This is a genomic window from Rossellomorea aquimaris TF-12 (assembly GCF_001648555.1).
GTDB classification, from domain to species: domain Bacteria; phylum Bacillota; class Bacilli; order Bacillales; family Bacillaceae_B; genus Rossellomorea; species Rossellomorea aquimaris.
Genome location: NZ_LQXM01000018.1, coordinates 1 through 52,097 on the forward strand (window position 1 = coordinate 1; position 52,097 = coordinate 52,097).

General features: G+C 40.7%; 35 protein-coding genes, 2 tRNA genes, 3 rRNA genes, 2 pseudogenes and 2 riboswitches. Of the genes and pseudogenes, 4 read left to right on the top strand and 38 right to left on the bottom strand.

Annotated features, from left to right (window positions below; all coding sequences use genetic code 11):
- The 25 genes and pseudogenes from IQI_RS02410 to IQI_RS02520 form a co-directional block, all read right to left on the bottom strand.
- Positions 1–337, bottom strand: a 16S ribosomal RNA gene (locus IQI_RS02410); the annotation flags it as partial.
- Positions 338–825: 488 nt separating this feature from the next.
- Positions 826–2,895 (bottom strand): glucose-specific PTS transporter subunit IIBC, encoded by a 2,070-nt coding sequence (gene ptsG, locus IQI_RS02415; protein WP_064091153.1) that lies wholly within the window; start codon positions 2,893–2,895, stop codon positions 826–828.
- A 182-nt stretch (positions 2,896–3,077) separates the two neighbouring features.
- Positions 3,078–3,920, bottom strand: a complete 843-nt coding sequence (gene glcT, locus IQI_RS02420) for a glucose PTS transporter transcription antiterminator GlcT (RefSeq protein WP_064091154.1) — start codon at positions 3,918–3,920, stop codon at positions 3,078–3,080.
- Between the two features lie 151 nt (positions 3,921–4,071).
- Entirely contained in the window at positions 4,072–5,406 is a 1,335-nt protein-coding gene (locus IQI_RS02425; protein WP_064091155.1) for an NCS2 family permease, read from the bottom strand.
- A gap of 149 nt (positions 5,407–5,555) precedes the next feature.
- Positions 5,556–5,657, bottom strand: a riboswitch (purine riboswitch).
- Positions 5,658–5,791: 134 nt separating this feature from the next.
- The gene (gene guaA / locus IQI_RS02430; protein ID WP_064091156.1) at positions 5,792–7,345 is read right to left on the bottom strand and encodes a glutamine-hydrolyzing GMP synthase; all 1,554 of its coding nucleotides are present in this window, start codon (positions 7,343–7,345) and stop codon (positions 5,792–5,794) included.
- Between the two features lie 178 nt (positions 7,346–7,523).
- Positions 7,524–7,625, bottom strand: a riboswitch (purine riboswitch).
- A gap of 40 nt (positions 7,626–7,665) precedes the next feature.
- Positions 7,666–9,867 carry a transglutaminase TgpA family protein gene (locus tag IQI_RS02435; RefSeq protein WP_064091157.1) on the bottom strand — a complete coding sequence of 734 codons (2,202 nt, stop codon included), beginning with the start codon at positions 9,865–9,867 and terminating at the stop codon, positions 7,666–7,668.
- Entirely contained in the window at positions 9,864–11,081 is a 1,218-nt protein-coding gene (locus tag IQI_RS02440; RefSeq protein WP_064091158.1) for a DUF58 domain-containing protein, read from the bottom strand. The genes IQI_RS02435 and IQI_RS02440 overlap by 4 nt, the downstream gene beginning before the upstream one ends.
- Before the next feature lies 1 nt (position 11,082).
- The gene (locus tag IQI_RS02445; protein ID WP_064091159.1) at positions 11,083–12,039 is read right to left on the bottom strand and encodes an AAA family ATPase; all 957 of its coding nucleotides are present in this window, start codon (positions 12,037–12,039) and stop codon (positions 11,083–11,085) included.
- A 220-nt stretch (positions 12,040–12,259) separates the two neighbouring features.
- Positions 12,260–13,087 (bottom strand): ammonia-dependent NAD(+) synthetase, encoded by an 828-nt coding sequence (gene nadE, locus IQI_RS02450; protein ID WP_064091160.1) that lies wholly within the window; start codon positions 13,085–13,087, stop codon positions 12,260–12,262.
- Between the two features lie 75 nt (positions 13,088–13,162).
- Complete coding sequence (locus IQI_RS02455; RefSeq protein ID WP_064091161.1) at positions 13,163–14,629, bottom strand: nicotinate phosphoribosyltransferase; 1,467 nt, start codon at positions 14,627–14,629, stop codon at positions 13,163–13,165.
- 377 nt (positions 14,630–15,006) lie between these two features.
- On the bottom strand, positions 15,007–16,203 hold the full coding sequence (locus tag IQI_RS02460; RefSeq protein WP_064091162.1) for an alanyl-tRNA editing protein: 1,197 nt from the start codon (positions 16,201–16,203) through the stop codon (positions 15,007–15,009).
- 72 nt (positions 16,204–16,275) lie between these two features.
- Positions 16,276–16,431, bottom strand: coding sequence for a hypothetical protein (locus IQI_RS20490; protein WP_156509817.1), 156 nt, complete (start codon positions 16,429–16,431; stop codon positions 16,276–16,278).
- A gap of 477 nt (positions 16,432–16,908) precedes the next feature.
- A complete protein-coding gene (gene rbsK, locus IQI_RS02465) occupies positions 16,909–17,829 on the bottom strand; it encodes a ribokinase (RefSeq protein WP_064091163.1) in 921 nt (306 codons plus the stop codon).
- Between the two features lie 20 nt (positions 17,830–17,849).
- The gene (locus IQI_RS02470; protein WP_064091164.1) at positions 17,850–18,866 is read right to left on the bottom strand and encodes an aldose 1-epimerase family protein; all 1,017 of its coding nucleotides are present in this window, start codon (positions 18,864–18,866) and stop codon (positions 17,850–17,852) included.
- A gap of 66 nt (positions 18,867–18,932) precedes the next feature.
- The gene (gene fucP / locus IQI_RS02475) at positions 18,933–20,267 is read right to left on the bottom strand and encodes an L-fucose:H+ symporter permease (protein WP_064091165.1); all 1,335 of its coding nucleotides are present in this window, start codon (positions 20,265–20,267) and stop codon (positions 18,933–18,935) included.
- Positions 20,268–20,297: 30 nt separating this feature from the next.
- Positions 20,298–20,419 (bottom strand): annotated as a pseudogene (locus tag IQI_RS21300) (deoxyribose-phosphate aldolase); the annotation flags it as partial.
- Positions 20,420–21,037: 618 nt separating this feature from the next.
- Positions 21,038–22,054 (bottom strand): LacI family DNA-binding transcriptional regulator, encoded by a 1,017-nt coding sequence (locus IQI_RS02480; RefSeq protein ID WP_064091166.1) that lies wholly within the window; start codon positions 22,052–22,054, stop codon positions 21,038–21,040.
- A gap of 888 nt (positions 22,055–22,942) precedes the next feature.
- Complete coding sequence (locus IQI_RS02485) at positions 22,943–26,794, bottom strand: TIM-barrel domain-containing protein (RefSeq protein WP_156509819.1); 3,852 nt, start codon at positions 26,792–26,794, stop codon at positions 22,943–22,945.
- An 81-nt stretch (positions 26,795–26,875) separates the two neighbouring features.
- Entirely contained in the window at positions 26,876–30,139 is a 3,264-nt protein-coding gene (locus IQI_RS02490) for a TIM-barrel domain-containing protein (protein WP_156509820.1), read from the bottom strand.
- Between the two features lie 80 nt (positions 30,140–30,219).
- Positions 30,220–31,896: a glycoside hydrolase family 13 protein gene (locus tag IQI_RS02495; RefSeq protein ID WP_064091168.1), complete on the bottom strand. Its 1,677-nt coding sequence runs from the start codon at positions 31,894–31,896 to the stop codon at positions 30,220–30,222.
- Positions 31,893–35,234, bottom strand: a complete 3,342-nt coding sequence (locus tag IQI_RS02500) for a glycoside hydrolase family 31 protein (protein WP_197489697.1) — start codon at positions 35,232–35,234, stop codon at positions 31,893–31,895. The genes IQI_RS02495 and IQI_RS02500 overlap by 4 nt, the downstream gene beginning before the upstream one ends.
- 67 nt (positions 35,235–35,301) lie before the next feature.
- Entirely contained in the window at positions 35,302–36,567 is a 1,266-nt protein-coding gene (locus IQI_RS02505; protein WP_064091169.1) for an ABC transporter substrate-binding protein, read from the bottom strand.
- Between the two features lie 31 nt (positions 36,568–36,598).
- Complete coding sequence (locus tag IQI_RS02510; RefSeq protein ID WP_408006849.1) at positions 36,599–37,483, bottom strand: carbohydrate ABC transporter permease; 885 nt, start codon at positions 37,481–37,483, stop codon at positions 36,599–36,601.
- A gap of 3 nt (positions 37,484–37,486) precedes the next feature.
- The gene (locus IQI_RS02515) at positions 37,487–38,362 is read right to left on the bottom strand and encodes a carbohydrate ABC transporter permease (RefSeq protein ID WP_064091170.1); all 876 of its coding nucleotides are present in this window, start codon (positions 38,360–38,362) and stop codon (positions 37,487–37,489) included.
- Between the two features lie 25 nt (positions 38,363–38,387).
- Positions 38,388–39,605, bottom strand: coding sequence for an ROK family transcriptional regulator (locus IQI_RS02520; protein ID WP_064091186.1), 1,218 nt, complete (start codon positions 39,603–39,605; stop codon positions 38,388–38,390).
- Between the two features lie 312 nt (positions 39,606–39,917).
- On the opposite strand from IQI_RS02520, the pseudogene IQI_RS20200 reads away from it, so the two are divergent.
- A pseudogene (locus IQI_RS20200) lies at positions 39,918–40,064 on the top strand (multicopper oxidase domain-containing protein); the annotation flags it as partial.
- Between the two features lie 177 nt (positions 40,065–40,241).
- Here IQI_RS20200 and groL read toward each other — a convergent pair.
- Together groL and groES are read right to left on the bottom strand one after the other, a co-directional pair.
- A complete protein-coding gene (gene groL / locus IQI_RS02525) occupies positions 40,242–41,879 on the bottom strand; it encodes a chaperonin GroEL (protein WP_064091171.1) in 1,638 nt (545 codons plus the stop codon).
- A 54-nt stretch (positions 41,880–41,933) separates the two neighbouring features.
- A complete protein-coding gene (groES, locus tag IQI_RS02530; RefSeq protein ID WP_064091172.1) occupies positions 41,934–42,221 on the bottom strand; it encodes a co-chaperone GroES in 288 nt (95 codons plus the stop codon).
- A gap of 554 nt (positions 42,222–42,775) precedes the next feature.
- Between groES and IQI_RS02535 the strand changes: the two genes are divergently transcribed.
- Complete coding sequence (locus tag IQI_RS02535; RefSeq protein WP_064091173.1) at positions 42,776–43,519, top strand: CPBP family intramembrane glutamic endopeptidase; 744 nt, start codon at positions 42,776–42,778, stop codon at positions 43,517–43,519.
- Positions 43,516–43,731, top strand: a complete 216-nt coding sequence (locus IQI_RS02540) for a YdiK family protein (RefSeq protein WP_064091174.1) — start codon at positions 43,516–43,518, stop codon at positions 43,729–43,731. The genes IQI_RS02535 and IQI_RS02540 overlap by 4 nt, the downstream gene beginning before the upstream one ends.
- 11 nt (positions 43,732–43,742) lie before the next feature.
- Here the strand turns inward: IQI_RS02540 and tatC are convergent, their stop codons facing one another.
- From tatC to IQI_RS02555, 3 genes are read right to left on the bottom strand one after another with little or no spacing between them, the layout of a single operon-like run.
- On the bottom strand, positions 43,743–44,516 hold the full coding sequence (gene tatC, locus IQI_RS02545; RefSeq protein WP_064091175.1) for a twin-arginine translocase subunit TatC: 774 nt from the start codon (positions 44,514–44,516) through the stop codon (positions 43,743–43,745).
- 15 nt (positions 44,517–44,531) lie between these two features.
- A complete protein-coding gene (locus tag IQI_RS02550; protein ID WP_064091176.1) occupies positions 44,532–44,702 on the bottom strand; it encodes a twin-arginine translocase TatA/TatE family subunit in 171 nt (56 codons plus the stop codon).
- Between the two features lie 54 nt (positions 44,703–44,756).
- A complete protein-coding gene (locus tag IQI_RS02555) occupies positions 44,757–45,434 on the bottom strand; it encodes a redox-sensing transcriptional repressor Rex (protein WP_064091177.1) in 678 nt (225 codons plus the stop codon).
- Positions 45,435–45,643: 209 nt separating this feature from the next.
- Here IQI_RS02555 and IQI_RS02560 point away from each other — a divergent pair, with 209 nt between their 5' ends.
- Positions 45,644–47,590 (top strand): ABC-F family ATP-binding cassette domain-containing protein, encoded by a 1,947-nt coding sequence (locus IQI_RS02560; protein ID WP_064091178.1) that lies wholly within the window; start codon positions 45,644–45,646, stop codon positions 47,588–47,590.
- Between the two features lie 328 nt (positions 47,591–47,918).
- Here IQI_RS02560 and tsaD read toward each other — a convergent pair whose 3' ends face one another.
- The 8 genes from tsaD to IQI_RS02600 form a co-directional block, all read right to left on the bottom strand.
- Positions 47,919–48,935: a tRNA (adenosine(37)-N6)-threonylcarbamoyltransferase complex transferase subunit TsaD gene (tsaD, locus tag IQI_RS02565; protein WP_064091179.1), complete on the bottom strand. Its 1,017-nt coding sequence runs from the start codon at positions 48,933–48,935 to the stop codon at positions 47,919–47,921.
- Positions 48,932–49,369, bottom strand: a complete 438-nt coding sequence (gene rimI / locus IQI_RS02570; protein WP_064091180.1) for a ribosomal protein S18-alanine N-acetyltransferase — start codon at positions 49,367–49,369, stop codon at positions 48,932–48,934. The genes tsaD and rimI overlap by 4 nt, the downstream gene beginning before the upstream one ends.
- Before the next feature lie 4 nt (positions 49,370–49,373).
- A complete protein-coding gene (tsaB, locus tag IQI_RS02575; RefSeq protein WP_064091181.1) occupies positions 49,374–50,075 on the bottom strand; it encodes a tRNA (adenosine(37)-N6)-threonylcarbamoyltransferase complex dimerization subunit type 1 TsaB in 702 nt (233 codons plus the stop codon).
- Positions 50,072–50,527, bottom strand: coding sequence for a tRNA (adenosine(37)-N6)-threonylcarbamoyltransferase complex ATPase subunit type 1 TsaE (tsaE, locus tag IQI_RS02580; protein WP_064091182.1), 456 nt, complete (start codon positions 50,525–50,527; stop codon positions 50,072–50,074). The genes tsaB and tsaE overlap by 4 nt, the downstream gene beginning before the upstream one ends.
- Before the next feature lie 906 nt (positions 50,528–51,433).
- Positions 51,434–51,510 (bottom strand) — tRNA-Asp (locus IQI_RS02585).
- Between the two features lie 3 nt (positions 51,511–51,513).
- Positions 51,514–51,590 (bottom strand) — tRNA-Met (locus tag IQI_RS02590).
- Positions 51,591–51,649: 59 nt separating this feature from the next.
- Positions 51,650–51,766 (bottom strand): 5S ribosomal RNA (rrf, locus tag IQI_RS02595).
- A 101-nt stretch (positions 51,767–51,867) separates the two neighbouring features.
- Positions 51,868–52,097: ribosomal RNA gene (locus IQI_RS02600) — 23S ribosomal RNA — on the bottom strand; the annotation flags it as partial.

The window sequence follows — 52,097 nt, forward strand, 5'->3', positions numbered from 1 at the left end:
GTGTCTCAGTCCCAGTGTGGCCGATCACCCTCTCAGGTCGGCTACGCATCGTCGCCTTGGTGAGCCGTTACCTCACCAACTAGCTAATGCGCCGCGGGTCCATCTGTAAGTGGTAGCTAAAAGCCACCTTTCAACATTTCCTCATGCGAGGAAATGAATTATTCGGTATTAGCCCCGGTTTCCCGGAGTTATCCCAATCTTACAGGCAGGTTACCCACGTGTTACTCACCCGTCCGCCGCTGATATCAGGGAGCAAGCTCCCATCAATCCGCTCGACTTGCATGTATTAGGCACGCCGCCAGCGTTCGTCCTGAGCCAGGATCAAACTCTCCGATAAAAGTTTGAATAGCTCTTGTGTTACTTGTAAATCTAGAATTAACGTTGACGTTTTGTCTTGTTTTGTTCAGTTTTCAAGGTTCAATGTGTTGCGTTCGCTTCGTCTGAAGCAACTTAACCATCATATCAAGAATACAGTGTGTTTGTCAACAACTATTTTGAAATAATTTTTCATTTCTTTTTTTGTTGATTATTTGTACGCTGCTCTTTTGCGACGGTTTTTAAAGTATACCAAGCTATTAGATTATCGTCAACACTTTTAATAGAATTTCTTCATAAAACTTTCATCTTTATTAATAGAGTACACATCGAACCTAGTCATACCAACACCTCATTATCTAAATCCAACTCTACTGATAGTTATGATAAAAAAAGAATATAATAAATTGCATTCGTTTACTAGACCATTATATAGAAGAAACTAAATAATATTTCTGCAAACAAAAAACGAGCCACCCTATAAAAGGCGGCTCGTTTCACTTCTCTCATCTAGTCAATCTTAATGATGTTTTCATCGTTACGATTGATTTTACCTGTTTTCTCCACTGTTACTTGCTGACCTTCTTTAAGGTTAGTAAAGACGATTGGTGTCATAATAGAAGGTGCGTTTTCTTTAATGTAGTCAAGATCTACTTCTAGTAGTGGTTGACCCGCTTCTACTTGGTCCCCTTCTTTCACTAGAGCTTCGAATCCTTTACCTTCTAATTTCACTGTATCGATACCAACATGGATCAATACTTCACGACCTGCTTTAGACTCTAATCCAATAGCATGCTTCGTTGGGAATACGTTCACTACTTTACCCGCTACAGGAGAAATGATTGTTCCTTCAGTAGGAAGGATAGCAAAACCGTCACCCATCATTTTCCCAGAGAAAACTTGATCTGGAACTTCTGTAATATCTTTAATTTCACCCGTGATAGGAGCTACAAATTTTTCATTGTTTCTCTCTTCTTGAAGTGCATCCGGGTTAACTTCTTCAATTTGTTGTTCTACTTCTTCATTTGCACTTGTTTCTACTCTACGAGGTGCTTTACCACGCATAATGTCTTGCATCTGTGATTTCAATGTGTCTGATTTAGGTCCAAAGATGGCTTGAATGCTGTTACCAACTTCAAGTACTCCAGATGCACCTAATTTCTTCAGACGATTTTTATTCACGTTCTTCGAGTCATTAACAGATACACGGAGACGAGTAATACACGCATCTAAGTGAGCGATATTTTCTTCTCCACCTAGAGCTTCTAATACATTGTATGGAAGATCTCCAGCTGTGTTTGTTGTCGCACCTTCTTCATCATCTTCAACCTCTTCACGACCAGGAGTCATTAGGTTGAATTTGCGGATGGCAAAACGGAATCCAAAGTAGTAAATAACTGCAAAGACGATTCCAACCGGGATAACGATCCATGCATTTGTTTGAGGGTTGATTAATCCGAATAGAATATAATCAATTAATCCACCAGAGAACGTCATACCTATTTTTACATCTAACAGATGCATTGTTAAGAAAGATAAACCTGCAAAAATTGTATGGATACCGAATAGTACTGGAGCTACGAATAAGAATGAGAATTCAATCGGCTCTGTGATACCCGTTAAGAAAGATGTTAAAGCAGCAGAAGCCATGATTCCACCAACAACTGCTTTACGCTCAGGCTTAGCTTCGTGGTAAATTGCTAAAGCCGCAGCAGGAAGTCCAAACATCATGAATGGGAATTTACCAGTCATGAACGTACCAGCTGTTAAATCTTGAACACCATCTTGAATTTGTTTCATGAATATAGCTTGGTCTCCACGCACAATGTTTCCTGCTTCAGATGTATAAGATCCGAATTCAAACCAGAAAGGCGCGTAGAAAATGTGATGAAGTCCGAATGGAATTAATGAACGTTCAACTACACCGAATACAAATGCTGCAAACGCTCTGTTTTCATTAAGCATAAAGTTAGAGAATGTGTTAAGTCCATTTTGGACCGGTGGCCAAATTACTAACATTAATAGACCAAGGATAACTGCAGATGCTGCAGTTACAATCGGAACAAATCGTTTTCCTGCGAAGAACCCTAAATAAGAAGGAAGCTCAATCTGATAGAAACGATTGTACATGTAAGCTGCAAGTATACCTACTATAATACCACCGAATACTCCTGTTTGAAGTGTCGGAATTCCCAGTACTAATGAGTAAGCAGGGTCTACACCTTCACCTGTTACATCTCCAATGCCAAGTCCTTCAACTGTTCCCATCGTTACGTTCATAATTAAGAAACCAACGATAGCGGCTAAACCAGCTACTCCTTCACCACCAGCTAAACCAATGGCTACCCCAACTGCGAAGAGGAGTGCTAAGTTTCCAAAGATAATTCCACCTGCTTGTTCCATTACGCTTGCAACCATTTCAACACCGCCGTTTGCAAGGAACGGAGCAAGTTCTAATAGTGTCGGATTCTGAAGGGCATTACCAAATGCCAGTAAAAGTCCAGCTGCAGGTAAAATAGCAACAGGAAGCATTAAAGCTTTTCCGACTTTTTGTAAAACGCCAAAAGCCTTTTTAAACATATGAGTTTCCTCCTTTTTTTCTATTCATTTTTTCAGCTAATTAGATGATGATTGCAAACAAAAAAGGCATGAGAAAAGAGGATAATGAACGTATAAGGATAGACTACCCCAAATTATACGTTTCAATCATCTTCTTCACTCATGCCTGATCGAATCAGTAACACGTAAGAAAGATAAGTGCTTTACTTTACTTTATTTTGAATACGCTGCAAATGCATAGTTAGGTAAACAGCCTCTGCATCGTAGACGGGTTTTTGTAATGTTTGCTGCATCATCTTGATCAGCTTCCAAGATAAATTATAGCAGATAGGGTATTCTTCTTTCAACAGTTTTGCAATCTTTTCTGGTTCTTCGACTTTTTCTCCTCGCAAAACACGCTCTATTGTATAACGAATATGTCGAACAAGCCTCATATAATCAACACTGTCTTTATTAATTTCCACTTCCAGCTGTTGTTCAATCATTCCCGTCAGACGAGATATCAGCTGTGAGTGTTGATTAACTTCAGAAAGATCTTTATTCATCATAGCACTATGAATATGAAGAGCAATGAAACCTACTTCACCTTCCGGAAGGTGAACCTCTGTCATCTCATTGATCATAGCTACAACTTCTCTGGCTATTTCGTATTCAAAGGGATACAGGGTTTTCGTTTCCACTAAAAAGGGATTTCGAACCTCCATTCCTCTCATGAGTCGATTAATAGCAAAAAGGATATGGTCAGTCAGGGCAATATGAATATGCTCATTTAAAAATGAGTTCGTTCTTTTCCTTATTAATTCAATGGCAGAAATAATGACATTAGACATATCGTCGTTTAGGAAAGGAAGAAGGTTTTTGTACTGTTCCTGCTCCTTTTCTCCTTTTAAAACAAACATTTTTTCTGCTATATCGTTTTGAATGGGGTCCCCTTTTTTACGGTTAAACCCTATTCCTTTACCAATCAGAACAACTTCACCGTAACTTTCATGCTCGGCTATTAAAACATTGTTATTCAGTGCTTTATTCACATTTAAAGTGGACATAGACATTCTCCCTATATATTCGACCATTTTCGACACTTTCCGATTCCATGATTTTAACGAACTCTCACGTTTTTTTCAATTCTTTCTTTCATTATAATAGATTCTTCCAAAAATAGAAAAGAAGCTGATCTCGAAAGACCAGCTCTATGCATTACACCAAGAAAAGAAAATACAGTACAAAGATGACAAACAGGAGATACATGATAGGGTGGATATCTTTCCTACGCCCTTTCATGATCATCGTAATCGGGTAGAAAATAAACCCTATGGCGATCCCTGTTGCGATACTATATGTCAGTGGCATCGCCACTATCGTTAGGAATGCGGGAACTGCCACCTCAAATTTCTTCCAATCAATTTCCCCTAATGATGAAACCATTAACACCCCAACAATGATAAGAGCTGGTGCAGTGACTGGGGCCGTTATGACCGCTAGTACAGGAAAAAAGAAAATGGAAAGTAAGAATAGAACTCCTGTTACTACAGATGCAAATCCGGTTCTCGCACCTGCCGCTACCCCGGCGGATGACTCAATGTAGGAAGTGGTTGTTGACGTACCAAGAATAGCACCGACAACCGTCGCACATGAATCGGCGAATAATGCTTTACCTGCACGTGGTAATTTATTGTTTTTCATTAATCCTGCTTGATTTGCAACAGCAACCAGCGTGCCAGCTGTATCAAAGAAATCAACGAATAAGAAAGTCAGAACAACTACTAACATTTGGATTGTGAATATACTGCCAGCATCGTTAAACAATGGGTCAAGAGCTGCCCCAAATGTCGGCGCTAGACTCGGTGCTGCATCTACTACTTTTGTTGGCATGTCAATCAACCCGACAATCATACCGACAATAGTAGTGACGACCATCCCGATGAAAATACCGCCTTTAACTCCTCTTGTCATTAAAATGACGGTAACAACAATACCAAAGATAGCAAGCAATGTTGGTCCTTTTGTCAGGTCCCCTAAACCAACTAATACTGCATCATTATTAACAATTATCCCTGCATTTTGAAAACCAATGAATGTAATAAATAATCCAATACCTGCTCCAACTGCATATTTCAATTCAGAAGGAATCGCATTAATAATTTTCTCTCGAATTCCTGATAGTGTTAACGCAATGAAAATGAGCCCTGAAATCAAGACCCCTGTAAGAGCTGATTGCCACGGAACCCCCATTGTCAAAACAACCGTGTAGGCGAAGAATGCGTTCAGCCCCATTCCAGGAGCTAACGCAATGGGATATTTGGCCAGGAGCCCCATAATCAATGAACCGATAGCAGCCGCTAAAGCTGTTGCTACAAATACGGCTCCAGCATCCATCCTCATACTATCTGGAAGATCTGGTACGGATTGAAGTGTTAGCGTAAGTGGATTAACGATCAATATATAAGCCATTGATAAAAACGTTGTTAAACCACCTATTACTTCTCTTCTATAATTGGTTCCTAACTGTTCAAACTGAAAGAACTTTTTCATTATTTTTCTCCCTCCAATAAGACGTCGCAGGATGGTGAAACATTTAACTTTGCTCCAATAAAAAAAGTCCTGAACTACCCGAGTTCAGGACTTAGACTATAAAGATAACAGATGAATAGGACTGAAAAATGAGATTAAACAATTGACGGTCCTAGTATCAATCACCTCGTAGTCAAGCCATTTACGGTAGCTTGGTAGAAACGCTCGGGCCCTATTCCCGAAATTATACGACGTAATACTATTATAATGTTTTTTATGATTACGGTACTATTGTACCAACCTTAAACATGACCGTCAATAGAATATACGAACATTTTGTTATTTTTTAAAATGAACGTTCGTGTTCGTCAAAATTATCCATATTATGTCGAATCCTACCGAAGCATTATTCCCATTCGATTGTTGCAGGTGGCTTACTCGTTACATCATAGACAACGCGGTTGATATGGTCCACTTCGTTTACAATGCGTGTAGAAATTTTCTCTAATACGTCCCATGGAATGCGAGCCCAATCAGAAGTCATACCATCAATGGATGTAACCGCACGGATTCCTATCGTGTAGTCATAGGTTCTTGCATCTCCCATCACACCTACACTGCGGATGTCAGGCAGGACGGTGAAATATTGCCAAATGTTTCGATCAAGGCCTGCTTTTTTTATTTCATCTCGCAGGATATGGTCAGATTCACGAACAATTTCCAGCTTTTGTTCTGAGATTTCTCCAAGCACACGGATTCCAAGACCAGGACCTGGGAATGGTTGACGCCATACTATATCATCAGGAATTCCAAGCTCTGACCCTAAAGCACGAACCTCATCCTTAAACAATGTGTTCAACGGTTCAATAAGAGTGAATTGCATATCTTCAGGTAACCCACCCACATTGTGGTGAGATTTGATCGTTTGAGCAGTAGCTGTTCCACTCTCAATAATATCGGTATACAAGGTACCCTGGGCTAGATACTCAATACCCTCTAATTTCGTCGCTTCATCATCAAAGACATAAATAAACTCGTTTCCGATAATTTTACGTTTTTGTTCTGGATCGGATACACCTTTTAATTTATTTAAGAATCGATCTTGCGCGTCCACTTTGATGACATTCATGTTGAAGCCTTCAGAGAAAGTTTTCATAACGCTGTCCGCTTCCCCTTTACGAAGGAGGCCGTGATCAACAAATATACAAGTTAACTGGTCACCAATTGCTTTATGAATTAGTACAGCTACAACTGATGAATCCACTCCACCGCTTAGAGCACAAAGAACTTTCTTGTCTCCAACGATTTGACGGATTTTATCCATCTCCATGTCAATGAAGCTTTCCATTGTCCAATCGCCTTCGCAGCCACACACTTCAAAGACAAAGTTCTTAAGCATTTCATTTCCATGTACAGAGTGACGAACCTCTGGATGGAATTGAACAGCATATAGTCCTTTTTCTTCATTACTCATTGAAGCGATCGGACAAGATGGATTCGTTGCATTCACGTCAAACCCTTCAGGAGCCTCTACTACCAGGTCTCCATGACTCATCCAGACTACTTGCTCTTCAGCAAGATTTGAAAACAGCTTTGATTGCTTTTCAATCGTCATGGTCGCCTTACCATACTCACGGTGTTTCGCTCGTTCTACCTTTCCCCCAAAATGCATGGTCATTAATTGCATTCCATAGCAAATCCCCAGGATAGGGATATCTAAATCAAAGATCCGTTCATCACAACGAAAGGAGTCCTCTCCATATACACTGTTGGGTCCTCCAGAAAAAATAATTCCAGTAGGATTCATTTCCTTAATTTCCTCAAGAGTAACTGTATGTGGATGGAGTTCACTATAAACACCAAATTCACGTATTCTTCGTGTAATTAATTGATTGTATTGACTTCCAAAGTCTAAAACAACGATCATTTCTTGATTGTGCAATTCTTCTTTTCCAAGCATTCAGTTCACCTCATTAAAATTGTTTTTAACAGAAAACCTTTTTCCCTGGGCAAGATATGTAAGCCCTGTTGTACTTTTAAATTTTTTAATATTGTTAGCATTCCAAAAAACAATAAAAAAACTAGACTTCGCCTATAAAAAAAGGCAGAATTCTAGTTTTTTTGTACACAAAAATGTCAAATTAGAACACTGCCTTCATAGTCCAGTCATTTAAGGTGACCGGGTAGAAACTTTCGAACCGTATTATCGAGGATATACGAAGGATGCTAACGAACCATATTATTAATTTGACATCATTTTAAACCTTGTTTGAATACTGGTCAACCTGTTGTTCTTTTAATTAAATTTTCCCACAATTCTCTCATCTTAATCCAATCATCATTTGTCGGCTTTTGACCATATAATCTTTTCTCGTAACGGGTGGTTAAACTGGTCATTTCTCTTGTACCAAAGAAGGAGTCAACGTACCTTGAATAACCCCTTAAGGTTTGACCATCTTCCAGCTTTAATCCATATCTACCTAATTGTTTCATAAGAGAAAGATACGCATCTGTGAAGGTATCCTCTGATTTCTTATTTCGATAATAGAAGATTAACACATGAGGTAACCATCGGCGTCTCACGAAATACAATACTATTCCTAAGCCAACCAAACATAAGAAGCCAAACAACATTTTCCCCCAATTATCTTTAATGAACGTTACAGTGTTATCCCAAAGCTTAGCGAGTGAAATGCCCTCACCCTTAGAAGCTTCTTCTTCTTCAGGACCTAACGGCTTTTTCGGTGTTTCTTTTTCTGGTACTGGCGTTTCATCAGTATCTGTATCAGGAACATCTAAGTCATATTTATATGAGACGTTATTACTGAATCCAACAGTAGGTTCAAACGGAACCCACCCTACTTCAGGGAAGAATACTTCAACCCATGAATGGGCATTATTATTTGAAACTTCATAAAGCTTATATTGAGAATCAATCTGACGACTGTATTCACCCTCTGTATAGCCCTTGACCCATCTTGCTGGTATTCCAAGTGAGCGGAGTAGGACAACCATAGAAGTAGAAAAATTATCGCAGTATCCCCTTTGTGATTCAAATAAGAATTGGTCGACATAATCCTGATTTTCTTCTGGAACCGGTACATCAAATTGATCATACACATACGCTTTCTTTGAAAAATAATTTTCTACTTCGCGCACCTTGTCATACCAATTATCCTCTTCTGCTGTAATCTCTACCGCTAAGTCTTTTACTCGTTGTGGAACACTTGCAGGAAGCTGGGTGTACCGATTCACAAACTCAGGAGTTTGCATGATTTCATGGTCTTCATTTGCCGCTTTCATCCGTTTTTGCGAATAGGAAGGAGAACGGTAAGATATTGTGTAGCCCTCTAAGCTCACATTATCATCTGAACTCTCATAACTCGTGATTTTTTCATCAATCACATTAAGGGCAAAATAACCATCTTCATTTCCTGATACCTTTTCAAATCCATAAGGATAGACAATATGAGAATAACGCTGCTCCACCATGACCTTTTCAGATTCCACTTCTTTCTCTTTATCTAATGGATTGATCACAAGTGGCGCTTGTTCATCAGAATTAAAAGGGAGCTTTTTTTGTTCGGTTGGAATAGACTGCTCCCACCCTTTACCCGTATAAAGGTCTTTGGTTTCGATTCTCCAGTAGTGCTCTCTTGTCACTTCTGCATTAAAAACCACTGTGGGATCTCCAATAAACGGACCTCCCAGCTGAGAATCGTCTGAATCATAACCGAGCTTATTTACCCCATTTCCCCCTGCACCTTCTGCAAAGGATTGGATATAAGGAACAGGGTCCGGCCAAATAGGATTCGCCTTTGGAACAGCAAAGGCGATAACGGAACTGACACCAAGCATAACGGTAAGAGGAACTATCCAACGATGCCTGCTCATTTTAGAGCCGAGAAGCATTTCTCCTTGAATTAATCTTTCAAGAGCCAGTAACCCCATTAATAAGAATCCGAAGATGACTACGCGCACAATCGCCTTATCCCCTTCGTAAATGGTGAAAGTGTCAATAACACTGATATACGTTACGGTCATAATGTAAAAAAGTAAAATCGTTTTCCGAACGGATAACCAATAATAGAGTAAATAGGTCATGAGCCAAAGCAAAATAAAAAAGAGCAGGCTGCGATAAACAAAGGACAGGTCTGGCCATTGACGGCCAAAGGTCAGTAGAATATTTACCCATAGATCCTTTAGAAATTCACCTAGCCACAGGAAGCTAAAAAATGATCCAGTGAAATACAGTGAATGCAAAGAGAATAAGATAAAGATGCTCTTTACACTTGCTGTTAAAAAATAATGGAGCCGGAAATAAGATAGGATGAGACTCAAAGCAATAAATACCACGAAATAGGTAAGACTACCTGTATCCGTGATCACTTTTAGTGGCTTTAACCACTCCCATAACAAAAGAAACCCGAAAAAATAAATCATAATGGTATAGAATGTATGTTTTGACGTTTCATGTCTCATGCTCGCTTCACCTCCATAAACGCTGAAGAGAAGTCACCTTCAAAGCAAACTCTTACCCTAATACCTCGTGCCGCCGCATAGGCTTTCATGGATTTTTCTTCAGCAGTATACACATCTCCTCTTTCTTTCACTAGGAAAATGACCACAGCACTGTTTCGTTTAGCATAATTATTAATACTTAAGATCATTTTTTTCGAAATCTTGGAGGTCACAAACAGCACAGAGGCAGATTGTGAATAATTCAAGCCCTCTCCTTGCAACACCTTTCCTAAGGGGAAACGACTGTTTGGGAGTACCTTAGCTAAGTGATAATAGAGCTGCCTTTGATGAGCCTCTCCTCCACGAATCGGAAAAGAAACATGATCCTCTCCAATGGACACCATACCTACCTGGGCTCCTTTTTTAATAATGGAGCGAACCATGGAAGCTGTAAACGTAACCATTGGTTCAAAGACAGAAGAATACTCACGATCTAAAACAATTAACACATCATGAGATTGACGTTCTTCAAACTCTTTCGTCATGAGTTCATTGGTTCTGGCAAAGGTTTTCCAGTGAATCCACGAAAAACGGTCCCCTGGTTGATATTCGCGAATCCCTGTTGCCATCGTAGTATCTTTTTGAATCTTTACATTTGAGGTCGTCATCCCTTGATCGTACCGGTTTTCGAGCGGACGATAGACGACATCTACAAAGGATGGATAAACAAGGAGTTTATTATGGCAGTCGATGGTTGTTTCTTTTTCAAATACTCCAAAGAAATCCCCTGTGCGAAATCGAACAGCAGAAAAAATGTGCTCACCTCGAGGCAATTCGTCTACGTAATACGTCAGCTTAATATGCCTTCTAAAGCCTGGATAAATCATTGATTTCGCTTTTCGAAAGGACGACTGGTGAAAAACCGAGTCTGTGACAACATCCTCTAACACCATATAAAATAGCGGAAATGGAATTTTACGAGCTAGAGTAATGGTCACCTTCAGTTCATCCCCTGCCTTGTAATCCATTGTTTCGAATTTCCTCTCCACGTAGAAATCTGATAAAGGATAAAGAAAAATGAGAACAGAATATAAAGCAAATGGAATAAAGCTATAAAATAAAAACCAACTAACAAATCCGCCTTGAAACATAGCATAGGAGAACGTTACACCTATTAAAACGAGGAGTAGAAGAAACTTCCCTATCGGCTTTAATAATTGAAGTTTTTTCTTCATACTATCTCACAAGCCTTTGAACCGGGACGGGAATACGAGCCATCACTCTCTCCACTACGTCCTCCGGTGTGATACCTTCATAGCGCGCTTCAGATTTCATAATAATTCTGTGAGAAAACACAAATGGTGCTAAGTATTGAACGTCATCGGGCACGACATAGTCTCTTCCTCTTAAATACGCATATGCTTGACATGCCTTCATTAAAGCAATCGACCCACGCGGACTTGCTCCTAAGTAAACATTGGCATGAATCCGAGTACGATTGGCAATCTCAACAATGTATTTTTTAATGGTGTCATCCACTAATACTTCCTTCACTTCACTTTGAATCAAGCGAAGCTCTTCTAATGACATGACGGACTCTAAATCGTCAATCGGTGGATTTTTCTGCGCACGATGAAGTACTTCCATTTCTTCGTTTGGCTCTGGATAACCCATTTTCATTTTTAACAAAAAGCGATCCAATTGAGCTTCCGGAAGAGGATACGTTCCTTCATATTCAATCGGATTCTGTGTCGCCATTACAAAGAATGGTTTATCCAGCTTTCGCGTCATACCGTCGATGGTGACACTACTCTCTTCCATTCCTTCCAATAAAGCCGATTGAGTTTTAGGTGACGTACGATTAATTTCATCTGCTAAAATAATATTCCCCATAATCGGTCCAGGTCTAAAGTTAAATTCCATTTCCTTTGGATTATAAATGGAAACTCCGATTACATCCGATGGCAATAAATCAGGTGTGAACTGAATACGTTTAAAGCTAGCTCCAACTGACTTGGCCAGAGCACGAACCATCATGGTTTTCCCCACTCCCGGCACATCCTCAAGCAAAACATGCCCACCAGCCAGCAAGGAAACAACACTAAGCTCAGCTACCTGTCTCTTTCCGATCATTACTTTTTCTATATTTTCAATAATGCCTTGCAACTTTGGATTCAACATATCCTGTGTCATCTTACCCCTCCAGATATAAAACTGTAATAATATATCCCTTAACTATTACTACTTTCGTGCCAAATGGAAAAGAATCCTCTTTATTTGTTGAAAATTTATTGAAATATTAGGAAATTTGTCATATAAGGGAGTGCTCCTGTCGAATAACCTTTGTTTCTTTTGGAGGTCCGTCCCTCAACACAAGAAAAGCCAGCTCTGATTAAGAGCTGGCTTTCTTTGGTTATTTCCAAAAATCATCAAACACTGTTACAGGTAGATGACGTTTATGCTTTGTTTTTAAATAGTGGCCTTCGATGATTTCCTTTACTTCTGGAGACACTTCTTTTCCTTCTAAATAGTCATCCAGTTGATCATAGGTTACGCCAAGTGCTTCTTCATCTGGAAGCTGAGGGCGATTTTCTTCTAAATCTGCCGTTGGCTTTTTGTTGTAGAGGTGTTCTGGACACCCGAGCTCCTTTAAGAGCATTTTCCCCTGGCGCTTATTTAAACGGAAAAGAGGAACTAAGTCTGCTGCACCGTCTCCAAACTTTGTATAAAAACCGGTGACAGCTTCTGCTGAATGGTCCGTCCCTAATACGACTCCATTTTTCATGGCCGCAATGGCGAATTGCACCTTCATCCGTTCACGGGCTTTTTCATTTCCTTTAACAAAATCAGAAAGCTCGATTCCGTTTTTCTTTAATGTTGCGACGCTGGCATCAACAGCCGATTGAATATTAACCGTTAACGGCACCGATGGATCAATGAACTTCACGGCATCAATCGCATCCTTGGCATCCCCTTGCTCTCCATAGGGAAGTCGAACGGCATAAAAATTATAATCTCTTGAGCCCGTTTCTTCATTCATTTCATTAATGGCCATTTGAGCAAGCTTTCCTAATAAAGTAGAATCCTGTCCGCCGGAAATCCCAAGCACTAAGCTTCTTAAAAAGGTATGCTTTTTCAAATAATCCTTCATAAAATCTACGCTGCGACGAATTTCTTCTTTCGGATTAATTTCTGGACTTACCATCATTTCCTCGACGATTTGTTTTTGAAGAGAGTCCATGTTTTCACACTCCATGTTAGGTTTTATTACACCATATTATATCTTTTTATGTTACCCTATCTCAAACAAACTTACCTATTGTTTGAGGGATTTTTCTTTCACATCTTCTTTTATTTGCTTAATAAGCTCCATCTTATTGGTCCAGCACTCTTCACTTAGATCCACAGGATATTCCTCAGGATTCATGGCACGCTTGTACTCATCCCATAATAATGCCAAGTTCTCATTTACAAATGTTCTCATCTTATCTAAAGAAGGTGATTCATAGACAAGCTCTCCCTCTTTAAAAACGTCCACATGTAGCTCTTTTGCTTCGAAATTGGTGATGAATTTGCTTATATACGTGTGAACAGGGTGAAACATCTTCAATCGTTCTTCATCCTGAGGCTTTTCATGTTCCAAGGCAATATAGTCACCTTCAGATTTATGGTTTACCGTATTTATGATACGGTAAATTCTTTTGATTCCAGGAGTCGATACTTTCTCCGCATTACTTGAAATTTTGATCGTATCTTCCATTTCTCCTGCGTCATTTTCAATGGACACAAGCTTATACACCGCTCCAAGGGCCGGTTGGTCAAAGGCTGTGATAAGCTTCGTCCCAACTCCCCATACATCAATCTCAGCCCCTTGAGCCTTAAGGTTTAAAATGGTGTATTCATCTAGGTCATTTGAAGCGATGATCTTGGTTCCAGTAAAACCAGCCTCATCGAGCATTTTCCGAGCTTTCTTAGACAAATAAGCCATGTCTCCACTATCTAAGCGAATACCTTTGAAATTGATTTTATCCCCCAGCTCTTTCGCTACTTTAATCGCCGTTGGCACACCTGATTTTAACGTATCATAGGTATCCACTAAGAACACACAGTCCTTATGACTTTCAGCATACTTATGAAAAGCAGTGTAATCATCCCGATAGGCTTGAACCATGGCATGTGCGTGAGTTCCAGAAACCGGCATACCAAATAACTTTCCAGCACGGACGTTACTGGTGGCATCGAACCCACCAATATAAGCCGCTCTCGTCCCCCAGATTGCCGCATCCAGCTCATGTGCCCGCCTTGTTCCAAACTCCATTACCACTTCATCCTGTACCACCTGTTTAATTCGATTCGCCTTTGTAGCAATCAACGTTTGGTAATTCACGATATTTAATATCGCCGTTTCTAATAATTGAGCCTGCGCAAGAGGAGCCTCTATGCGAACCAATGGGACATTCCCAAAGGAAAGCTCTCCTTCCTCCATGGATCGAATTGCTCCGGTAAAGCGAAGGTCGGATAAATATTGAAGAAACTTCTCTTCATATCCCAATTCTCTCAAATAATCGATATCACTCTCTGAGAAATGAAACTTTTTCACGAAATCAATGATTCGTTCTAACCCAGCAAAAACGGCATATCCATTCCCAAAAGGCAGCTTTCGAAAAAACACTTCAAAAACAGCCTTTCGATTATGATACCCGTCATCCCAATAGGCCTTGGCCATATTGATTTGATACAAGTCTGTATGTAACGCTAAGCTGTCATCTGTATAATGGGTCATCTTTTTTCTCTCCTTATCCTCCAGTTGTCGAACATTCTGTTGTATTCTTTATTTTAACCAATATTGAGGGAAATTCCGAATATATGAGACTTTGGCTCCTTATGAGAGGGTGATTGTATGTTGTAGAAGTTGATAATATCAATAGATAGTTGATATTAAGCAGTCAAAAGTTAAAAATATATTCATGATGAAAAGGAAAGTTGAAAATAAATTCTTGATTGTTGATAATAAATTTCTGGATTTTGATAATAAATCTTTAAAAGTTGATAATAAAATTTTCTTTTAGCTTAAAGACCTCTCTCTTTTCTAGTTTTCACCTAAAAAATAGCAAAAAAATAATAAAGCCACCCAATAAAACGGGCAGCTAGACTAAAATTCTATACGTTTTTCACCATTTCTTGAAGAAGTTCTTCCTTACTCATTAATGCTTCTCCGCCACCTTGAACAAAGGACTCTTTTCCCCCACCTTTCCCATTAATTAATGGAAAGACGTTACGAACAGCTTCTTTTAAATTAACTGTTGGAGATGTCCCCTTTGCTCCAACAAGCTGAAGTTTACCTTCGTTATGAACAACTAACAATACCACTGCATCTTCCTTCTCAGAAGTAATATGTTGGGCAAGCTTTTGAAGCTCTTGAATTGGACGATTCTGATATGCTTTTTGAATCAGAACGTAGTCTGATTGTCTGGTTCCTTCGTTCATCAATTCATCCGCTTCGTAGCTGAAAAGGCGTTCTTTCATATCTTCGATTGTTTTCTCTTGTTCCTTTTGTTTTTCTAGTAATCGCTGAACAACTGAACTCATCGTTTCCTCAGGTACCTGAAGTTGTCCAGTTAATTCTTTAAGAAGTTTATTCTTTTGATGAAGCTGCATGAGCACACGATTCCCACAAACAAATTGAAGACGGATATGACCTTTATGCTTTTCCCAATCGAGGATTTTAATCGCTCCTACCTCACTAGTAGAACGAGGGTGTGTTCCTCCACAACCGTTATAATCAAAGTCTGGAATAATGACTAATCGAATATCATCTGTAACGGTTGGCTGTTTTCGCATGGGATACTGAGACAACTCTGCTTCGGTTATCCATTTTGTTTCAATTGATCTGCTTTCTTGAATGACACGGTTCGCTAACCTCTCTGCTTCTGAGGCTTGTTCTTCCGTTAATTTCTCAACATCCAAGTCTATGGTTAACATCTCTTTACCTAGATGAAAACTGATGGTTTTGAATTGAAGGGCTTCCTCAAAAGCAGCAGATAAAATATGCTGACCGGAATGCTGCTGCATATGATCATATCTTCGCTTCCAATCAACCTCTCCAGCTACTTCGCTTGAAAGCGATTCTAATGGCTCATCTATGTAATGGCGGATTTCACCATCGATTTCTTCTACATTTATTACTTTTCGATTGTTTAAAGTTCCGAGATCAGTGGGCTGCCCTCCCCCTGTTGGGTAAAATGCCGTTTCCTCTAATATGAGATACCATTGATTGTTTTCATCTTTTGGCTGGTCCTTTATGGATGTTGTAAAGGAGTTTATGTAAGCATCCTGATAATAAAGTTTCTTTGTCATGACCATCCCTCTTCCTCATGAAATTCTATCCATACTGTATCATAATGAGGAATCAAACAGGAAGGACACCACTTATTTTTTATGATACCTTTCAATTATATGAATAGGCACAGTTCCTACCTGTTCCCATGGTATTTGCCACCTCTTCTCAAATTCCACCTTTGCGTCCTCGTCTCCATCTATAATTCTTTCTACTATTTCTCTTAGTTTCATTGTTGCGTAACTCATAGGATCACCTGCTTGTTCAAATTGAATTAATATTTTAAAAAAGTATACATAGAGAATACGTAAGAAATTTCGAGAAGGATCACTTGTATGTTACTTTTTACCTATTTTTTAATAAAGATAAACCTTTGAACTGTTTCCTTTTAAAGAAAGAGGTCACTCCATATGGAGTGACCTCTTTTTGACTAGAATTTGCTAGTGGAGGGGGCAGATTACATCAGCCCCCATTCTCTTAGTAATTGAAATACTTAAATATGAGGCATGAAAACGCCTATATTATTGGTGCTTAAATAAGATATAAGTATTAATAAACAATATCCAGTCAATTAAAAGACATGCTAAGAAGTAATGCTGATGGAAAGGACATAGTTTAAGGCTTTCATAATGGGATTATTTCTCTTTTTTCCTTAAGTCTCTTTTCCTGATTTCGATAGGATTCTTCAATCATTTCTTCATCGGCTTTTTTGCACACCTACTATTTTAAGCTCTCATAGCCACTAATTGCTCTACTTCATCCAAACTTGGATAAGATGCTTGTGTGCCACGCTTTGTTACGCTTAATGCAGCAAAAGCAGTGGCCATTTTGATCGCATGGGATACATCACCATCTTTTGCAAGATAATGAGCAAAACAACCTGTAAAAGCATCTCCGGCCCCAGTTGTGTCAATAGCAGATACCTTATGTGAGTTAACCATCTGTACATCTTCTTTGGTCACCCACATAACACCTCGGCTACCCATGGTAACAATTACATCTTTGACTCCTTTATTAATTAACGTACTAGCAGCAGCTTTGATTTGTTCTTCTGTTTTAACAGGCATCCCTGTCAAGATTTCCAGTTCACTTTCATTTGGAATGAAAAAATCACATTTGCATACATAACTGAAATCTAGATCCTTTGATGCTGGTGCAGGATTCAGAATAACTGGAATTCCATGTTCATTTCCAAATTCAATTGCTCGATAAATCGTCTGGAGCGGAATTTCAAGTTGCAGAACAATCAAAGAACATTGTTTCAACTTCTCTGCAGCCAGATCGACATCCTCCGGCGAAAGGTACTGATTTGCTCCCTTGATGATTAAGATGCGGTTTTGAGATTCTGGATCTACAAAAATCGGCGCTACTCCACTTGATGTACCGGGAACTTTATGAGTATACTCCGTGTCAATTCCATAACTTTCAAGATTTTGAATTGTATTATCCGCAAAAAGATCATCACCAACCTTTGTGACCATCATAACATCGGAACCCATTTTTGCAGCTGCGACTGCCTGGTTTGCTCCTTTACCACCACAACCAATTTCAAAATCTGGAGCCTCAAGCGTTTCCCCTTCTTTTGGCATGTTATCAATATATGAAATGAGATCCACCATATTAGAACCTATCACTGCTATATCCATGTAATTACCTCCTTATTTTCTTATTTTTTCCCTGTTACTACTGTAAAAGATTTTTCTTCACCAGCACCTAGTTTCAATAACGTACCGCATCTTTCTGCAGCAAGAAAACCTTCTGGTCTGCAGGTTGCCGGTAGTACGAAAGCTCCAACCTGTTGGTCTTGATTATGTAATATCCAGCGCGTTCCGTAATTCAATTCTTTTGTAGAAAATCTAGTGAAAAATGCAATTCCATTAGAAGAAACTATTTCAAATTCTGCTTCATCTTGATATTGGTTCAATTCATCAGCAAAAAAAACAATCTCTGGATCAAACATGTCGGGTTGAGTTAAAGCTGTTATCGTTTCTTCTCCACTAAGGAGCTTTTTATTGTATTCCAACCATTTCTCAGTCGGCTTCACATGGTCAGGTATCGACTCTCTGAGCTCAAATGCACCATCTGGAATATTTTGCTTCATAACCGCATTTTCAAGATACGCATAGTTTGTGTGACACATATATTGAAGTGGCATATCTGCTCCAGAAAGATTTTTGACTGTCATATTCATTTCAACAAATGATTGTTCATTGAAAATTTTTATCGATGGGCGTGCAAGGTAATGGTGTCCAAACCCTTTCACATACTCTACCTCGCTGCAGACTTTAATGCCGTCGTCCATAATCTCAAGCCAGGATCTATCCATTTCCGCACATGGCATTTCACCATGAAGATCATGTGTGTCCTCATCGCCTGGGCAACCGTTGCTGATCAATCCTGAGTGAAAAGCAAAGCATCCATATGTATCTACAACACTATCTGCCTTTTTCGGCTGGGAGAACATGTTTTTCATTTTCAAATCTACTCCATCAAATTCCAAGTCCCAAACCATCTGACCCATATAAGGAAGAACAACCATTCTACCACGTGAATTTTTAAGCTCAATTGCTTCCACACCTGACGGATAACGGAATAGATTTACTGTCATTTCATCATTTTGAAAAATCGTCTTACTACTATCTGTATAATAATTACGCTGCAACTCAATTATTCCTGATGTCATTTCGAATCGTCTCCTATGTTAATATGAGGCAGTCGGAATTCGACTGCCTTTACAAATTAGTTTTTACTAAGCCACTTCTCCTTCTTCATTCTGACCTGCCGCTTTCTGCTTCATTTTATTCAAGAAATAAAAGCCAACATAGATAAAGCATGCCATAGGGATAAGGAATGAGAGCTGCATTGAATTTAGCAGGTCCGATGCAAATCCTTGTGCTACCGGAATTACTGCTCCCCCAACTATTGCCATGACTAGGATTGCTCCACCTAATTCTTTATATTTATCCTCAATAACTTCAAGCGTTCCCGCATAAATAGTCGGCCAACATGGTCCAAACAATAAGCTTACAAGCACCGCAGCATACACCGCAGTAATATTTGGAACTAACGCTACATAGGCAAGCATTGCTGCCCCGATAATTGAATAAACAAACAAGACTTTTGACGGAGTGAAGCGAGCCATTAGGAAGTTAGCAATGAACTTTCCAACAAAGAAAGCAATAAAGCTAAACACCATGAAATTTGAAGCAATACGTTCATTAAAATCCAGATTTAAGTCAAGGGCCAGACGAATTGTAAATGACCATACCGCAACCTGCATTCCAACGTATAAAAACTGGGCTGCAATCCCTTTACGAAATCTTTTGTTCCCACCAAGATACTTAAGAGTTTGTAGCAAGTTTGGTGATTTTGTGGAAGTCTTCGCTTGCTCAGAAACTGGTTTACATGAAGGGAATTTAGTTAAAATAAATAAAATCAATACACCCACTAGGACAAAAATTATATATTTGTATGGTTCAAGCGTATGCTGTAGCATCTGTATCCCAAAAACTTTTGCTTCTTCAGGAGACATAGTGGCCATTTGCGCCTCAAGACTTGCACCTTCCTGAAAAACAAGGTACTTTCCTAGCAAGATACCAGAAATCGCACCAATTGGATAAAAAGTTTGACTAATGTTTAAGCGAAGAGTTGCGAACTGACGCGGTCCAATCATAGAACTGTATGTGTTTGCAGCTGTTTCAAGAAAACCAAGACCGATGGCAATTGAAAAAATTGCAAACAAGAACATCATATACGTTGCCATCTCCGAAGCCGGATAAAAAAATATACATCCTGCAATATAAAACAGTAACCCTGTAATAATTCCAAACTTATAGTTTGTCTTTTTAATGACCATTGAAGCTGGTATTGCTATAAGAAAATATCCGCCATAGAATGCACTTTGAACAAAAGCACTCGCGAAATCACTTAACTCAAATACATGCTTAAACTGTGTGATTAGGATATCATTCAAGCTTGCTGCTACTGCCCATAACGGGAACAGCAGAGATAGTAGGATAAACTGAAAAATGGGGGTTCGGTTCAAATATCCATCCGGTAACTGAATCAAGTTTTTGTTTGTCATTATGATTTCTCCTTTATGTAATTTTTATAATGATGCTGTTTTCACCCATATTGGATTCACACAAACAGATGCAAATCCATGCTCCCTCGCTTCTGTACAAAGTTCCAAAATCTGTACTTTCATGCCATCTGCTTCAATAGTGTGTGTGCAATTTTTTTGCGGTGTCCATATTACTCTCCTTTTCTTTACATTATTCATTTAATAAAAGCGCTTTCAAAACACCGATAGAAATTGTTTTTTTTCGTTAACCCAGTAGGTCTACTCGGATAATACGTGAATCCTAATCAAGCCAATTTAGATTTTTTATAGATTCTTTTCTTTTAATGAAATACCAAAAATGTAAACGTTTAGATTTTTTGTTAAATTTTTTTAAAAAACGTAGTTGATATTATTAGATTATTTAAGAGTAAATGTAAACGTTTAGATTTTTCTGAGTTTAGAATAGCACCTTTTAATTAAACTGGCAAGGTTTTTTTGGAAGGGTTTTCATAAAACCTTTTAATTAGTAAAAACATACTATCCTTCTTTCGTAAGAAGTTCCTAAATTTATGGGAGATATTGAATGAAGTAGAACTTTTTACACTAGAGAGTTCTGCCAATAGATCAAAAGCGAAATAATTTCTCTATAAAGAATCTTCATATGCAGCGGTTGTCTGGAATAGAGTTAATAAAACTTCTTTGACGTAAAATACTCTCATTCAAGTAGACAGGCATATTTTTCACCTGTCTATTTGAATGAGAGTATGTCGTAATTGATAATATTTTCGAACTTATTCCCCCATAAGCCGGCATGACTGTCTAATAATCAGTTCTGGAGTTAGTAAATATTGTCGATGCGGAAGATTGCCTTTAAAGTTAATTCTTTCATACAACAGTGTAAGGGCAATTTCACCTATCACATTCATCTGTCTTGACACAACTGTGAGCTTCGGGTTCAGAAATGTTGCTATATCTACATCATCAAATCCAATGAACGACACTTCACTGCCCAACTTCCAGTTCAAATCATTCAATGCTTTCACGCAACCTATTGTCATCAAGTTATTTGATGAAAAGATTGCAGTTGGACGTTCATCAAGTTCTTTCAGTTGTTTTGTTCCTGAGTAACCACTGTCCTCTCCAAAATCCCCATTAATTACAAGTCTTTCATCAAAAGGAATATTATAATCCTCTAAGGCTTTTTTATAGCCAAGGAACCGTTCCAATCCCGGCGTTGTATTTTGCGGACCGCAAATAATGGCAATTTTTCGGTGCCCCATAAGAATCAGTTGCTGGACAGCTTGATATGACCCTTTTACATTATCGACCAGAACAGTATCTACCTCAAAATTTTTAATACTTCGGTCTACCGCCACCACTGGTATATTCTGATCCTGAAGAAGCTTCAGTTGGTCACCACTTTCATCTGCGGTTGTGATAATAATACCGTCTACTCCGCGTTCAATGAAGTTTCTGATAATTTTTTCCTCAACAACAGGTGACTCGTTTGTGCTACTCAGAATGGTGACATAATCCTTTTCACGCGCTTTTTGTTCAATCCCAGCCATCACGAGCGGAAAGAAAGGATTTGTGATGTCAGTGACTATTACACCAATCGTTTTGCTTTCTTTTCGTTTAATGGTCCTTGCAGCAGCATTTCGAATATAGCCCAGTTCCTCAATCGCTTTTAGGATTCTCTCCTCCGTCGCCTTTCTAACACCGCCCTGATTATTGATCACCCTCGACACCGTTGCGATTGAAACGTTCGCAAGCTTTGCCACATCTTGAATATTTGGTTTTGAATCCATTTCTGCATAACTCCTAAAATATAAACGTTTAGATTGTTATTTCTGACATTAAAATAGCACCTTTTCATATAATTAGCAAGAATTATTGAATTGTGTTTCTACTTCATAATTACTCACTTATTTGCATTCATATATTTTTGCAAAACTCTTAGTAACCCGATTTTATGTCATTAGTTCATATAGTTTCAGCCCTTGAACAAACCCATCCTTCCCCCTAAATCACTGAAGAAATAAAAAAAGAAGCTTCCCAAAAGTTCAGCGAACTCCTGAGAAGCCTCCGTTAATATCCTCAATGTTAGCAAAATGTCAGCAAGCCACTCTCACCTTACCAACAAATCCTTTTATATCAAGGGTTGAGGGGGCAGATTACATCATGCCGCCCGTAAGGTGAAAGTGTGTAATATCTAACATGCTGTGTGCGTAAAATGCGTTAAATCAGCGTTTTGCTGAATCCTTTCTGTAACATCTTTAACTTGGTGTCACCGTTTTTCATTGGATTGCGTTAGCAAAATGTTAGCATTTCAAGCAGATAATTTGTCACCAATGTTCACACACCCCACATGGCTAGAGTGGTGATGGGAGTTAAATGGTGTAGCAGTGTTTACCTTAACCTTGTATAAAGCTCTCTAATAATAAAAATGGAAATGCAATTATGTCGGTGCCTGACCTCCGTTGCATTAATACTTTAGCGTAGTGGGGGTCAGGCACCTAATTAGGCACCTAATTCTAATAATGTGTCTATAACAGGAAATATACTGACTACTATTTTCTTGTACAGAGACACAAAATGGGTGCCTGACCACCACTACATTAAAAAGTAATGGAGGTCAGACACTGCAAAGAACACCCTAGCCTTAATAATTATCATTTCAAAAAGATACAACACCGTCAGTTTGATGAGGTTAGTTTTACTTGATCAATGTGTAGTGTCGTACCACCTGGTGAATCTACAAAAAATCCAACATCAATCATCCCATTTGTAACCAAAACATCATCTACCTTTATTAATTGCCACTCATTATCAGGGGATAGATCAATAAATTGATCACTTCCACCATAATTGGTGATTTCAAGGCGAGCTATGTTAGGCACGGTGTTCTTCAAACGGACCCAAGCTTCAATTGAATATTCTTCATTATTATCAGGTACGTTAACAAGTTGGTGTATGCTTTGTTTGTAAGCGGAGCTTTGATAGAAATACGCCCTTTGGTCTAAATGGAAAGCTGTTTCAGGAGGATTCGTTCCAATTCCCTCATCAACACCATAGGCCACGGCTTGTCCACTCGGATGCCACTCTGTCCAGTTGTCTGGTAAACTCACATCTCTTTCAAAACTACCATTATCTAAAATATTTTTTTCGTATAGCCCATGTGAACTTGATGATAACTTTACATTTAATTTATCCAAGTTCACATTACCACTATCACTAGCTGTGTATTCATACGTAACTGTGTTCAGCCCTTTTGATAGTGAGACTGTATCATTCGTTGTGTTCCAAATGTTCCAATTACTACCTGAGTGATCTAAAGATAGTTGACGTTGGAAATTTCCGTTTGTGATCAGTGATAAAGTCTGTATACTTTGAGTTCCATTTGAATAATCAAGATTTAAATCGTAGTTCCCTGCTTGAGGTGCAAACACATCAAAGGTCACGGATGAACCTGTAGATGTTAACCCATCAACAAAAAATTCTCCCGAATAGAACCAGTGGTTTTGATTCAAACCGGCACTTCCTACAAGAGTGGCTGCCTCTGCTTCATAAGTTGAAGTATCGTATTTGAAAGGAACGACGATGTGGTCAATATTGACTCGTCCGCTATCTCCTGCACCGCTATTATTAGCGAAGGAAACAATACTTTGTCCAGAATCAAGAGGAACCTTCACTTCTACAGTCGACCAGTCACCCCAGCTAGCAGTAGCAGAGAACGTCACTTGTTTCTCATAGTCTCCATTTACAAATAAACTCAGTGTCTGCTCTGAACCACTTCCATTTGAATAACGAACGTTCACACTGTATTCACCTGGTGCCTTAGCTGTTGGGTAAAACGTGACTTTAGCTCCTGCTTGGTCTAATCCATCTACGAAACCACTTCCAGTAAACGCTGGATGGTTATTGTTAGAACCTGCCTGAGTAGAAACCGTGTCCCCTGATAAAGAAGCATTTTCTGCCTCCATTAGATAGGACGTTACACTCACATTAGCATCTCCCGTTAGATTCAGTGTCTTTGTAATAGTTGAAAGGGCCGACACTTTCACATAAGTAACGACACCATATTCATCTTTACCTACCGCAAAGCCTTCTCCACTAGTCTGCAATAAACTTTCTTTATCATTATAGGAAGGTAAACTGATTCCATTTGCCGTCACAGAAGTAGCTGCTTTACCGTGTATCTCAAGAACATAGTCTTCTAGTCCAGAAGTGTATGAACCTTCCTTCGACTCAATTATCACTTCGACACCATTCTGCTTAATAGTTGTTATGTCTTGTTTTAAGAACTCACCATTTTCATAATCATAGCTCTCTCCATCGTCGTCATAATAAGTGAAAGTTGTCTCATTCGTAGAAGGAAATACGTCTACATTCACTTGAGTTATCACTTCCTGTCCTACATAATCCAATGACTTATGGGAAGGTATGATCGCCCCCTCTTTAATAAACAATGGAATGTCAGTCCATTCGTTTGAGTCTAATGAATAGTTGATTGTTTGGTCTCCCTCGTAAGTTATTCCCGTAAAGTAATCGATCCACTGACCTGGAGGTAGATAAATTTCTTTAGACATCAAATTCTCTTCGACTACTGGGGAAACATAGAGATAATCGCCAAACATCCACCCATCGGTATAGTTTTCTACACGCTCTAAATCAGGATACTCCTGCATAAGTGGCTTCACCAACCCTGTACCATTTTCAAAAGCTTTTCTTTCATAAGCATACATGTAAGGCATCAGTGAATACCTGAGCTTCATCACTTGTTTTGATACTTCCTCAGCCGTGTTTCCGAAAAACCAAGGTTGCCGTTGGTGATAATTGTTACCGTGTACGCGAAATACAGGTGAAAATGCACCAAACTGCATCCATCTTGTGTATAATTCAGGAGATGGGTTTGTAATCTTACCGTCTTCCTGATTGAATCCACCTATATCCATTCCCCATTTAGGCTGGCCATTATTAATAGAGGACAGCATCACAGATTTCTGTTCTTGCATCCCCGCTGCCCAGTTGATTTTTTCTCCTTTGTAGAATTGAGAACCTATATCTCCAGACCATAGAGTCGTCGCAAACCTTTGAGTTCCTGGATAATATGTTCTGCCTGTCTGCCATACCCTCTCTGAATCATTTGTGTAATCTCGTTGTCCCTCATACATTGCCTGAGAAAAATGAGACGTTGTGAAATTGCCGAACCAGTACTCGATGCCATTCGAAGAAACTTTATCCGTTTCATCATTCCACCAACCTACTATACCTTTATCGTAAGCACCTTCATAGTGATTCCAAAGCCAATCTCTTGCTGCAGATTTGTAAGGGTCAATGCTTCTTACTTGAACTGGAATGAAATAATCTTGGTATTCCTGGTGACCCGGGTACCAATAGCCCCCACTCTCTGCATCTTGGTATTGCGTTGTTCTTTGCCCGGCTTCATTTTCTGTAACGATTCGAGGCTTTGTAATCCCAATCATATGGATACCTTTGTTATCCATTTGGTTTTTGAAATTGGTAGTACTGCTATCCGGGAAGTTATCTGTATTCCACCTGAACGAACCGTAGTTGTCCTCACCGTAATCCTTCCAATCATAATCTAACCCATAGCTATCAATGGGTATATCCTTAGCACGATAGGTGTCAACCATAGAGGTCATCTCTGATTGGTCTGTATCCCATTCAAAGTTCGAGAAACCTAATGACCACTTCGGCATGATTGGAGACTTCCCTGTAAGATCAGTGAATGACTTCATAATGTCATCAGGATCACCAAGCATAATGAAGTATTCAACATCTCTTTTAGAATATCTTCTTCCTTCTTCAGGGGTGCCTCCATAGTAAAATTCCAGTTTGCCACTTGCTTCTTCTGTGTAGGGATAACCGCCGTCACTATCTACTAGAAGGCCGTACCCATCCGTCGACCAAAAAAATGGTCCCCCTGAGTCACCTTGCTGTCCTGCATGAGCTCCGTGCTCATTGTTGTTGCGAAGTAAATCTCCTCCACCCTCAAAGGCATTGTAACTTCGGACCCCGTATATGTTATCTCCTAAGTTATGTTTAAACCGAACCCCATCGTAAAAGACTCCTCCTTCTGAGGGCTCCCACAGCATGGTGGATCCGTCCGGTTTCTTAACCGTTACTCGTGCAGGTGACTTAGAAATCTCAACTGTCATTTGATTAGTCGTGATTGTTATGGGGTCAGTCGTTGCATCGATTGTGGCATTATTAAAATTAAATAATCGATTTGGATCCAGTATCGGTGTATCTGGACTGACCGTTTCCCCATTAGGTCGATAATTGACTCTAAGTAAATTGTCTTTCAAGGGTTCCAATATGAGAATGTCATCATTAGGGTTCTGCCCATTATCAATTGTCAGCTCAAGTACCCCATTACTCACTGAGCTATTTAATACATTTCCAAGTTCACTCGCATCTGCCTCAACTTTGATCGAAGGAGCAACGAACAACAGTAGGACAACCATCGTGATCAACCCTGTAAGAATAGAAAAAATCGTTGAGAACTTCTTTTGTGATTTCACTACAGCCTCTCTCCTCTCATAAGAAAAAACAGGGCGAACGTTACCTCATTCATAACATTCGCCCTAGCTACTAGAATTTGATTAGTTGATACTTAAAGAATCAAGGTTTATCCCACTATAACTAGCTGATCCATAGCGTATCTCAACCGTGTTCAAACCTGCATTCAAATTGGTGTTAACCTCTGCACGATTCCAAGTATCCCAATTGCTCGTTTTTCCTAGGAATACATCTGTTACCTTCGTACCGTTTACGAATACTTCCCTTGAAGCATTCTCCGTTCCAGCAGAATACTGGATACCAAGGGTGTACATTTCACTCGTTGAGACGTTGACTTCAAATTGGACAGAATCACCAGACTGAGCGAACCCATCTACAAAGCCTGTCCCTGAGTAGCCGCTATGATTTGTGTTTGTTGAGACTCCATTCAATTCAGCATATTCAGCTTCGTATCCCGGCTTCTCCACACCACTCAACACGACTTCCTGATTTCCTGCATTTTGATCCAACCTTACGTATGTCAACCGTTGTTCAGCATCATAATACCAACCAGAGTTACTGGACATGAACTGAGATAAGCTCGAATGCTCGGTCAACGAAACGCTATTATTTGTAACGCTGTCAGGTTTAGATGTGAACACTTGTAGCGCCGTTTGCGTATTCGTTGTTGGAACATCGATTGTTACTGTTCCCAGATCATAGTTCTCATCGGATACAATTTCCTTCACACTGCCTCCGATATCGTCAAACCAATCATAAGAGGTGAAACCGTCAGGATAAACCCTGAATGTCAATTGGTTATATGCCTCCAATTCGCTACCGACGGATCCACCTAGATCATAGGAATCATTAAAGTTCATTGGTAAAATGCTTCCGCTTCTCACAAAGACCGGAATATCATCCACACCAGCATAATAGTTGATCGTTTGGTTTCCAGGTCGTTTTGCACCGTAGAAGAAATCAATCCATTCCCCTTCGGGCAGGTACAGATCCCGTGACTGGGCTCCTTGCTCTACAATAGGAGAAACAAGAAGACTATCCCCGAACAGATATTGTGTTGAAATAGCATGTGTATTCGAATCTTCAGGGTATTCGATACCCAAAGACTTCATAAGCGGTACACCCTGATCACTGGATTTCTTGGCTTCACTATAAATGTAAGGGAGGAGGTTCATCCTCATGTTCGTATACTCACGAAACGTATCAATGACCGTTGAATCACCTGTACGATCCGCTACATTCCAAGGAGAACGTTCTTCACTTACTGATGGATTCGCTTTTTCAGAGTGGAACTGCATAATCGGAGAAAAAGCCGACATCGTTGTTGACCTCTTATATAGTTCTGCAGTTGGAAAGCTTCCAGTAAATCCAGCTAAATCCCAACTCCAAAATGGAATTCCAGATGCGTTGGCAGAGAGTCCTGCTCTTATAGCATCACGATATGCAGAGAAAGTAGACGTCTGGTCACCAGCCCAAAAAATACCGTGTTCTTGGGCCCCTGTAGTCCCAGCTCGACTAAATGTAAGAGCGTCTGATTGTTTAGACTTAGCAAACTCACTATAAGCTGCAACATATTCATTAGGATACTGGTTTCTCATTTCATCACCAGCTTTACCATTATCAAACGTAACATCTCTTCCCCAGACCATTTCGCCGCCATCCGTCTTGAATCCATCAACTCCGATGTCATCAAACAAATAGCTACGCTTCGACATCCACCAATCCGTAGCTTGCTGATTCGTGAAATCTAAAAGGAGGCTGTTTCCAAACCATTTATTCTCCGGTACGCGATAAGGGCTACCATCGCCATTTTCAACAGAATATCCCTGATTGATCATATACGCTTCATCGTTATCTTTCTGTTGATAAGCATAATCAGTATATTTCAAAACAGGAATTTGCCACATCAATACTCGTATGTCGTTCGCATGAGCGTTATCAACCATCCCTTTAGGATCAGGCCACTTCCCACCAAACGTATAGTCTTCATAACCGAGTGACTGGTCTCCTGATACAGGGGTGTACTGAGCATCATTAAAAGCATAGAAGGTATGCTCGTCACTCCATTGTTCCAAAACCATCGCAGTTGCTGGAATGTCATAATTAGACGCCTGGGCAACCGCATTGTCTACTTCTGATTGACGGTCCCACTCGTTCGCTGACATCCATAGACCAAAAGCCCACTTCGGCAACATCTCAGGTTTAGCTGTCACGTCTGTGTAGTTGGCTATAACATCCGGAAGATCCGTTCCGTGAATGAAGTAATAATCCAACATAGCCCCGCTGTTTCCACCAGTATCTGTTGTGAAACTATACATGTCCTGTTTCTCGGTTGCTAATTTGAACTTGGAATAGTAAGTAGAATGGACAAGCAATCCATACCCATTCGTGTTCAAGAAGAATGGAACGGCTAAGTAAGTACGTTCACCTTGATTACGATATTGGTTGTAAACATAAGTATCCACTTCTGTTCCACGCTTGCCGATTTGGTTGTAACGTTCTCCAAAACCGAAGAACTCTTCATTGGTTGGTGTGTAAAAATGGTTCTCGACTTTATCAATCGTGCTGCTGCCATCTGTCAACCAACCTGCTGTACGATTTTGAACAGGGTCATATTCCTCAGCAACTAGCGTCTGCCCGTCCTCCTCGTACACACTCATTTTGTATGGATCTTTTTGTATTTTGATTTGCAACTCTGAGGTACTCACGACGATTTCATTTGAACTTTCGCTAACCGTATAATTACTAAGTCCGCTATCATACGTTCCTGTACCATTCGGACTCATTTGAACGCGAAAAACATCGTCAGCCGCAAAAGACAAACTCATCTCTGGTGTGAAGTTCCCGTTTGTAGATGAACCTGAGAACTCTACACGATTCGTATTGTCCGTGAAGCTATTAATAGAGGTAAGGTTCTCCCAATCAGTAACCGTAAAATCGAATGAACCTATCGTCTTCTCATTCGCCCCGTCTTTGTTTGCATGTACGGTGTACTCTACATCATCCCCTTGACTAAGAGAGCCCAGGTTCACTTCCCAATAAGTGTTGTTTCCATCATTGTACTTAAAGTCACCGTTGATCACTGGTTGTTGTACACCATTTTTCGTCCAAGTAACCCATGTGGACTGTCCAGGTTCAACAGGCCAAGTGGTTAATTTGATTGAAACGTCTTGTCCAGCAACAGGATCCCGCGGACTTCTTTCTGTCTGTTTGACTTCGTAAAGACCATCAATTCCATACGGATCATGGTAGACTCCGTCTATAGCGTAGGCAGTAGCTGAGGTGAAAAGAAAAAGGAAGAAAAGCGAAAGGAAAACAACAAGAAAATTCTTACTTAAATGTTTAATAGAAATTACCTCCTGTTTATATTAATCAGATCGAAGAAACAGACGTTCACCCCCTTTTATGAATCTCGGGCTCTCAATTACTACACTTTATACACACTACCTTCATATGGACATAAAACCCCACGCCCCAAAGAACCATCCTCATTCGAAATCAGTACAGAAGCCCCCTGAATCCGCTCCACAACATCCGAATCCAGTTCCACCTCATCACCTGAGAAATTACACAAAACGATAAGAGATTCCTGATCCCCTTCTCGTTCATAAGCAAAAACCTTCTCAGACTCTCTCATCAAAAGATGGAAAGACCCCTTCGAAATGACATCCATATCTTTACGCAACTGAATCATCTTTTGGTAATAGTAGAATATAGATTTTGGATTGTTAAGAGATTCCTCAGCATTGATCGTCCTATGATTCTCATTCACTTTCAGCCACGGCGTTCCGGATGTAAAGCCCGCGTGAGAGGACGTATCCCACTGCATCGGTGTCCTGGCGTTATCGCGGCCTTTCGTATAGATCGCATCCATGATCCGATCTGTAGACCACGCCAGTTCCTGCTTTTCTTTTAACATGTTCAACGTTTCAATATCCTGATAATCTTCTAAGCTAGCGAATCGAACATTTGTCATGCCAAGCTCTTCGCCTTGATAGATGTATGGCGTCCCTTGCATCATGTGCAGGCAGGTGGCGAGCATTTTCGCAGATTTCTCACGGTATTCCTGGTCATCTCCAAAGCGGGAAACAATCCGCGGCTGATCATGGTTGTTCCAATACAAGCTGTTCCATCCGACACCGTGAAGGGACGTCTGCCACTTTTCAAAATTTTCCTTCAGCTCTCTGAGATCCAGCGGCTTCAAGTTCCACTTGTCGCCTCCGTGTTGGTCCAGTGACATATGCTCGAACGTAAAGATCATATCCAGTTCTTCATTCTCAGGATCTGTGTACGCTTTCGCATCTTCAGGTGCCGCTCCCGGCATCTCTCCGACCGTCATGACATCCCGGCCTTTCAATACTTCCTGATGCATCTCTTGTAAAAATTCATGGATTCTCGGACCATTCAAGAAATAAGGACCTGGATCTCCATACTTGTCACCTTCATTTACCTTTCCATCTTCCAGAGGATAATCTTTGGAAATGAAATTGATGACGTCCATACGGAACCCAACAATCCCTTTATCCATCCAGAAATTCATCATGTCATAAATATCGGCACGAAGCTCAGGGTTCTCCCAGTTCAAGTCGGGTTGTTTTTCGGCAAAAAGGTGCAAGTAGTACTGATCGGTAGGTTCGTCATATTTCCATGCCGATCCGCTGAAAATGGATCCCCAGTTCGTCGGCGGCTCTCCGTTCGCTTTCCCGTCCAGCCAAATATAGTAGTCGCGGTACGAATTGTCTTTGCTGCTCTTTGATTCGACAAACCACGGATGCTCATCTGACGTATGGTTGACTACAAGATCCATCACGACCTTGATGTCCCGTTTGTGCGCTTCTTCAAGCAATTTCTCCATATCTTCCATTGATCCGAATAGTTCATCAATCAGCCTGTAATTTCGTATGTCATACCCATTGTCTTCTTGAGGCGAATCATAGACAGGGGACAGCCAGATCACATCGATTCCGAGTTTATTCAAGTAGTCGAGCTTCTCTATAATGCCGGGAATGTCCCCTATTCCGTTTCCAGTCGTATCATTGAAACTCTTCGGGTAAATCTGATAGACCGTACTTTGCTTCCACCATGCGATTGTCATTTTTCTCATCCTTTTTTGATTGTCTTTTCCGTTCGCGTGTTCTTCTCCGTACCGATTACTTCTATATTTAATGATTCCAGGTCCGTACTCACATGTACTACAACCTCGTCATCCTTTACTTCTACATCCAACTCGACTTCATGACCGAGATGGTCGATGAGCTTCTCTTGGAAGGATGAGTCACAATAAATCCGACATAGCGGCTGTTTGTAGGAAGTTAGATCATTGCCAACAGCGCTTCCTAATTCACCTGATTCGTCGACGTTCAATAACAGCGCCCGGTTCATGCGCACGAACACAGGGATCTCTTCGACTCCAGCAGTAGACTTGAAATACGTCGGACCTACGAACACTTCCTCTGTCCATAAATCCACCCATTTCCCTTCCGGAAGATACACATTCCGTTCGATCTCTCCTTCTTTAATAACAGGCGCAACAAGCAAGGATTCGCCGAATAAGTATTCATCATAGATGGCTGTCACCCGCTCATCTTCTGGAAAATTAAGCATGAGCGCTCTCATCAATGGTTCTCCTGTGTCACACGCTTTGAGCGACTCTTGATAGAGGTAAGGCATCAGATTCATCCGCACATTCGCAAAGAAGCGATACACATCGATGACTTGGTCTTCTCCCGTACGCGAGGCAACATTCCAAGGCGTCCTATCTTGGCTGAACTCTGCTTTACTTTCCGCATGGTACTGCATGATCGGGCAGAAGGCTGCCATGGACGATGAGCGCATAAACAGCTCGGCCGTCGGGATGTCACCGTTGAATCCAGCCAGGTCCCATCCCCAAAAGACAACGCCTGCAAGTCCAGCGTTCAACCCAGCAATCAGGGATCGTTTAAACGCATCGAAGGTAGACCGTTCATCTCCCGCCCAGTGCGCCGGGAATTGCTGAGCCCCCGTGTAGCCCGCCCGACTGAACGTGATGCCGTCGTTTTGTTTGGCAAAACCGTAATAGGCACCAATGTAATCATTCGGATACTGGTTCCGCATTTCACTTCCCGTCTGTCCATTCGCAAACTGCAGATTCTTCCCAAACACGAACTCGCCGCCATCGGTTTTAAATCCATCGACCCCAATATCCAACAAATACTGGCGCTTATCGAACCACCACTTCCGTCCTTCTGGATGACTGAAGTCCATGATCAGACTATTCGTGAACCAATTCTCAGGAATGCGATACGGGCTGCCGTCTTCATTTTGGACGACGTATCCGTTCTCGATCATGTACGCTTCATCCTGGTCTTTTAACGGGTGATGCTGTTTGTTCAAGTATTTCTGAATCGGAATCTGCCATAGTATGAGCTTCAGGTTCTCATCGTGGATCTGATCGACCATCCCTTTTGGATCCGGCCAGCGTCCCCATGAAGGGAAATCCATCTCCTCATAACGATGGATATACCCTGGTTCGTTCAACTCATACGTTGCATCATTGAACATGTAATACGTCGCTTCATCGCTCCACTGCTCCAACACGATCACCGTAGCTGGAATACCATGATCGTTCGTCGCTTTGATTTCGTCCTCTACGATCGACTGACGATCCCAGTTATTGCTCGACATCCAAGGTCCCAGCGCCCAGGCCGGCACCATCTCAGGCTTGCCCGTGCCATCCGTAAACGCTTGAACCTGTTCTCTGTAATCTCCGAAGTAAACATGGACGGTGGTTTCCTCCACATTTTCATTTTGTTCAATCAACCATGTGCATCGATCGTGCAAAGAGGAGGCGAGGTCGAACTTCGTGTACATTGCTGTATCAACATGACATCCGTAACCCTTGTTGGTCATATAGAACGGTATCGGGATGTACGTCCGCGTTCCTTGGTCTCTGTATTGGTTATACACATAGCAATCAATCATCTCCCCGCGCTGTTCCATCGCATTGTAGCGCTCCCCGAATCCATAGAATTGCTCTTCTTTAGGAGAATACCAATGCAGCTGGAATTCACAGACCCTCCCTGCTACATCCTCTTTCCACTCGAGAGGAGCCACCAACGGATGCGACCTCAGAAATTCCTCTTCTTTGTAAAAAAGGACGATTTCCGACGAAGCGGTCTCCACATGCAGACGATAATCTCCGGCCGCTATCGACGCACTCTCAGAAGCACCATCCGGGGTGTCCCCACCTGAGTGAGGCCGAAGGTTCATGTCCATCCCTTTCTCACTGATTTCAAACGTGAGTCGATGCCCTTCTCCGAACCCGAGTTCCAGCTCTCGCTCTGTGGCTTCCACGATCGAAAAAGCATCAACGGATTTCTTTTTCCTAGTCGAGAGGGTATATGTATCAGAGTAGAGCTCTCCCCCTTCTTCAAATGTAACGTGAAAGACATAAGAATACGTTCCGTGACTGGGGAGTGGAGCTAGTTTTCCTTGATAGATGATCGCTTCCTTTCTTACCTTCGGTGATAGTTCGATCGATTCGCTCCATGTACCAGTCTCATTATCCACGCGCACTTCCACACGTTGAATGACCCTTTCACTAATGACCTTGCAGGCGACCTGTACATGGTCTTCGGTGGTCGGATAATGCGGGGATCTTTCCGTCAACTGCGGCAAGTACACATTTTCATTGCCAAGTGGATCATGAATGACCTTGTCCCCTTCTTTATTCTGGGAAGCGTAATAATCGAATAAAGCCAGAATGACATCGCCAAGTTCGTCTGCTTCCGGGTGATTCCTCGTTAAGCGGGCGAAATGGTGTGCTTTTTCTTGGTCGTATTTCTCAAGGAAATAGAGAGCCATCATCGCGGTTGCCGCTTTGGACGTTTTGTCTGCTCCATGGTAAGGCATCATGCCGTCTGCTTCTTCCAAGTGCAGTACCATTTTTTTAGTGGCCTCTACCATGATCAAGTCTTCTGGAGAGAACAACCCGTACGGCATGACCGCAAGCGTCTGATCGACAGAGATCCCCCTGTTTTCCTTGGCATTCAAGGCCGTGCCACCCGAGAGCAGTTCGTTGAAGACAAAATCGCGAATGACGGTCATCGTTTTCTGTACTTCCGTCTGCTGACGGTTATTCTTCGTTTCCAATAACGCAGCATACGCCATGGAAACATGTGACAGATAGATGTCTCCACCGTTCCCCCATATATCGGAGTGAGACTGATTCCACTGTTCCGCTATATAGGTAATGAACGGCTGGTCATCAATAGCGGTAAGTTCCTTATCATTTGGCGTCAGACCCACTTGTTTCTGAAACAACCAAAGCCATGTAACAATCGTGTAAAAAGGATCCTCTACCAGATTGGGCCGGTACGCTGTGAGAGTTTGTTTGACGTCGGAGTGATTTCCTTTCAGTTGGTCTACATGAGCACGAAGTAACGATAAATAGGCTTGATCCACGTTTACCATCCTTTCATAAAGAAGGATATATATGGAGATTCCCACATATATCCTTCCTGTCCCATCCTTAATTTAAAATGTTTTCGTATTCTGATTGAAGGGTCTTCAAGACGTCTTCCGTTGATTTGCTTCCATTCAGTGCTTTTTCGAATTCTTGGTTCGTAACATCATTGATCTGGCTCCAGTTTTCAACAACAGGAGGCATCACAAGAGAGTCCAAGGCATTGAAGACCGCTTGACGATTCTCTGGAGGGGTCTGCTCTAGGTATGGCTGAAGGATTTCTTCATCCGACACAGCTGGAAGCTCCCAAGAGTTTTCAACACGAAGTTCGGCCACCTGATCACTCGCACTCATGAATCGTGCAAACTTATAAGCCGCTTCCTGTTTTTCGGTATCAGCTGATACAGCAAGACCATTGGCAAAGAAGTGGTGCGCTTTTTGTGTGTTGCCTGCTTCTAATGCAACATCCCATTCAAAGGAAGCTTCTTTGAATGCATCAAACATCCAGATTCCTGTGTGGACGATTCCTAGCTGCCCATTCAAGAACAGATCCGCTGGAGCTTGCCCGGACATTTCACCAGGTGATGGTGTAACGCCTGATTCCGTCACTTTATCCACCATGTAGTTGAGCGCTTCTAAGTTTTCTTCCGTATCAACTGTAGGATTCCCATCTCCATCGAACAGCTGACCACCGTTTTGAGCCGCAATCTTAAAGAACTCGTTCATCGTCGTTGGGGCATATGTACCCCAAACATTGTTCTCTTTGTTTGTGATCTTCTCAGCTGCTGCCAGTTCATCTTCCCACGTCCAGTCAGCAGTCGGGTAATCAACACCCGCTTCATCAAACAATTCTTTGTTATAGAACGTCAACACGTTAGAGAAACTCTCGACCATCCCATACTGTTTTCCATCATACTGATACGCTTCGAACGCTTCTTGGTTCAGCTGGGAAGGATCGAATTCTTCATCCTCTTCAATAAAACCAGAAAGGTCAGCTAATGTCCCCTTGGACGCATACTGAACGAAATTCTCATAGTTCAGCTCGAATACATCTGGAGCATTGCCCCCGGCCAAGCGTGTTTGCAGTTTCGTGAAATAATCATCGTAAGCAGCAAGTTCTGTATTCACTTTAATATTCGGATTTTCTTCTTCAAAGGCCGTGACGATATCAGCCAGTACATCTTCATAGTTAGGCGCAGCGGAAAAGCTGTAATACGTAATTTCTGTTGTGCCGCCCTCTTCTCCATCTTCTCCACTTGTTTCCGAAGAACAACCAATCAGTCCAACGACAGCCAACAAAAACAGCATAGATAAAAGCCAGATTTTCTTCATGTACTTTTCTCCCCTTTTAATATAATGGAATTTATTCTTTCATTCCGCTCATCGTCATGCCTTGTATGAAGTATTTTTGAGCGAAAAGATAGACGATTAAAATAGGTAAGACACTAATGACAACACCAGCCATCATCAATCCCCAGTCGGTCCCCCACCGTCCTTGCAATAAGGAAAGTCCCAATGGCAAAGTAGCTAGTTCTTGGTTGCTAATCACAATCAAAGGCCAGAGGAAGTTGTTCCACGACTGCATGAAGGTAAAAATTCCAAGGGCCGCAAGCATCGGCTTGATTAACGGAAGACAAACGCGGTAAAAGACTTGGAAATGATTCGCACCATCCATGAAGGCCGCTTCCTCTAGTTCTCTTGGAATGCTCAGCATCGCCTGTCTCATCAGGAATGTTCCAAATACGGCGAACATGGTCGGAATGATCAGACCTTGATACGAATCCAACCATCCGAACTGCTTGATTAGAATAAACTGTGGGATCATTGTAACTTGTGTAGGTACCATCATGGTGGCGAGGTATAAGAGGAACAGCTTATCCCGACCTCGGAACTGCATTCTTGCAAAGGCGTAAGCGGCCATCGAACTGAAAACCATTTGCCCGACTGTGGTCAACACCGCAACGAGAACCGAGTTCCACAAGAAGCGCATCATCGGAAACTGTTGAGTCACTTGCTCATAGTTTTGAGTCGTCGGTTGATTTGGGATGAGTTCAGGAGGCAGCACCATTGTCGCGCCGTCCGGCTTTAAGGATGTCGAAACCATCCATAGAAACGGCACCAACATAATGAGAGCGCCTCCAATTAATAGTAAATAAAAAAGGGTTTGATTAAGGTTCGGGCGTCGCTTTGATTTTTTAGACTTTATGTTTTGATAAACCATAGCCTTGCTTGAGTTCTCCATAGCCATCGATCAATTCGCCCCCCTATCCTGAATCTTCATTTGAATCCATGTAAATAGAAAAATGACTAAGAACAAGATCCAACTCATCGCAGATGCGTATCCCATCTCAAAATAGCGGAACGCGTGATTGTAAATATTCTGTACCATGACAACGGTTGAACCCCCTGGTCCTCCACCTGTCATAATCATCACTTGGTCAAATACCTGGAATGAATTGATTAACGAAATAATCGTGACAAAGAACGTCGTCGGAGCCAGTAATGGAATGGTGATGTTCCACAACTTCTTCGCTTTTCCCGCCCCATCTATGGACGCAGCCTCGTAGAAAGATGGAGAAATATTTTGTAGTCCACCAAGGAACAAGACCATCACGAATCCAATATCCTTCCAAGCACTTGCAAGAATAATTCCAATCATCGCTGTAGTCGGATCATTCAACCATTGAGGGCCGCTGATTCCGATGACAGAAAGCGCATAGTTGATCAGACCGTATTCCGGGTTATACAACCATTTCCACACAAGGGAAACCGCAACCCAACTCGTTATAACCGGTAAAAAGAACGTAGCCCGAAAAAACGGTCGGAACTTCATTTGTTGGTTCAGCAGTAACGCACAAGCTAAACCGAAGACTAATACTAAGGGGATATAGCCGAGAATAAAGAGAAACGTATTTCGGAAAGACACCCAGAAATCAGGATCCTGCATCAATCGTATGTAGTTCTCGACACCGTTAAATTCAATATCTCCAAGTAGATCCCAGTCAGTGAAGCTGATGACTAAAGAAGAAACGATCGGAGCTCCTATAAACGTCAAGAACCCTAACAAGTTCGGCAGAAGAAAGATACAAAGCCAAAAGACTGTTTTTTTCTTCGTCATGCCTACCACAGGCTCCCACCCCCTCTCAACATTTTCATACGCCTGCTTTCATCTGCTGATAGATCGGTTCTTGGAATAGTTGATTGATAGCAAGTAATGCCCCTCCTGTAAACCAGGAGTCATCCTTCAAATGGGAAAACACGATGTCGGTTGAAATGTTCACTTTTTCAAAGAAATTATCGTGCGCAATCTCTAATACGTTCTCTTCGAACAAATGCTTATATTTGACTCCTTCTCCAACCATAATGATCTTCTCAGGGTTCAACGTGTTGATCAGATTTCTCAACCCGTAGCCAAGGTGTGTGCCCATCTCTTTCATAAGCGAGATCGAAAGCTCGTCACCCGCCTCTGCTTCAGTGGCTACTTTTGAAAAATGATAATCCCTCTGTAATAGGTCTGATTTTGTATCCTCGAGTTCCCTCAGTTTATGCTTAAAGTAGAACTCTGACGCGTACATCTCAAGGCAGCCTTTTTGACCACAGTGACAAGGATACCCCTCCATTACAAGGTTCGTGTGACCGAATTCCCCAGCGCCTCCTATGGCTCCGTAATAGATGTTACGTCCCATTACGACCGATAAGCCGAGTCCAGCCCCGATGGATACGACTAGAAAGTCGTGATCCTTCTGACCTCTCCCTTTCTCTAGCTCAGCGAGTGCGTATCCATTGATATTGTTATCCACAAACACCGGTACTTCAGGGAAATAGACCTTAATCATGGAAGTGATGGCGACATCCTCCCACCCCAACATCGAAGAACGGATAATCTTCCCTTCGTTCCGGTTCACAATCCCAGATGAAAGGACGCCGATTCCTAATAGAAAAGAGAGATCTTTAGCTTCCTCAGAAAACATCCTTTTCACTTCCTGTTCAATCAACGACACGATCGTTTGCGCTGATGCTTTCTTCTCAAATGGCGTATACGTTTTTCGTAAAATGTCACCATTCATGTTTGTAAGCGCTATCAAAATTTGCTCTTCTTCAATCTTAATACTGACGACATACCCATGGTCTTCGTTGAACTTAAGCAACTTCGCTTTCCTTCCACCAGTAGACGTTGCTTCGCCAACCTCATAAATCAGATTCTGAGACTTCAACTCTTCCATGATGTACGACAGCGTGGAGATTCCCAGCTCACACTGTTTAGAAATTTCCGACCGGCTGATCGGCTGTTGATGGCGAATAATATTTAACACCTTAAAGCGATTGATCTCTTTAATGAGCTCCTTACTTCCCGTTCGTAAAGCTTTCAATTCCTTCACCTCGTCCTCGTTCCACTTACTTCTTTCAATGAACGAATTAAGTTTAACTTCAATATACACTAGTCCCTTTTAGAAAGCAATCAGTTATTTGAAAAATTCTGAATATTTTAGCGATGACGTTTAATGAACTGTACAATTAGAGCAAGCCCCCCTTATGAAATAGGCGTGACCTTTTGCTTCTGTAAATAAGCTAAAGTAAGTCTAAACAATCAAGAGGAGCGATCGATATGCTGAAGAAGTTCGTGGATCCCCTTCCCAAAATGAAAACCATCCGCCCGACGAGTCATATTCAGAATGTGCCCATGGAAGGATACGGTTCGTGATCGGCCTTGTGAGGTGACGCGGATTATTGTTCCGTTTGGTCCTTATGCTGGGTTGTTTGTGTTGCATTGTCATATTTTGGAGCATGAGGATTATGAGATGATGCGGCATTATGTAGTGATTAAATAAATTGTGACACTGACTGTTTGACTAACTAAACAAGTCATATTTTTAGAGAGAATAAAAGTTCCTTCCCCACCACTTAACATAGTGGGGCTCAGACATTTCCATAGATCAAACACTTTATTGAGCGCAAAAAAAGATGACGAGCAAATGCTCGCCATCTTTTCATAGAACGGGGGCAGATTACATCATGCCGCCCATTCCACCCATGCCGCCCATACCAGACATATCTGGCATGCCGCCGCCACCTTCTTCAGGAATGTCTGCTACTACTGCTTCAGTAGTTAAGAACATTGCTGCAACAGATGCTGCGTTTTGAAGTGCAGAACGAGTTACTTTTGTAGGGTCTACGATACCTTTTTCGATCATGTTTACCCACTCACCAGTAGCTGCGTTGAATCCAACACCTACTTCTTCTTTCTTCAGACGTTCTACGATGATAGAACCTTCTAATCCAGCGTTGTGAGCGATTTGACGGATTGGCTCTTCAAGAGCACGTAGCACGATGTTGATACCTGTTGCTACATCTGCATCCGCTTCGATTGATGCTACTCTATTGTATACGTTCACAAGTGCAGTACCACCACCGGAAACGATACCTTCTTCTACTGCTGCGCGAGTAGAGTTTAATGCGTCTTCGATACGAAGTTTACGCTCTTTAAGCTCAGTTTCAGTTGCAGCTCCAACTTTCACTACTGCTACTCCACCTGCAAGCTTAGCAAGACGCTCTTGTAATTTTTCACGGTCAAATTCAGAAGTAGATTCTTCTAATTGAGCACGGATTTGGTTTACACGACCTGCGATTTTTTCTGGATCTCCAGAGCCTTCTACTACTGTAGTGTTTTCTTTTGTTACCACTACTTTAGCAGCGCGACCTAGTTGAGTAATGTTTGCAGATTTAAGATCTAATCCAAGATCTTCTGTAATCATTTCTCCACCAGTTAAAACAGCTAGATCTTCTAGCATTGCTTTACGACGGTCACCGAAGCCTGGTGCTTTAACAGCAACAGCATTGAATGTTCCGCGAAGCTTATTCACTACTAGAGTTGCAAGAGCTTCACCTTCAACATCTTCAGCTACCATTAATAGTGGTTTACCTTGTTGTACCACTTGCTCAAGAACAGGAAGTACTTCTTGGATGTTTCCAATTTTCTTATCTGTAATTAAGATGTATGGATTTTCAAGAACAGCTTCCATTTTGTCAGAGTCTGTTACCATGTATGGAGATGCATATCCACGATCGAATTGCATACCTTCTACAACGTCAAGCTCTGTAGTGAATCCTTTAGATTCTTCGATTGTGATAACACCGTCGTTACCAACACGCTCCATTGCTTCTGCAATCAGTTGACCAACTTCTTCGTCAGCAGCTGAGATTGCCGCAACTTGTGCGATTGAATCTTTGCCTTCGATTGGCTTAGAGATTACTTTTAACTCTTCGATTGCTGCTTGAACCGCTTTTTCGATTCCTTTACGAACGCCAACAGGGTTTGCACCAGCTGTTACGTTTTTAAGACCTTCTCGGATCATTGCTTGAGCAAGAACCGTTGCAGTTGTTGTACCGTCACCAGCAATTTCGTTTGTTTTGCTTGCAACTTCAGCAACCAGCTTAGCACCCATGTTTTCGAATGCATCTTCTAGTTCGATTTCTTTTGCAATCGTCACACCATCATTTGTAATAAGTGGTGAACCGAATTTTTTCTCAAGTACCACGTTACGTCCTTTAGGTCCAAGAGTTACTTTTACTGCATTTGCTAATTGATCTACACCGCGAAGCATAGAACGGCGTGCTTCTTCGCTAAATTTAATATCCTTAGCCATTGATAAAGTCCTCCTCTTATTTAAATAAAATATTTTTTATATACGTTCGTTTGATTATTCGCCAACTACAGCTAGAATATCGCTATCACGAAGGATTAAATATTCTACGCCTTGGTATTTCACTTCTGTACCAGCATATTTTGAGAAGATGATTCGATCGCCGACAGCAACCTCAAGAGCTACACGCTCACCGCTGTCAAGGACACGACCCGTACCTACAGCCATAACTTTACCTTCTTGTGGCTTTTCCTTTGCGGAATCAGGTAGTACAATACCGCTTGCTGTTTTTTCTTCTGACTCAACTAGCTCGATAACGACACGATCACCTAGTGGTTTTAACAAGTGAAACAACCTCCTTGAAATTATGTAAAATGATATTTATTAGCACTCCTACACAGTGAGTGCTAACACAACTATTATATTAAATAATTCGTTTTCATTTTGCAAGAGTCCTGCTTGAAATTTTTTTCGTCATATTTCTCTTTTTTTCACACCCTCCTATCCTATGCCCTTATATTTTTGTTTATTCCTAATGTTAAAGGGCTGTTTTCTAAATGATTGTTGCTATTTAAGAAAAGATAGTGATTTTCGCTCCAATCAACTTACTCAGCGTTTATTTCTTTAAAAATCTGAAATAAATACAATGAACTTTTAGAAAACACTTTTCAAACTGAGAAGTGATTAATTTCAGCTTTGTACTAGAATCTCTGTTCTGTCACGACTCACCATCCAGCACATACTAACTGACTGAGCCAAACTGAACTCATGTTATAAAGTAACAAAATCCACATCCAAAACCCCTTACATTTGAACACTTCCTCAATTCTTAGTAGAATTGTACAAGAGTCTGTTAGAAATGATAAATTGTTCGTTCTGATACAAAAGGAGATAAAACGTTGAAAAAACACTTTGGATTTATCTTAATTGCCTATATTGTTATGCAGTTGTCTAGCATAGTGGGGATTCCACTATTATATAAAATTGGTGGTGACGTACTCGGTCTGACAAATGACAGACTGGATGAAATCGTCCCTGGTTACTGGCTCATCATCAGCTTTTCGTTAACTCTTCTTGTTGTATGGGGGATTTTAAGAAAGAGTGAAACAAGCACGCAGCTTGAAAGAACCTCTCCTCTCAACGCTGGGAGTTCAATCGTATGGGCTGTTGTGGGAATCTTTATGGCGTTTACGGCTCAAACCATTGCCGTGCAAATCGAATACGCCTTAGGCATTCAAATGGGCTCAGAGAATACCAAAATGATTATCGGGATTATTGAGAAGGTTCCATTATCCATGATGGTGGCTGCGATCATTGGTCCTATTTTAGAGGAAATCGTTTTTCGAAAGATTATTTTCGGTGTCCTTTATGAGAAGATGAACTTCTTCTTTGCAGCACTCATCAGTTCCGTTATTTTTGCCCTTGCACATTTTGAGCCGGAGCATGTGATTCTTTATTCTGCTATGGGCTTTACATTCGCCTTCTTATATGTGAAAACGAAGCGAATCCTGGTTCCAATATTTGCTCATGTTGCCATGAATACAACAGTGGTTCTAATGCAATCTATTTATAAGGACGAAATTGAAAAAATGTTAAACGAAGCTGAAAAAATTCAAGGCTTTATTGGAGGATTGTTTCTATGAGGAGATCACCGCTTTTCTCAGGAGTGATCTATCTCCTACTTGGGATACTATTCACATACATTGCCATAGGAAATGTACAGAAGGATGGTTGGGGATTTTTCACTTATATGCTTGTCTTTCTAGCTACCCTGGATTTCGGTTCAGGTTTAAGAATGGTCATGCTGCATTTTAAGCTTAAACAACAACTCAATAATAAAAAAAATAAGGATTGATCTCTATGAGATCAATCCTTATTTATATTTTCATACTGCTCCATTTCTAGCTTTTGTTCAGCTTCCAATACCTTTTTATAACCAATCTTTGAAATCCAAAGACTGATTTCATAGAGGATGAATAAAGGTACGGTTACCATTAAGTGAGACACAATGTCTGGCGGAGTGATAAGAGCAGCTATTACTAATAATAAGAAATAAGCTCCTTTTCTCATCTTACTCATCAGCATTGGAGTAATTATTCCTAACCTGGTCAGAAATAGCATCGCTACTGGTAATTGAAAGAGAAAACCAAATGGAATGGTGATTTGAAATAAGAAATGAAAGTATTCATTTATTCCAATAACTTGTTGAATATCTAAGTTGGTTGATAATCCCATCATAAACTTCACAATGTATGGAAACAGAATAAAATAAGAAAATGACAATCCACCTAAAAATAATAGAAGAGAGATGGGAATATAGCTTAACGTTACCTTTCTCTCTTTATCAAGTAAGCCTGGACTTACGAACGACCATACTTGAAATAGAATAACTGGTGATGTCATGATTAAAGCAATGAACATGATCATTTCCATATAGATCTTGAGAGGATCTGTGATACGAAAGGCGTTCATTGTTAATTCTTTCGCTTCATCCGCATGCTGCAAATATCGAATTAACGGTTCGGCAAGAAAGAAGCTTACTACAACCGCTAACAAGAAGAAAACGACTACAAACATGAGTCGTTTTTGCAATTCTCCTATATGTTCATAAACTGTCATGTCTCTTTGACTTTGACTCATGGAATTCATCCTACCTTACTTAGCATTTTTGCTTTTATCGTCTTCATCATCTGCTAAGCCTTTTGTTGCATTTTTAAACTCACGTAATGTATTTCCAAACGCTTTCCCTAACTCTGGTAATTTCTTAGGACCAAAGATAAGTATAGCAACAATTGCGATTAATACGAGGCTACCTGGACCTGGCATAATGAGACACCTCCTCTTTTACAATACTATCATAACGTAAACAAGCATATTTTTCTATTCCGATATCATTCCATCTTGTGACATTTCCGTGTCATCCTCAGAATAATGCTTTAAAAAGTATACAAGGGACTGAAGTTCTACGGCTAGATCAATGTGGTGGACACGAATGTGATCCGGCACCGTTAATCTGGCAGGTGTAAAATTAAGAATTCCCTTTATGTTAGAGGAAACTAATCGGTCTGTGATATTCTGAGCAGAAGATGCCGGAACCGTTAAGATCGCTACTTCAATATCATGCCCCTCCAACTTCTTCTCTAAATCATCCAAGTGAAAAACAGGTACCTCACCAATATGGCTGCCAACCTTATCAGTATCTACCTCAAATGCCATTTCAATCTTGGTATTATTGTTTTTAATAAAATTATAATGAAGAAAGGCTGTCCCTAAATTTCCAACTCCTATTAACACTACCTTTGTCAAGGCATCCTGATCTAACGTCTTTCTGAAAAAAGAGAGAAGGTAATTTACATTATAGCCATATCCCTTTTTACCTAACGCTCCAAAATAAGAAAAGTCTCTTCGTATGGTTGCAGAATCTACTTTTACGGCTTCACTTAATTCTTTTGATGAAACCCTCTGCTTACCCGACGAGGACAAATTTTTAATAAAGCGATAATACAGCGGTAGGCGCTTCGCTGTTGCCTGTGGAATTTTCGTTGTATCCTGATTCATTTCGTATTCCCCCACATCTATTTAAAACCTATTACGGGTAATGTCTTGATAACGCTTCCAAAATGTCTAGGTCATTTTGTCTTTCCTTCTCATCATACACTATATTTTACCCCAAGTGTATGAACAATAATTGTCTTCCTACACCTGATTTATTGTCACCTTCCACCTAAATACGGTACACTATCACTAGGAAATAGAGGTGAAACGTCATGATTCTACTACAAGTGAATCAACTTACGAAAAACTTTGGTGCAGATAATATCCTATCAAATATTAAACTTGAGATACAGACAAGAGATCGAGTGGCTCTCGTTGGACGAAACGGCGCAGGAAAATCGACTCTTTTAAAAATAATTGCTGGTCAGCTTTCTTATGATAGTGGAGACATTACGAAGCCTAAAGGTGTGACGATTGGATACCTTGCTCAAAACACTGGCTTAGAATCTGAGTTATCCATTTGGTCAGAAATGCTAACGGTTTTTGAAAAACTGCGAAAACAGGAAACCCAATTGAGAACATTAGAGAAGCAAATGGCGGATCCATCCGTCTATGAACAGGAAGACATCTATCAGCGTGTCTTAAAGGAATATGATGAACTACAAGTAAGCTTTAAAGAGTCTGGTGGCTATCAATACGAAGCTGACATTCGATCGGTTTTACACGGACTAAACTTCGCTGATTTTGACTATGAAACAAAGATTTCCACCTTAAGTGGTGGCCAGAAAACTCGTTTAGCACTAGGGAAACTACTATTAACAAAGCCTGATATTTTAATTCTCGATGAACCGACAAATCATTTGGATATTGAAACATTGTCCTGGCTTGAAACCTACCTTCAGAGCTACGAGGGAGCTGTGCTGATCGTATCCCATGACCGCTACTTCTTAGATAGTGTCGTGAACCAGGTATATGAAATATCACGAAAACGGAGTAAGAAGTTCCCTGGTAATTACAGTAAGTACCTCGATCAAAAGGCCGAAGACTATGAAAAAGACGTAAAGCTCTTTGAACGTCAACAACAGGAAGTAGCAAAGCTTGAGGATTTTATCCAAAGGAATATTGCCCGGGCATCTACTACCAAAATGGCTCAAAGCCGCCGAAAGAAATTAGAACGAATGGATTTAATGGACAAGCCTCTTGGCGACGAAAAATCCGCCAATTTCGCATTCCAAATCGATCGGCCAAGCGGAAATGACGTCCTTCATGTTCAAGATCTATCCATCGGCTACAGTCAACAGGAAGAGATCGCCTCTCATATTGACTTTACCGTAAAAAAAGGAGATAGCATTGCTTTAGTGGGTCCTAATGGGATTGGGAAATCTACTCTTCTTAAAACGTTCGTTCAAAAGCTGACCCCTTTATCAGGAGATTATAAATTCGGGTCGAATGTATCTATTAGTTATTACGACCAAGAACAAGCAGAACTCTCTTCTAATAAAACAGTCTTAAATGAACTATGGGATGAATACCCCATGAAGAATGAAAAGGAAATTAGAACAGTGCTAGGAAACTTTCTCTTTTCTGGTGAAGATGTATTAAAGCCTGTCTCAACCCTAAGTGGCGGTGAAAAAGCCCGTCTTGCCTTATCTAAATTAATGATGGAAAAAGGAAACGTCCTCATTCTAGATGAGCCTACCAACCATCTTGATTTAGACAGTAAAGAAGTGTTAGAAAACGCCCTCATTGATTATCCCGGGACGATTCTGTTTGTCTCCCATGATCGATATTTTATCAACAGGATTGCGACAAAGGTACTCGAGCTATCTAAAAAGGGATCTACTGAGTACTTAGGCGACTACGACTACTATGTAGAAAAGCTTCAACAGCAGGAGGAGCTTGCTCAACTAGAGCGTTTGGAAAATGGAGATCACTCCTTCCAACAAGCTAAGCCTCAAAAACAACATCATAAAATAGATAAAGAAGCTAAAAAACTTGAGCGTCAACGAAAACGTAGAATAGAAGAAATCGAAACAGAAATGGAAACACTGGAAGACCTTATCCAAGGAAAAGAAGACTTGCTCTGTGATCCCGATATTTTTCAAGATCACGAAAAAGTTCAAGAGATTAATGACGATCTCACTTTTGCCAAAGAGAATCTCGACAAGCTATTAGAAGAGTGGACAGAATTAGAGGAACTCGTTCAAGAAGAAGAATAATCCACAGGTTTGGGTATCGGCTGACCGACCCAAACCTTTTTTATTCCACATAGTTGTCCACACTCTAAAGATTGATTTTCCGTTATTCACAGGAGTTTTCCACATTATCCACAATCAATCGTCCACTTATCCACATTCATTTCCAAATTATAGTACATTTTTCGCAGGACTTTTTCACAGAGTGTTCACAACTTTTGAACAGTTATTAACATATTATCCACAGACTGTTGATAAAACATATGTTCGCTCTGTTTTTTCTCACGTACACACATTTTATCCACAAAAAAGCTTAACGAAGTTTTTGTCACCTCGTTAAGCTTTCTCGTTTTCAAAAGTTCTCTATATCCAGACCAGGATTAGCATTCATATCCATGCTTCCTCTTTTACCTTGTTCGAATAAAACAGTACCTGCTGCTGCAATCATAGCTGCATTATCTGTACAAAGTGATAAAGGTGGAATGACTAGTTCTGCGTCTACATGATTAAACGCTTCGTCTAATGAAGCTCTTAAACCTTTATTCGCAGCTACTCCGCCTGCTAACAACACTTGCTTCACATCATATTCCTTTGTAGCCTTCAGGGTTTTCGTTACCAATACTTCAATCACACTAGCTTGAAAGCTTGCTGCTAAGTCTTGTGGATGAATGGTATCACCCTTTTGCTTTGCATTGTGCAACGTGTTAATAACAGCTGATTTTAATCCACTAAAGCTAAAATCATAGGATCCTTCTTCCAGCCATGCCCTTGGTAAATCCAAGGTTGGTTGCCCCTCTTGAGCTAAGCGATCAATATGAGGTCCACCAGGATAAGGCAAGCTCAATGTTCGAGCCACTTTATCATAGGCTTCGCCAGCAGCATCATCTCTTGTTTCACCGATTACTTGGAACGAACCATGCTCTTTCATTAAAACAAGCTCCGTGTGTCCGCCTGAAACCACTAAGGAAAGAAGCGGAAAGATCATTTCCTTTACGAGTCGATTGGCATAAATATGTCCTGCTATGTGATGAACTCCTACTAATGGTTTGTTATGTGCAAAGGCAAGCGCCTTAGCAGCATTTACACCAATTAAAAGGGCACCCACTAAGCCTGGACCTTCTGTAACAGCAATGCAATCAATATCTTCCATCGTCATGTTCCCTTGTTGAAGAGCTTCCTCTAAAACAAATGTTACTTGCTCTACATGATGACGCGATGCAATTTCAGGGACAACTCCCCCAAATCGTTTATGACTCTCGATTTGAGAGGAAACAATATTCGTTACAATTTCTGTTCCATTTTTAATAATGGCTACGGCTGTTTCGTCACAGCTCGTCTCAATTCCTAATACAAACGTATCTTTTTTCATAAATTCACCCACATAACTAAAGCATCTTCTTGATTATCTGAATAATATCTTTTCCGAATGCCTCCATCTTGGAAGCCAAGCTTACGATATAAATGCTGAGCAGCCTGATTGCTGACTCGCACTTCTAGTGTCATCACTCGAGCACCAACTTCTTTCGCTATATCCATAATCCTTCTCATAAGATCTTCCCCTAAACCTAAACCTCGATAGCTAGGTAATACAGCTACATTCGTAATATGTGCTTCATCCACAACTAACCAGACTCCACAATAGCCCACTACTCGTTGTTCATCCTCTATTACGATATATGTAGATAAGTGATTCTGTTGTATTTCATTAATAAAAGCATCTCGATTCCAAGGGATAGTAAAAGACTCATGTTCTATTTCCATTACAGCATCTAAATCGTCAATCGTCATAAAGCGAATGTCCATTTTTCTAACGATCCTTTATCTTTTGAGATTCTAACCACTTTACTTCAGCTTCAGCTAATCGGATATAATTAGGTAAGACCTCATGAGCAGATGTTTCTTCTAAGCCTGCTCCGATATAGGCAAGCTCTGAAGGACGGGGATTATGACTAACAAACGGAGCTAGTTTCGCCTTATCACCAAGTACTTCTTTAATCACTTGCTCATGAATGGATACATCATTCCCTATAAATAATATATCTTGATCGTAATCCTTTAGCTTTCTTGCCCATTCTTCTAATAAAATATTGCAATCTTCTACTTCTTGAATTAATTGATCACCATCGAACTTATAAAGCCCCGTATATACCTGACCTCGCCTAGCATCAAATATTGGAGCAATATATCCATTGAAGTTTCTCCCTGATGAAGCTAAGGTAGCTAAACTTGAAACAGGGATAAGGGGTATATTTAATGACCATGCAAGAGTTTTAGCCAGCGTAACCCCAATCCGGACCCCTGTATATGAACCAGGTCCATTGGCAACGACAATCTTCGTTAACTCCTTTGGCTCTGTATCACAGTCTTTTAATAACTGTTGTATCGCCGGCATGGCTCGTACAGAATGATTCTTTTTAATATTCGTGATGTACTCGCCAATCACTTTATTCTCTTCAATTAAAGCTACTCCCAATGGGTAGTTGGAGGTATCGATTGATAAAATTTTCATGACATAACCTCCTTACATAACTCTTCATATCTTGTACCAAACGGCTTTAACACAATTTTTCGAGAAGTGTCTCCTTCTCGAAAAATCGAAAGGCTTAGTAATTCCTCAGGTAGCTGGTCTTGAATTAAGTGTGCCCACTCAACCACCGTCACACCTTCACCTTCAAAATACTCATCAAAGCCCAAATCTTCAAAAGAATCATCTAATCGATAAACATCCATATGATAAAGAGGCATACGACCTCTATATTCTTTAATGATCGTGAAGGTTGGACTATTTACATTTCTTGAAATATCAAGCCCTTTTGCTAACCCTTTGGTAAAAGTCGTTTTTCCTGCACCAAGATCACCTTCTAATGTTAACACATCTCCGCGTTGCAGGTAATGAGCTAATCTCTCAGCAAACATTCCCGTCTCCTCGGCACTATTCGTAATAAACTCAAACTGATTCATGATTATCTCCTCAACACTATTAGAGTATAAAAAACCCCTAGGATATAAATCGTTACCCTAAGGGAGAATGTATATATGTAGTTTACCCTTTTTGGGGTATTTGAGTAAAGTGTTGGTGGTAGGTTGGAGGTTTTGTTGATTGGGTGGAGGTTTTTAGTCAGGATGGGAGCGGGGTGATAATAAACGTGCATTGTTGATAATAAAGTTTATTAGTTCATTATAAACGTCAATAGTTAAGAATATATTCTTCTGAATTCGCCTAGTTGATAATAAATCCTTCATTCTTGATAATAAAAGTTCGATTGTTGCTAATATATATTCAAAAGTCGATAATAAAAAAAGTTATTCTCTATGATACTCTTCATTTTGTTTAAAAAACATGCTATTTTGAGCAGTCGGTCCAAGTTTACCTCAATTTCAGAAGAAAAATCACTCCAAAATGACAGAATAAGCGAAAAGTTGGTTGTTTGCAGAAGGTTTATATTTTGATTTTTAGTCAGGTTTGGAGCGGGGTGATAATAAACGTGCATTGTTGATAATAAAAAAATGCTTTCTCTATAAAACTCTTTATTTTGTTAGAGAATTAAGCTATTTTGGCCTGTATGCACAAGTCCAAAGCCTTCAGAATGTTTGATAATATATCTCCTCTACATTGGCCAAATTTTAAGATAAGAAAAACAATCATTTTCTATTTTAATTTTTTTGCGTTCAATGGTCCGTCCCTATATGTTACATCAAAAAAGCACTAGCTCCATAAACGGACTAGCACTCTCACTCAGTATTCTATTCGATTAAGACAGAAGCACTCATGCATCCCCCACCTGATCATTACTCAATACCTTTTTACTAAAAAAGTTCCTGAAAAACAAAAAAAACGAAACTTAGTTTCGTTTACGTTTTAAAAAATGGCGGTCCGGACGGGACTCGAACCCGCGACCTCCTGCGTGACAGGCAGGCATTCTAACCAACTGAACTACCGGACCATTTGGTTGCGGGGACAGGATTTGAACCTGTGACCTTCGGGTTATGAGCCCGACGAGCTACCGAACTGCTCCACCCCGCGACGATAATATAATGATATGTTATGCACTTTCACTTAGATTGTGCAAAAATAAATGATTCGCCTGGCGACGTCCTACTCTCACAGGGGGAGATCCCCCAACTACCATTGGCGCTGAAGAGCTTAACTTCCGTGTTCGGCATGGGAACGGGTGTGACCTCTTCGCCATAATCACCAGACGAATATTTCATTGAAGGTTGTTCCTTCAAAACTAGATAAAGAGTTGATGTCAAGAAAGCCGAATACCGACCAATGTTGTTCATTTTCAAAATGATACTGTGTGGTTAAGTCCTCGATCGATTAGTATCAGTCAGCTCCACATGTCGCCATGCTTCCACCTCTGACCTATCTACCTAGTCATCTTCTAGGGATCTTACTCACATAAAGTGATGGGAAATCTCATCTCGAGGGGGGCTTCATGCTTAGATGCTTTCAGCACTTATCCCTTCCGCACATAGCTACCCAGCGATGCCTTTGGCAAGACAACTGGTACACCAGCGGTGCGTCCAT

Bases quoted from the DNA above. Each gene is read 5' to 3' on its own strand.
- IQI_RS02425 (WP_064091155.1), bottom strand. From the start codon at position 5,406: ATGAAAAAGTTCTTTCAGTTTGAACAGTTAGGAACCAATTATAGAAGA.
- IQI_RS02460 (WP_064091162.1), bottom strand. From the start codon at position 16,203: ATGACAAAGAAACTTTATTATCAGGATGCTTACATAAACTCCTTTACA.
- IQI_RS02480 (WP_064091166.1), bottom strand. From the start codon at position 22,054: ATGGATTCAAAACCAAATATTCAAGATGTGGCAAAGCTTGCGAACGTT.
- groL (WP_064091171.1), bottom strand. From the start codon at position 41,879: ATGGCTAAGGATATTAAATTTAGCGAAGAAGCACGCCGTTCTATGCTT.
- IQI_RS20490 (WP_156509817.1), bottom strand. From the start codon at position 16,431: ATGAGTTACGCAACAATGAAACTAAGAGAAATAGTAGAAAGAATTATA.
- IQI_RS02470 (WP_064091164.1), bottom strand. From the start codon at position 18,866: ATGACATCAGGAATAATTGAGTTGCAGCGTAATTATTATACAGATAGT.
- tsaD (WP_064091179.1), bottom strand. From the start codon at position 48,935: ATGAAAAAAGATACGTTTGTATTAGGAATTGAGACGAGCTGTGACGAA.
- IQI_RS02445 (WP_064091159.1), bottom strand. From the start codon at position 12,039: ATGACACAGGATATGTTGAATCCAAAGTTGCAAGGCATTATTGAAAAT.
- rbsK (WP_064091163.1), bottom strand. From the start codon at position 17,829: ATGGATATAGCAGTGATAGGTTCTAATATGGTGGATCTCATTTCATAT.
- IQI_RS02510 (WP_408006849.1), bottom strand. From the start codon at position 37,483: ATGGCTATGGAGAACTCAAGCAAGGCTATGGTTTATCAAAACATAAAG.
- tatC (WP_064091175.1), bottom strand. From the start codon at position 44,516: ATGAGTCAAAGTCAAAGAGACATGACAGTTTATGAACATATAGGAGAA.
- rimI (WP_064091180.1), bottom strand. From the start codon at position 49,369: ATGGACATTCGCTTTATGACGATTGACGATTTAGATGCTGTAATGGAA.
- IQI_RS02555 (WP_064091177.1), bottom strand. From the start codon at position 45,434: ATGAATCAGGATACAACGAAAATTCCACAGGCAACAGCGAAGCGCCTA.
- IQI_RS02440 (WP_064091158.1), bottom strand. From the start codon at position 11,081: ATGAAGAAAAAACTTCAATTATTAAAGCCGATAGGGAAGTTTCTTCTA.
- IQI_RS02495 (WP_064091168.1), bottom strand. From the start codon at position 31,896: ATGAGAAAAATGACAATCGCATGGTGGAAGCAAAGTACGGTCTATCAG.
- IQI_RS02435 (WP_064091157.1), bottom strand. From the start codon at position 9,867: ATGAGACATGAAACGTCAAAACATACATTCTATACCATTATGATTTAT.
- nadE (WP_064091160.1), bottom strand. From the start codon at position 13,087: ATGGACTCTCTTCAAAAACAAATCGTCGAGGAAATGATGGTAAGTCCA.
- fucP (WP_064091165.1), bottom strand. From the start codon at position 20,267: ATGACAAACAAAAACTTGATTCAGTTACCGGATGGATATTTGAACCGA.
- tsaB (WP_064091181.1), bottom strand. From the start codon at position 50,075: ATGAAAATTTTATCAATCGATACCTCCAACTACCCATTGGGAGTAGCT.
- IQI_RS02560 (WP_064091178.1), top strand. From the start codon at position 45,644: ATGATTCTACTACAAGTGAATCAACTTACGAAAAACTTTGGTGCAGAT.
- ptsG (WP_064091153.1), bottom strand. From the start codon at position 2,895: ATGTTTAAAAAGGCTTTTGGCGTTTTACAAAAAGTCGGAAAAGCTTTA.
- IQI_RS02540 (WP_064091174.1), top strand. From the start codon at position 43,516: ATGAGGAGATCACCGCTTTTCTCAGGAGTGATCTATCTCCTACTTGGG.
- IQI_RS02550 (WP_064091176.1), bottom strand. From the start codon at position 44,702: ATGCCAGGTCCAGGTAGCCTCGTATTAATCGCAATTGTTGCTATACTT.
- guaA (WP_064091156.1), bottom strand. From the start codon at position 7,345: ATGCTTGGAAAAGAAGAATTGCACAATCAAGAAATGATCGTTGTTTTA.
- IQI_RS02455 (WP_064091161.1), bottom strand. From the start codon at position 14,629: ATGACCCATTATACAGATGACAGCTTAGCGTTACATACAGACTTGTAT.
- tsaE (WP_064091182.1), bottom strand. From the start codon at position 50,527: ATGAATCAGTTTGAGTTTATTACGAATAGTGCCGAGGAGACGGGAATG.
- glcT (WP_064091154.1), bottom strand. From the start codon at position 3,920: ATGTCCACTTTAAATGTGAATAAAGCACTGAATAACAATGTTTTAATA.
- IQI_RS02505 (WP_064091169.1), bottom strand. From the start codon at position 36,567: ATGAAGAAAATCTGGCTTTTATCTATGCTGTTTTTGTTGGCTGTCGTT.